The 54,925-nt window shown below is 69.8% G+C and carries 60 protein-coding genes and 4 tRNA genes (2 of these 64 running past the window's edge); 34 read left to right on the forward strand and 30 right to left on the reverse strand.

The annotated features are described in order from the left end of the window. From ACIPV1_RS02115 to ACIPV1_RS02135, 5 genes are all read right to left on the reverse strand, one after another. A protein-coding gene (locus tag ACIPV1_RS02115; RefSeq protein ID WP_402725685.1) for a hypothetical protein crosses the window boundary here: on the reverse strand, positions 1-574 show its 5' portion. It extends 938 nt beyond the left edge of the window; the window shows 574 of its 1,512 coding nt (coding positions 1-574); its start codon is at positions 572-574; its stop codon lies beyond the left edge, outside the window. Between the two features lie 29 nt (positions 575-603). Beyond that, positions 604-1,245, reverse strand: a complete 642-nt coding sequence (locus ACIPV1_RS02120) for a phosphatase PAP2 family protein (protein WP_185003068.1) — start codon at positions 1,243-1,245, stop codon at positions 604-606. Between the two features lie 284 nt (positions 1,246-1,529). After that, positions 1,530-2,282, reverse strand: a complete 753-nt coding sequence (locus ACIPV1_RS02125) for an ABC transporter permease (RefSeq protein WP_123292737.1) — start codon at positions 2,280-2,282, stop codon at positions 1,530-1,532. A 139-nt stretch (positions 2,283-2,421) separates the two neighbouring features. Further along, a complete protein-coding gene (locus ACIPV1_RS02130) occupies positions 2,422-3,090 on the reverse strand; it encodes a DedA family protein (protein WP_402725686.1) in 669 nt (222 codons plus the stop codon). Beyond that, positions 3,087-3,881, reverse strand: a complete 795-nt coding sequence (locus tag ACIPV1_RS02135) for a hypothetical protein (RefSeq protein ID WP_123292738.1) — start codon at positions 3,879-3,881, stop codon at positions 3,087-3,089. The genes ACIPV1_RS02130 and ACIPV1_RS02135 overlap by 4 nt, the downstream gene beginning before the upstream one ends. A gap of 184 nt (positions 3,882-4,065) precedes the next feature. On the opposite strand from ACIPV1_RS02135, the gene ACIPV1_RS02140 reads away from it, so the two are divergent. Continuing rightward, entirely contained in the window at positions 4,066-5,172 is a 1,107-nt protein-coding gene (locus ACIPV1_RS02140) for a sensor histidine kinase (protein ID WP_402725687.1), read from the forward strand. A 5-nt stretch (positions 5,173-5,177) separates the two neighbouring features. Further along, a complete protein-coding gene (locus ACIPV1_RS02145) occupies positions 5,178-5,837 on the forward strand; it encodes a response regulator transcription factor (RefSeq protein ID WP_307860999.1) in 660 nt (219 codons plus the stop codon). Positions 5,838-5,860: 23 nt separating this feature from the next. Here the strand turns inward: ACIPV1_RS02145 and ACIPV1_RS02150 are convergent, their stop codons facing one another. From ACIPV1_RS02150 to ACIPV1_RS02160, 3 genes are read right to left on the reverse strand one after another with little or no spacing between them, the layout of a single operon-like run. Next, complete coding sequence (locus ACIPV1_RS02150) at positions 5,861-6,247, reverse strand: hypothetical protein (RefSeq protein ID WP_123338368.1); 387 nt, start codon at positions 6,245-6,247, stop codon at positions 5,861-5,863. A 9-nt stretch (positions 6,248-6,256) separates the two neighbouring features. Further along, positions 6,257-6,838, reverse strand: a complete 582-nt coding sequence (locus ACIPV1_RS02155; RefSeq protein WP_148053756.1) for a hypothetical protein — start codon at positions 6,836-6,838, stop codon at positions 6,257-6,259. Further along, positions 6,835-7,392: an RNA polymerase sigma factor gene (locus ACIPV1_RS02160; RefSeq protein ID WP_402725688.1), complete on the reverse strand. Its 558-nt coding sequence runs from the start codon at positions 7,390-7,392 to the stop codon at positions 6,835-6,837. The genes ACIPV1_RS02155 and ACIPV1_RS02160 overlap by 4 nt, the downstream gene beginning before the upstream one ends. A gap of 141 nt (positions 7,393-7,533) precedes the next feature. Between ACIPV1_RS02160 and ACIPV1_RS02165 the strand changes: the two genes are divergently transcribed. The 8 genes from ACIPV1_RS02165 (at position 7,534) to ACIPV1_RS02200 (ending at position 11,717) form a co-directional block, all read left to right on the forward strand. Beyond that, positions 7,534-7,764: a hypothetical protein gene (locus ACIPV1_RS02165; protein ID WP_402725689.1), complete on the forward strand. Its 231-nt coding sequence runs from the start codon at positions 7,534-7,536 to the stop codon at positions 7,762-7,764. A 272-nt stretch (positions 7,765-8,036) separates the two neighbouring features. After that, the gene (locus tag ACIPV1_RS02170) at positions 8,037-8,504 is read left to right on the forward strand and encodes an Asp23/Gls24 family envelope stress response protein (RefSeq protein WP_402725690.1); all 468 of its coding nucleotides are present in this window, start codon (positions 8,037-8,039) and stop codon (positions 8,502-8,504) included. Continuing rightward, complete coding sequence (locus tag ACIPV1_RS02175; protein ID WP_123291766.1) at positions 8,501-8,692, forward strand: DUF2273 domain-containing protein; 192 nt, start codon at positions 8,501-8,503, stop codon at positions 8,690-8,692. The genes ACIPV1_RS02170 and ACIPV1_RS02175 overlap by 4 nt, the downstream gene beginning before the upstream one ends. Beyond that, complete coding sequence (locus tag ACIPV1_RS02180) at positions 8,689-9,006, forward strand: hypothetical protein (RefSeq protein WP_123291765.1); 318 nt, start codon at positions 8,689-8,691, stop codon at positions 9,004-9,006. Before ACIPV1_RS02175 ends, ACIPV1_RS02180 begins: the two co-directional genes overlap by 4 nt. A gap of 9 nt (positions 9,007-9,015) precedes the next feature. Further along, positions 9,016-9,591 (forward strand): DUF6286 domain-containing protein, encoded by a 576-nt coding sequence (locus ACIPV1_RS02185; RefSeq protein ID WP_402725691.1) that lies wholly within the window; start codon positions 9,016-9,018, stop codon positions 9,589-9,591. Continuing rightward, the gene (locus ACIPV1_RS02190; protein WP_402725692.1) at positions 9,588-10,151 is read left to right on the forward strand and encodes a hypothetical protein; all 564 of its coding nucleotides are present in this window, start codon (positions 9,588-9,590) and stop codon (positions 10,149-10,151) included. Before ACIPV1_RS02185 ends, ACIPV1_RS02190 begins: the two co-directional genes overlap by 4 nt. A 98-nt stretch (positions 10,152-10,249) precedes the next feature. Next, complete coding sequence (aqpZ, locus tag ACIPV1_RS02195) at positions 10,250-11,068, forward strand: aquaporin Z (RefSeq protein ID WP_402725693.1); 819 nt, start codon at positions 10,250-10,252, stop codon at positions 11,066-11,068. An 85-nt stretch (positions 11,069-11,153) separates the two neighbouring features. Next, entirely contained in the window at positions 11,154-11,717 is a 564-nt protein-coding gene (locus ACIPV1_RS02200) for a DoxX family protein (RefSeq protein WP_402725694.1), read from the forward strand. Here the strand turns inward: ACIPV1_RS02200 and ACIPV1_RS02205 are convergent. From ACIPV1_RS02205 to ACIPV1_RS02215, 3 genes are all read right to left on the reverse strand, one after another. Then, the gene (locus ACIPV1_RS02205) at positions 11,704-13,284 is read right to left on the reverse strand and encodes a Na+/H+ antiporter (RefSeq protein WP_402725695.1); all 1,581 of its coding nucleotides are present in this window, start codon (positions 13,282-13,284) and stop codon (positions 11,704-11,706) included. The two genes, ACIPV1_RS02200 and ACIPV1_RS02205, sit on opposite strands and share 14 nt — an antisense overlap. 80 nt (positions 13,285-13,364) lie before the next feature. Further along, the gene (locus ACIPV1_RS02210; RefSeq protein ID WP_123292749.1) at positions 13,365-13,859 is read right to left on the reverse strand and encodes a MarR family winged helix-turn-helix transcriptional regulator; all 495 of its coding nucleotides are present in this window, start codon (positions 13,857-13,859) and stop codon (positions 13,365-13,367) included. Continuing rightward, complete coding sequence (locus tag ACIPV1_RS02215; protein WP_402725696.1) at positions 13,856-16,828, reverse strand: glycosyl hydrolase; 2,973 nt, start codon at positions 16,826-16,828, stop codon at positions 13,856-13,858. Before ACIPV1_RS02215 ends, ACIPV1_RS02210 begins: the two co-directional genes overlap by 4 nt. 216 nt (positions 16,829-17,044) lie before the next feature. On the opposite strand from ACIPV1_RS02215, the gene ACIPV1_RS02220 reads away from it, so the two are divergent. Next, the gene (locus ACIPV1_RS02220) at positions 17,045-18,385 is read left to right on the forward strand and encodes an MFS transporter (RefSeq protein WP_248703342.1); all 1,341 of its coding nucleotides are present in this window, start codon (positions 17,045-17,047) and stop codon (positions 18,383-18,385) included. Between the two features lies 1 nt (position 18,386). Here ACIPV1_RS02220 and ACIPV1_RS02225 read toward each other — a convergent pair whose 3' ends face one another. From ACIPV1_RS02225 to ACIPV1_RS02235, 3 genes are all read right to left on the reverse strand, one after another. After that, the gene (locus tag ACIPV1_RS02225) at positions 18,387-19,514 is read right to left on the reverse strand and encodes a DUF475 domain-containing protein (RefSeq protein WP_402725697.1); all 1,128 of its coding nucleotides are present in this window, start codon (positions 19,512-19,514) and stop codon (positions 18,387-18,389) included. Positions 19,515-19,679: 165 nt separating this feature from the next. Next, positions 19,680-21,248: a UDP-N-acetylglucosamine 1-carboxyvinyltransferase gene (locus ACIPV1_RS02230; RefSeq protein ID WP_185002989.1), complete on the reverse strand. Its 1,569-nt coding sequence runs from the start codon at positions 21,246-21,248 to the stop codon at positions 19,680-19,682. A 107-nt stretch (positions 21,249-21,355) separates the two neighbouring features. Then, positions 21,356-22,303, reverse strand: a complete 948-nt coding sequence (locus tag ACIPV1_RS02235; RefSeq protein ID WP_402725698.1) for a hypothetical protein — start codon at positions 22,301-22,303, stop codon at positions 21,356-21,358. 127 nt (positions 22,304-22,430) lie between these two features. On the opposite strand from ACIPV1_RS02235, the gene ACIPV1_RS02240 reads away from it, so the two are divergent. The 13 genes from ACIPV1_RS02240 (at position 22,431) to csrA (ending at position 32,977) form a co-directional block, all read left to right on the forward strand. Beyond that, positions 22,431-22,712, forward strand: a complete 282-nt coding sequence (locus tag ACIPV1_RS02240; RefSeq protein WP_123339574.1) for a flagellar FlbD family protein — start codon at positions 22,431-22,433, stop codon at positions 22,710-22,712. A gap of 1 nt (position 22,713) precedes the next feature. After that, positions 22,714-23,544, forward strand: a complete 831-nt coding sequence (locus ACIPV1_RS02245; protein ID WP_402725699.1) for a motility protein A — start codon at positions 22,714-22,716, stop codon at positions 23,542-23,544. A gap of 1 nt (position 23,545) precedes the next feature. Beyond that, on the forward strand, positions 23,546-24,475 hold the full coding sequence (locus ACIPV1_RS02250) for a flagellar motor protein MotB (RefSeq protein ID WP_402725700.1): 930 nt from the start codon (positions 23,546-23,548) through the stop codon (positions 24,473-24,475). Positions 24,476-24,563: 88 nt separating this feature from the next. Continuing rightward, entirely contained in the window at positions 24,564-25,442 is an 879-nt protein-coding gene (locus ACIPV1_RS02255) for a flagellar motor switch protein FliM (RefSeq protein WP_123292756.1), read from the forward strand. Next, positions 25,442-26,146: a flagellar motor switch protein FliN gene (gene fliN, locus ACIPV1_RS02260; protein ID WP_123292757.1), complete on the forward strand. Its 705-nt coding sequence runs from the start codon at positions 25,442-25,444 to the stop codon at positions 26,144-26,146. The genes ACIPV1_RS02255 and fliN overlap by 1 nt, the downstream gene beginning before the upstream one ends. A 7-nt stretch (positions 26,147-26,153) precedes the next feature. Next, on the forward strand, positions 26,154-26,681 hold the full coding sequence (locus ACIPV1_RS02265; RefSeq protein WP_123938086.1) for a flagellar biosynthetic protein FliO: 528 nt from the start codon (positions 26,154-26,156) through the stop codon (positions 26,679-26,681). Continuing rightward, a complete protein-coding gene (gene fliP / locus ACIPV1_RS02270; protein WP_132100406.1) occupies positions 26,678-27,496 on the forward strand; it encodes a flagellar type III secretion system pore protein FliP in 819 nt (272 codons plus the stop codon). The genes ACIPV1_RS02265 and fliP overlap by 4 nt, the downstream gene beginning before the upstream one ends. Positions 27,497-27,505: 9 nt before the next feature. After that, positions 27,506-27,781 (forward strand): flagellar biosynthesis protein FliQ, encoded by a 276-nt coding sequence (gene fliQ, locus ACIPV1_RS02275; protein ID WP_111084131.1) that lies wholly within the window; start codon positions 27,506-27,508, stop codon positions 27,779-27,781. Continuing rightward, positions 27,781-28,539 (forward strand): flagellar biosynthetic protein FliR, encoded by a 759-nt coding sequence (locus ACIPV1_RS02280; protein ID WP_123339580.1) that lies wholly within the window; start codon positions 27,781-27,783, stop codon positions 28,537-28,539. The genes fliQ and ACIPV1_RS02280 overlap by 1 nt, the downstream gene beginning before the upstream one ends. Positions 28,540-28,545: 6 nt before the next feature. Further along, on the forward strand, positions 28,546-29,739 hold the full coding sequence (locus ACIPV1_RS02285; RefSeq protein ID WP_131920247.1) for a flagellar biosynthesis protein FlhB: 1,194 nt from the start codon (positions 28,546-28,548) through the stop codon (positions 29,737-29,739). After that, entirely contained in the window at positions 29,736-31,790 is a 2,055-nt protein-coding gene (locus ACIPV1_RS02290; protein WP_402725701.1) for a flagellar biosynthesis protein FlhA, read from the forward strand. The genes ACIPV1_RS02285 and ACIPV1_RS02290 overlap by 4 nt, the downstream gene beginning before the upstream one ends. Next, the gene (locus tag ACIPV1_RS02295) at positions 31,765-32,697 is read left to right on the forward strand and encodes a hypothetical protein (protein ID WP_402725702.1); all 933 of its coding nucleotides are present in this window, start codon (positions 31,765-31,767) and stop codon (positions 32,695-32,697) included. The genes ACIPV1_RS02290 and ACIPV1_RS02295 overlap by 26 nt, the downstream gene beginning before the upstream one ends. 4 nt (positions 32,698-32,701) lie before the next feature. Beyond that, a complete protein-coding gene (gene csrA / locus ACIPV1_RS02300) occupies positions 32,702-32,977 on the forward strand; it encodes a carbon storage regulator CsrA (RefSeq protein WP_402725703.1) in 276 nt (91 codons plus the stop codon). A 253-nt stretch (positions 32,978-33,230) separates the two neighbouring features. Here the strand turns inward: csrA and ACIPV1_RS02305 are convergent, their stop codons facing one another. Further along, positions 33,231-35,366, reverse strand: coding sequence for an acyl-CoA dehydrogenase (locus ACIPV1_RS02305; protein WP_402725704.1), 2,136 nt, complete (start codon positions 35,364-35,366; stop codon positions 33,231-33,233). Between the two features lie 215 nt (positions 35,367-35,581). Here ACIPV1_RS02305 and ACIPV1_RS02310 point away from each other — a divergent pair, with 215 nt between their 5' ends. Then, on the forward strand, positions 35,582-37,045 hold the full coding sequence (locus ACIPV1_RS02310; RefSeq protein ID WP_123938080.1) for a peptide MFS transporter: 1,464 nt from the start codon (positions 35,582-35,584) through the stop codon (positions 37,043-37,045). Positions 37,046-37,246: 201 nt separating this feature from the next. Here the strand turns inward: ACIPV1_RS02310 and ACIPV1_RS02315 are convergent, their stop codons facing one another. The 5 genes from ACIPV1_RS02315 to ACIPV1_RS02335 form a co-directional block, all read right to left on the reverse strand. Continuing rightward, entirely contained in the window at positions 37,247-37,546 is a 300-nt protein-coding gene (locus ACIPV1_RS02315; RefSeq protein WP_123292766.1) for a hypothetical protein, read from the reverse strand. 363 nt (positions 37,547-37,909) lie between these two features. Further along, positions 37,910-41,275, reverse strand: coding sequence for an ATP-binding protein (locus tag ACIPV1_RS02320; RefSeq protein ID WP_402725705.1), 3,366 nt, complete (start codon positions 41,273-41,275; stop codon positions 37,910-37,912). Next, positions 41,272-42,060 carry a DUF4194 domain-containing protein gene (locus tag ACIPV1_RS02325; RefSeq protein ID WP_131880009.1) on the reverse strand — a complete coding sequence of 263 codons (789 nt, stop codon included), beginning with the start codon at positions 42,058-42,060 and terminating at the stop codon, positions 41,272-41,274. The genes ACIPV1_RS02320 and ACIPV1_RS02325 overlap by 4 nt, the downstream gene beginning before the upstream one ends. Then, a complete protein-coding gene (locus tag ACIPV1_RS02330; RefSeq protein WP_123938077.1) occupies positions 42,057-43,586 on the reverse strand; it encodes a DUF3375 family protein in 1,530 nt (509 codons plus the stop codon). Before ACIPV1_RS02330 ends, ACIPV1_RS02325 begins: the two co-directional genes overlap by 4 nt. A 100-nt stretch (positions 43,587-43,686) precedes the next feature. Then, positions 43,687-43,759: transfer RNA gene (locus ACIPV1_RS02335), tRNA-Val, on the reverse strand. 359 nt (positions 43,760-44,118) lie between these two features. On the opposite strand from ACIPV1_RS02335, the gene ACIPV1_RS02340 reads away from it, so the two are divergent. From ACIPV1_RS02340 to ACIPV1_RS02350, 3 genes are all read left to right on the forward strand, one after another. Continuing rightward, positions 44,119-44,190, forward strand: a tRNA-Gly gene (locus ACIPV1_RS02340). A gap of 82 nt (positions 44,191-44,272) precedes the next feature. After that, positions 44,273-44,346, forward strand: a tRNA-Cys gene (locus tag ACIPV1_RS02345). A gap of 48 nt (positions 44,347-44,394) precedes the next feature. Then, a tRNA-Val gene (locus ACIPV1_RS02350) sits at positions 44,395-44,469 on the forward strand. An 875-nt stretch (positions 44,470-45,344) separates the two neighbouring features. On the opposite strand, the gene ACIPV1_RS02355 is transcribed toward ACIPV1_RS02350, so the two are convergent. Next, the gene (locus ACIPV1_RS02355) at positions 45,345-45,458 is read right to left on the reverse strand and encodes a hypothetical protein (RefSeq protein ID WP_260154805.1); all 114 of its coding nucleotides are present in this window, start codon (positions 45,456-45,458) and stop codon (positions 45,345-45,347) included. A gap of 327 nt (positions 45,459-45,785) precedes the next feature. Here ACIPV1_RS02355 and ACIPV1_RS02360 point away from each other — a divergent pair, with 327 nt between their 5' ends. Beyond that, complete coding sequence (locus tag ACIPV1_RS02360; protein WP_228505728.1) at positions 45,786-46,364, forward strand: NADPH-dependent FMN reductase; 579 nt, start codon at positions 45,786-45,788, stop codon at positions 46,362-46,364. Positions 46,365-46,514: 150 nt separating this feature from the next. Here ACIPV1_RS02360 and ACIPV1_RS02365 read toward each other — a convergent pair whose 3' ends face one another. Beyond that, entirely contained in the window at positions 46,515-46,727 is a 213-nt protein-coding gene (locus ACIPV1_RS02365; RefSeq protein WP_123938075.1) for a hypothetical protein, read from the reverse strand. A 126-nt stretch (positions 46,728-46,853) separates the two neighbouring features. On the opposite strand from ACIPV1_RS02365, the gene ACIPV1_RS02370 reads away from it, so the two are divergent. Both ACIPV1_RS02370 and ACIPV1_RS02375 read left to right on the forward strand, forming a co-directional pair. After that, positions 46,854-47,069 carry a hypothetical protein gene (locus ACIPV1_RS02370; protein WP_123938074.1) on the forward strand — a complete coding sequence of 72 codons (216 nt, stop codon included), beginning with the start codon at positions 46,854-46,856 and terminating at the stop codon, positions 47,067-47,069. 647 nt (positions 47,070-47,716) lie between these two features. Beyond that, a complete protein-coding gene (locus ACIPV1_RS02375) occupies positions 47,717-47,947 on the forward strand; it encodes a hypothetical protein (RefSeq protein WP_402725706.1) in 231 nt (76 codons plus the stop codon). 261 nt (positions 47,948-48,208) lie between these two features. Here the strand turns inward: ACIPV1_RS02375 and ACIPV1_RS02380 are convergent, their stop codons facing one another. Both ACIPV1_RS02380 and ACIPV1_RS02385 read right to left on the reverse strand, forming a co-directional pair. Next, positions 48,209-48,406, reverse strand: a complete 198-nt coding sequence (locus tag ACIPV1_RS02380) for a hypothetical protein (protein ID WP_123938072.1) — start codon at positions 48,404-48,406, stop codon at positions 48,209-48,211. 151 nt (positions 48,407-48,557) lie between these two features. Next, on the reverse strand, positions 48,558-48,683 hold the full coding sequence (locus tag ACIPV1_RS02385; RefSeq protein ID WP_260154802.1) for a hypothetical protein: 126 nt from the start codon (positions 48,681-48,683) through the stop codon (positions 48,558-48,560). Positions 48,684-48,920: 237 nt separating this feature from the next. On the opposite strand from ACIPV1_RS02385, the gene ACIPV1_RS02390 reads away from it, so the two are divergent. After that, on the forward strand, positions 48,921-49,484 hold the full coding sequence (locus ACIPV1_RS02390) for a hypothetical protein (protein WP_402725707.1): 564 nt from the start codon (positions 48,921-48,923) through the stop codon (positions 49,482-49,484). A 319-nt stretch (positions 49,485-49,803) separates the two neighbouring features. Here the strand turns inward: ACIPV1_RS02390 and ACIPV1_RS02395 are convergent, their stop codons facing one another. Beyond that, positions 49,804-51,051 (reverse strand): MFS transporter, encoded by a 1,248-nt coding sequence (locus ACIPV1_RS02395; protein ID WP_402725708.1) that lies wholly within the window; start codon positions 51,049-51,051, stop codon positions 49,804-49,806. A 73-nt stretch (positions 51,052-51,124) separates the two neighbouring features. Next, entirely contained in the window at positions 51,125-51,640 is a 516-nt protein-coding gene (locus ACIPV1_RS02400) for a GNAT family N-acetyltransferase (RefSeq protein ID WP_402725709.1), read from the reverse strand. 137 nt (positions 51,641-51,777) lie between these two features. On the opposite strand from ACIPV1_RS02400, the gene ACIPV1_RS02405 reads away from it, so the two are divergent. Further along, positions 51,778-52,179: an NUDIX domain-containing protein gene (locus ACIPV1_RS02405; RefSeq protein WP_123938069.1), complete on the forward strand. Its 402-nt coding sequence runs from the start codon at positions 51,778-51,780 to the stop codon at positions 52,177-52,179. Positions 52,180-52,329: 150 nt separating this feature from the next. Next, complete coding sequence (locus tag ACIPV1_RS02410) at positions 52,330-52,977, forward strand: HAD family hydrolase (protein WP_402725710.1); 648 nt, start codon at positions 52,330-52,332, stop codon at positions 52,975-52,977. Positions 52,978-53,164: 187 nt separating this feature from the next. Here the strand turns inward: ACIPV1_RS02410 and ACIPV1_RS02415 are convergent, their stop codons facing one another. The 4 genes from ACIPV1_RS02415 to ACIPV1_RS02430 all read right to left on the reverse strand — a co-directional run. Then, positions 53,165-53,650: a GNAT family N-acetyltransferase gene (locus ACIPV1_RS02415; protein WP_123938067.1), complete on the reverse strand. Its 486-nt coding sequence runs from the start codon at positions 53,648-53,650 to the stop codon at positions 53,165-53,167. Between the two features lie 111 nt (positions 53,651-53,761). After that, the gene (locus tag ACIPV1_RS02420; RefSeq protein WP_402725711.1) at positions 53,762-54,172 is read right to left on the reverse strand and encodes a hypothetical protein; all 411 of its coding nucleotides are present in this window, start codon (positions 54,170-54,172) and stop codon (positions 53,762-53,764) included. Positions 54,173-54,270: 98 nt separating this feature from the next. After that, positions 54,271-54,729 carry a hypothetical protein gene (locus tag ACIPV1_RS02425; RefSeq protein ID WP_123938066.1) on the reverse strand — a complete coding sequence of 153 codons (459 nt, stop codon included), beginning with the start codon at positions 54,727-54,729 and terminating at the stop codon, positions 54,271-54,273. Between the two features lie 149 nt (positions 54,730-54,878). After that, positions 54,879-54,925, reverse strand: partial view of an alpha/beta hydrolase gene (locus ACIPV1_RS02430; RefSeq protein ID WP_402725712.1) — the 3' end only. The gene runs 814 nt beyond the window's last position; the window shows 47 of its 861 coding nt (coding positions 815-861); its start codon lies off the right edge, out of view; the stop codon is at positions 54,879-54,881.

Genomic DNA, 54,925 nt, shown 5'->3' on the forward strand with positions numbered 1-54,925 from the left:
CGTGACCGACCGTCATCAGTGCCAAGTAGAGGAACACCGCGCCGCTGAGGATCGAGATCGCCGCGTACGACACCCACCACGGCCACGACCGGGCTCCCTGTCGGGTGCGATCACGGGCGGCGACGAAGAGGATCGTCGTCCCGACTGCGAGGGCGGTGTCGATGGCGAACGACCGCCCTTCCGACCCCATCCAGGTCACCCGTGGGAAGAGCGCGAAGAGGACCCCGGCGACGAGACCGGTCCTCGGGCTGGCGAGTGTGCGTCCGAGGACCACGAGCAGTGCCGCGGCGACACCGATCGCGATCGAGGAGGGGAGACGCAGGGTGAACGGCGTGTACCCGACGAGCGCGAACCAGCAGTGCATCACGGCGTAGTACGTCGCGTGGACGACGTCGACCTGTTGCACCTCGCGTGCCAGCGCCGCCCAGGGGCGGGTGGCGGACACGACCGTCGCGGCCTCGTCGTACCAAATGGACGGCACCCAGCTGAACGCCGCCGCCACGGACGTGGTTCCGACACCGACCAGTGCGGGGACCACCCACAGCCGTACCGGTTGGGCGCGTGTGCTGCGCACCGGTACGACACTCGGCGACGCGACGGCGGTCATCGGTCTCGCGCCTTCCCCACGAGTGATCGAGGCCGGAGGCCGGCAACAGCGGTGGGGCCGCGACGAGTGGGCGTCTGACTTGCTCTCGTCCAGGTCAGCGCGATGTGACGCACGACGACCCAGACTGCGGACGTCCACACGATCGCGGCCAGGACGTCCGTCGGGTAGTGCACGCCGAGTGCGAGTCGGGAGGTCGCGACCACGATCACGACGACGGTCCCGATAGAGGCGACCTGCGCTCGAGCCTTGCCGTGCGTCACGGCGACGAGTCCGAGCACCAGGGCAGTGACCAGCGCGACGTGCCCGGACGGGTACGACCAGCTCTCCACCGCGTGGTGCACGCCGGAGAGCACCGGGCGTGACCGGTGCACCAGCAGCTTGACCGGCTCGACCGACACCCACGAGACCCCGGCGATCCCCACGAACTGCATCGCGGCGACCCGATCGGACCGCCACCAGACGACCGCTCCGATGGCCACGAGGATCGCAAGACCGCCGGCGGGCTCGAGGAGCACGCCGATCCCGGACGCGATGAGCAGCGCGGTCGGCGTCAGGTGTTCATGCAGCAGCTGGTCGAAGCCGGTCTCGGTCGCTCCGACACCCGGAACGGCTGTCAACGTGATTCCGATGAGCACCACGATCACCGCTGCTGTGAACGCCGATCCGAGTTGCCACAGTGCGCGTTCACCTCGCATCGGACGACCGCCCTCGATCCGCCTCGGTCGCCACGGCGAGCAACGCGGCAGCTGCCGCCGTCGCCACGATCAGCGCAGCGACAGCGCCGGCACCTCCGAGCACTCCAACAGTCATGTCCACGACCTCCGAACAGCACCCTTCCGCCGCCGCTCCAAGGAACCACCCAGATGCACCAGACGAGCGAGCACCCCGGACGGTCCGGCACGATCGTCGTCGGGACGAGTCGTCAGCGGATCGGGACCACGTGCGGCCGGGTCCGCACCGGGCCGATCCAGCGGGTCACGAGGACGGCGGTGATGCTTCCCGTCGCCATGATCGCCGCGAGGACGACGATCTGGAATCGCCCGGCTTCGAGGGGAGAGACGCCACCGAACACGGCGCCCACGAACGCGCCAGGAAGGGTGACGAGTCCGGTCGTCTTCGTCTGGTCGACTGTCGGTATCAGAGCGGCGCTCACAGCGCGTCGAACCAGGTCCGCGGTGGCGCGGCGCGGTGTCGCTCCGAGCGCGAGCCACCCCTCGACCTCGTCCCAGCGATCGTCGACGAGCTCGCGGAATCGACGGCCGGCGATGGTCGCGATGGACATCGCGTTCCCGATGACGATGCCGCCGATCGCGAGGGCGTAGCGGGGTGAGAGCGTGATCGCTCCGCTCCCGAAGACGACGACCGCGCTGACCAGGATGCCGGTCGCCATTGCTCCGGCGACCGGCAGCACCATCGTCGGGAGGTCCCCGAGCCGTCGAGCCGACGTGCAGGACGCGACGACGAACATCACTCCGAGCGCGAGGCCGATCAGCAGGGGCGATCTGATGACTCCGGTGAGCACGAGGCTGATGGCGGCGAGCTGCAGGGCGCCGCGGACGATCGCCACTGCCGGAGCCCACGGCGCCGACGCGCGAGCAGCAAGCAGGACGACCGTCGCGACCGCGACGAGAGCGAGCACACCGAGCAGGGTGCGCACCAGGGCGTCCGCGGTCATGCCTGCTGCTCAGTCATCAGGTGCACTGTACGGCCGGCACGGTGTCATCCGTCGAAGGCCGTGCGCCGCCCACCACGCTGACGGTCACCGGTGGACCGATCCGTGATCTGGTTCGGCACCGTTCGGGTGCTGGTCGCGCTCAGCGGTCGCTCGCGATGGGCTGTTCATCCTGGTCGTCCTGGTCCGTTCGGCTGCTCAGCCGCTTGCGGACCACTCCGATCAGGATCGGCAGGATCGAGAGGATGACGATGACGATCATCAGGACGTCGATGTTGTGCGCGACGAGCGGGATCCCGCCGAGCAGCACCCCGACTGCCGTGAGTCCGCACGCCCAGCCCACCGCACCGACGACGTTCCACAGGAAGAACCTCCGGTAGCGCATGTCGGCTGTCCCCGCCGCGAGCGGGACGTAGGTCCGGACCACCGGCACGAACCGGCCGAGGACCAGGGACAGGCCGCCCCACCTGGCGAAGAACACTTCGGCCTCGTCCAGCCGAGCGGTCGTGAGCACCCGTGCGCCGTCACGGAAGAGTCGGCGGCCGAAGCGTCGACCGATCCAGTAGCCGACCTGGTCCCCGGCGACGGCGGCGAAGGACGCGACGACCGCGACCTGCCATGGTGCGACGCCCAGCGCGGCGCTGGTGATCGCGGCAGTGACCAGGAGCGAGTCACCCGGGAGGAACGGGAACAGCACCCCGGACTCGATGAAGACCAGGACCGCGATCCCGGCGAGGACGGCAGGGCCGAAGGCGTGCAGCACGGATCCGGCGTCGAACAGGTGGACAGCGAGGGGGAACCGGTCGATCACGACGAGAGCTGCTCACGGGTGCCGGCACCGACGCGATCACGACGGCCGATTGAAACCCATGCGATGAGCGCTGCGATGACCGCGAGGAAGACGATGCTGGTGGTGATGGTCCCGATGCCGAGTCCGCCGTCGTGTGTCGGCTGGGAGAGCAGGTCCCCGGTCGACGCACCGAGCGGGCGGGTGAGGATGTACGCGATCCAGAAGCAGGTGACGGCACCGCGACGGCCGATGAACCAGACGGCAGTGACCGCCACGATCGCTGCCGCGAACAGCAGCAGCGACGGCAGGTAGCCGAGGCCGGTCTGCTCGGCGATGAGGTCACCGGCTGCGGTGCCGAGAGCGAAGGTGAACAGGATCGCCAGCCAGTAGAACGCTTCCCGCCTGGTGGTGTCGATCTCGTGGATCGAGAGCGTGCGCTCACTCCGGTACCAGACGATGAACACCACCGCGAGAGCCACCGCGAACACTGTCGTGCTCACCCCCAGCGGGACGCCGAGCCCGTCGGTGAGGTTGTCCGTGATGCAGGTCCCGACGATGCTGATCAGCACGACGGTGACCCAGTACGTGACCGGCCGGTAGGCGCGGGTGCGGAACTGCAACACCAGGAACACGACCAGGACCGCGGCCATCACGGCCGTCGTCAGCGGGAGACCGAACCCGAGGGTGTCGCTGAGCAGATCGGCTGCGGTCTCACCGACGGTCGTGGCGAGGACCTTGATGATCCAGAACGACGGGGTGGGGTCTGGCACCTTGTTGCGCTTCGGGCGGGGCCGAGCGGTCAGCTGGGTCATGGCGTGCTCCTCGTCGTGACCGGGCCTCGTGCCCGGGTCGGTGCGACGACGGTACGAACGTGCCTGCAAGACTCCACCAAGAAACCCGGGTGTCCGGATTCGACCGCATCCTTGGTGTTTCCTTGCCTTGGGTGAGGGAGCCTCGGAGCACCCCGGACGGCGGTGTCAGGAGCGGAGGAACCGATTGATCGACACAGCATGGAATCGACTCGTCGACACCACTGCGCGGTGGTCCCTCCGTGGCGCTCCGGACCGGGATGCGGATCGCCTCGCCTCTCGACGGTCGGTCATCGGCATCTCCATCCGCGTCGCGGGGGTGTCTGCGGCGTTGGTGATCGGGATCATCGCCCTGGTCGTCGCGTACGTCGCTTGGCAGCTCACCCCAGGCCAGCAGCGGGAGCAGCCCGGTCCCTTCGACGTGCACATCACCCTGGACACGCTCGACCTGACGGTGGCGATCATCGGGGTCGGCGGGCTCGCGATCCTCTTCGCGGGAGTCGCCTCCTGGTTGATCGCGCGACGCGCGGTCCGGCCGCTGACGGAGGCGCTGCATGTGCAGCGGACCTTCGTCGCGGATGCCAGTCATGAACTCCGCACACCGCTCGCCGTCCTGCATGCCCGCGTCCAGCGGCTCCGCATGCAGACCCCCGACGACGACCCGCGCCGCCGGATCGTCGATGATCTCACCAGCGACACGCGGATCCTCATCGACATCGTCGACGACCTCCTCGAAGCTGCTGCAGGTACCCGATCCGAGCCGGGTGTCGCCGGCCTGCAGGAGGGACTGGCAAGGCTTCGACGTGACATGAGCGTGCTCGCCGATGATCGGCACGTGCGTCTCCACGTGGTTGACCACAGCGCCAGCGTGGGCATGACGCCGACACAGCTGCACCGCTGTCTCGTCGCACTCACGGACAACGCCATCGGCCACACCCCACCGGGCGGCACCGTCACCGTGACCACCACGCCGGAACACGACCGGGTATGCGTCCGCGTGCAGGACGACGGCTCCGGCATCTCCGGGATCGAACCGACGCGGGTGTTCGACCGGTTCGCACACGGAACCGGCCGCGGCCACGGTCACGGTCACGGCCACGGCCACAGCGCGGACGGAACCCGCACGGGGAACGGCATCGGGCTCGCCCTGGTGCGTGAGATCGTGGTCCGCGCCGGCGGTGACGTCACCGTCGAGTCCACCGGTGATCACGGCACCGTCTTCGCGCTCCGCATCCCGACAGTGCACGCGGCGACGTCCGCGCCGACCATCACTCGTCGCGCCGAGGGAAGATGAACACCATGGGACAACGCCTGCTCCTCGTCGAGGACGACCCCAGGCTCGGACCGCTCGTCGCCGAGGTGCTCAGCGAGGACTGGGATGTCGTCCTCGCGTCCGACGGTGAGCAGGCACTCGTCACGGCAGTGGAACGGTACTTCGACGTCATGGTCGTCGATCGGCGGCTTCCCGGCATGGACGGCACCGAGTTCATCAGCGCGATCCGGAGCCAGCGGATCAGCACCCCGGTGCTCATGCTCACAGCACTCGGCGAGCTCCGCGACCGCGTCTCCGGTCTCGACGCCGGAGCGAACGACTACCTCGTGAAGCCGTTCGAGTTCGATGAACTCGCCGCCAGACTCCGGGCGCTCACCCGCGACTACACCGGCACCGGAACAGGCGTGGAGATCGGAGGGTGGACCTTCTACCCCGATGACCACAGCATCCACTCGCCGTACACCGGTCGGGTCCTCCTCACCGAGAAGGAGAGCTCCCTGCTCCGGGTCCTCGCTGCGGAACCAGCGCGCGCGTTCTCGCGGCGACACCTGCTCTCCGCGGTGTTCGAACACGGCGAGCAGGAGAACACCGTCGACACGTACGTGCACTACATCCGGCGGAAGACCGACCGCGACCTCATCACCACCATCCGCGGCACCGGCTACCAGCTCGGCACGCCAGCCTGACCCCGCTCGGAGCGCGCCCGAGGTCAGCCGGTCGACGCGTGCTCGCCCGCACCGGTGCCGGAGGGCGCGTCGGCGGCCAGGCCGATGCCCTCGACGAGCCGGATCGTCACCTCGACGACGTCAGCGGGTGCGCCCGTGCGCTCGTCGACCAGGTCGCGGATGCGTTCGGCGACCTCACGGATCGTGTCGGTCGCCGGCCGGGTGTCGTCGACGGCGATGCCCGCCCCGACCCGGAGGGCCGCGCCGTCGCGCTGCACGTCCACGAGGACGTCGGGTTCCTGCAGCGAGAGGGTCGACGCGACGGCCTCGGCGGCGGCGTGCACGATCGGTCTCCTCGGGTAGACGCCGGTGACTCCCGGAACGGTGCGGATCCGGTCGGTGAGGACTCGGGACAGGGCTTCGTCGCTCACGTCGTGCTCCTAGGGCAGGGAGACGTCGTCGAACACGACGTCGATGGACGCAACGGTCAGGGCAGTGTGGCGGTCGAGAGCCGCGGCGATCCGCGACCGCAGGAGGTCCGCGGTCTCCGCCGCAGGTGCCCCGTACACCAACCCCGCGGTCACCCGCACGTGGACCGGGGCTCCGAGGTCGCCGAGTTCCCCGTCGAGAGCGCAACTCCCCATCACGACCCCGCCCATCGTGTCACCGGTCCGACGAACCAATCCCCGGACGGCGGCCTCGGTCATGGTGAGGCGCAGTCGTGGGTCGGGATGGGGGACCGGCACGTCGCGGCCGGGTCGGACCTCGGAGCGGATCGTCGCCAGCAGACGGTCGACCCAGTCGGTCTCGCGGTCCGGCTCGGCGTCGGCCCGGTGTTGCAGGGCGCCGAGCGACAGCTCGCGCAGGCGCTCCATGTTCGACAAGGCGAGGCGGCACGAGGCGGAGCGCTCGATGGACGGGTCACGGGGTGAACGGCCCCGGTCGAGGTACTCGGCGAGTTCCTCCATCGTGTGGCCGTCGAGGTCGTCCTCGGGCACGGGGACGTCGTCGAGGTCGCTCATCGCCATGCCTCCATCTCCGCGGTCAGGAACCGACGGGCCCGCGCGAGCAGCCCGCGCACCGTCGACACCGGTAGTTCGAGTTCGTCGGCGATCTGCTGGTAGCTGTAGCCGGCGGTCTCGCGGAGCAGCCAGCACCGTCGCTGGTCTGCGGGGAGCCGGTCCAGCGCGGCCCACATCGCATCGAGCTGCATCCGCGTCTCGACGATACGCTCCGGCTGCCGGGCGGCGTCCGCCCGGTGCTGCGCCGTCTCGACGTCGTCGTGGTGACGGCGCCGACGCAGACGGTCGAGCGCCTTGCGGGTGACGATCTGCATCACCCACGGGCGGAACCGCGCGGGGTCGTTCAGGTCCGAGAGTCGTCGCCAACCGGTCAGGAACGATTCCTGCACCACGTCGTCCGACTCCACGTTGGAGCCGAGCATCTGCTCCGCGTACACCCGCATCAGCGGACCGTGGCGACGGGCGAGCACTTCGAACGCGTGCACGTCACCGTCGGCGGCGCGGACCACGAGGGTGGCGTCCGCCGCGCGCACGAGGGGATCGTCGTGGTCCATCCCCGCCTTCCGGTCGTCGTCCAGGGCGGCCGTCCGACCGTCGTGCGTCCACGATGCACCGGGCGGCCGCGAAACGCCCGGGCGGACCGGAGCCCGACCGATCCGTGACGAATCCGGTGGTCGTGTCGTCCACACCGCGGAATGATCGACGACAACCACACCACCCACCCGTCCGACGCGACCGATCCGGTCGGAGGCGCAGCGCTGACCGGCGCCGCGCCCGATCGGCAGTCCCGCGACCTGTGCTTCAGCGTCTTCGACCGCTGGCGGTGCGGTCTCGCCGAGGGGCACGCGGGACACCACGAATCCGTCGCCGGTGCGGTCGCACGGTGGAGCGACCGGCTCGCCGGGCGCCGCCTCAAGGACCTGTAGGCACTCGTCCTGCTCCCGTCGCCGCGCACGCGTGGTCACGGCCTGAGTCGCTTCGGCGCGGGAAGGGGACAGCACGCGTCCCGCCGCGGCCGCTTTGCGCGCCGGACGCCGTCGCGATGCGCGTCGGGGGACAAGGACCGGGCCCTCCAGTCGTGTTTCTGGGACTTCGCTGGAAGGAGTCGGACGCGCGTGACTTCCGTCGGTGCAGCCCGTCTCATCCGTGAACAGCAACCGCTGGGAACGCCCGGCGGGTCACTCGGAAGGAACGAACCATGGCTGACTCCATCACCACCACCCCGGCAACCACCGCTGCGGCCCGTGCCACCTCGCACGCCGGCTCGAACAGCGGCGTCACCGGCAAGACCGTCATCGACGACACCGTCGTGTCGAAGGTCGCCGGCATCGCGGCCCGCGAGGTCAACGGCGTGCACTCGCTCGGCGGCGGCGCTGCCCGTGCGATCGGCGCCCTCCGCGACGCGATCGGCCAGCGCGACCACGGTCAGGGCGTCAAGGTCGAGGTCGGCGAGAAGCAGGTCGCCGCGGACATCGTCATCGTCGCCGAGTACCCGGTGTCGCTCCAGCAGGTCGCCGACGGCGTCCGCAGCAGCGTCGCACGTGCCCTCGAGCAGATCGTCGGCATGGAGGTCGCCGAGGTCAACGTGACCGTCCAGGACGTCTTCATCCCGGGCGACGACGACGACAACGAGAACGACGAGAAGAAGGAAGCGCGAGTCGCATGAGCAACACACTGATCGGTGCCCTCATCGGCGCCGTCCTCGCAGTCGTCGCACTGCAGTTCGGGTTCTGGGGCTTCGTCCTGGTCATCGTCTTCGGTGCGATCGGGGCCCTCGTGGCCGCCCTCGCCACCGGCAAGATCGACCGCGGCGCCCTGACCGACGTGCTCACCGGGCGCCGGAGCTCCCGGTGAACGCCGGCCCGGACGTCGTCCCGGGCCGCGTCGAGATCACCGCTCGTGCACTGACCTCGCTGGCGCGGGCCGTCGCAGCCGAACGGCTCGGCGCCCCCGCCAAGCGGGTCAGGGTCGGTCTCGGAGACGCGGCCGGAGCAATGGCCCTCGACGTCACCGGCCCGATCGCCGCGGGCGACGACCTCGTCGCCCGTTCGGCCCAGGTCGCCGACGAGGTCAAGCGCCGCGTGAGCGAACTCACCGGCCGCCGCGTCGGCAGTGCCCACATCGAACTCACCGGGATCGTGCGCGAGCGCGAGTCCCGAACCCGGTAGGAGACCATCATGAGCAACGGTTCCGTCGAACGACGCATCCGTCGTCGGAGCGTGCACCGCTCCCGCTCGACCGCAGTGGCGGTGGCGCTGGTGGTCCTCGCACTGGTCGCCGCGTGGATCGGCACGGAGTCGGTCCTGCGGGCGATCGGGCGGCCTCCGCTCCTCGCCGACCCGCAGACCGCCGTCGACGCCGCACTGCAGCCCGATGCCGCGTTCGTCACGATCGCCGAGGTCATCGCCGTCGTGCTCGTGGTCCTGGGCATCGTGCTGATCGTCCTGGCCCTGAAGCCGGGTCGCCAGCACCGCTCCGTCGTCCAGCACGACCGTGGCGCCGTCGTCATCGACACCCGCATCGTCGCCTCGACCGCGGCCAACGCCGCCGGCACGGCCGCAGGGGTCCCCGAGGGCAACGCCTCGGCCACCGCCCGCGGTCGCCGCACCGACGTCCGGATCGTGCCCGTCACCGGCATCCCGGTCGACGAGCAGGCCGTGCAGGCAGCCGTCCGCGACCGCCTCAGTGGTCTCGACGAACGATTCGGCCAGAACATCCGCGTCCGCGTCGACGAGAAGGGGACCCTCGCATGACCAAGAGCAACCGGACCATGAACCGGATCATCCTCTTCGTCCTCGGCCTCGTCGCCGTCGTCGTCGGTCTCACGATCGGCGCGGGTGTGCTGCCCGCCGTGCAGGACGCGATCAAGCCCACCGTCGACCTGCCGAGCAACCTGGACGTCCCCGCGTCCTCGCTCTGGATCGTCGCCGCCGCCTGCGCCGTCGTCATCGTGCTCGCCCTGGTCTGGGTGTTCACCCGCGGCGGGGGCGGCACGTCCGTCGCCGTCCGCGAGCGTTCCGGTGAGGACGCCGTCACGGTGAACGTCGCACTCGTCCGCGACGTCGTCGAGCACGAGCTCGCCGGGGTCCGCGACGTCGTCGGCTCCCGCGTCGACACCTACCTGGTGCGCAAGCAGCGTGCTGCTCGCATCCGCGTCGCGGTCCGCCGCGGCGGGGACGCCGTCTCGGTGCTCGACGCCGTCGACCGCGCCGTCGCGGTCCTCGACCGCACGCTCGGCCGCGAGGTGCCCGTCCTGGTCCACCTCACCGGTGGGACCCGTTCGGCGCTCGCGAAGTCGACCCGCGTCCACTGACACCCGTCAGCCGGACGCGACCCCGGGCCTCCCGGCCCACCGAAGACCCACGCAACACCCACCACCGGGCGCACGCCCGACCGATGAAAGGACCCGCCATGGCCCAGCGCCGCCCACACCACGACCGCGGACGCACCGAGCCGGTCAGCGAGTCCACATCCGAACAGCAGCGAGAAGACGCCGACGTCTGGTCGCCGCTGGCCCGGTACGCGTCTGAGTTCTTCGGTACCTTCCTGCTCGTCCTCGGCGGGGTCGGGACCGCGCTGTTCGCGGCAAACATCCCGAACGCCACGGACAACCAGCAGGGCGTCGGCTACCTCGGCGTGGCCTTGGCGTTCGGGCTCACGCTCGTCGCGGGGATCTCGGCGGTCGGGCACATCTCCGGCGGGCACTTCAACCCCGCCGTCACGCTCGGACTGCTGGCTGCCGGTCGCACCGACGCACGCCACGTCGCGGGCTACATCGTCTCCCAGGTGGTCGGTGGTCTCGTCGCGACGAGCATCATCGCCGCCGTGCTGTCCGGCAAGTCCGGGGCGCTCACGGCGGCTCGTGACGGCGGCTTCGCCTCGAACGGCTACGGGTCCGCGAGCCCCGGCGGGTACGGACTCGGATCGGTGTTCCTGGCCGAGGCCGTGCTGACCGGTGTCTTCATCGCCGTCATCCTCTCGATCACGGCGAAGCGGGAGTACCAGGCGGTCGCGCCGATCGGCATCGGTCTCACCCTGACGCTGATCCACCTGGTGAGCATCCCGATCAGCAACACGTCCGTGAACCCCGCCCGGTCGATCGCGGCAGCCGTCTACGGCGGTGCCACACCCCTGACGCAGCTCTGGGTCTTCATCGTCGCCCCGATCGTCGGGGCCGTCGTCGCGGGCCTGGTCGTCCGCGTCACCGGACGGCGCCGGATCACCAGCTGATGACGCCCGCCCGAGGCGGTGGCCACGCGGGTCCGCACCGGCGTACCGTCGCCCGGATCACCACCACGGACGATCGGGAGAACGCATGAGCTCGCACACCACCAGCACCGCTTCGGTCACCGCCAAGACCCTGCTCCGCATCGCCCTCGGAGCCGTGCTCGTCTCGCACGGCTCCCAGAAGCTCTTCGGCGCGTTCGGCGGCGGAGGCATCGAGGGCACCGCGCAGGGCATGCACGCGATGGGGTTCCGCCCCGCCAAGCGGAACGCCGTGCTGGCCGGCATCGGCGAGGCCGGCTCCGGTGCCGCCCTGGCACTCGGGCTCGCCACCCCGATCGCCGGTGCGGGCGCCGCGACGACGATGGGCGTCGCGTCGAGCGTGCACACCCCGAACGGCTTCTTCAACGCGGACGGCGGCTTCGAGTTCCCGGCGTTCCTCGGCTTCTCGGCGGCGATGTTCGCGCTCGGCGGCCCCGGTCCGGTGTCGCTCGACCACGCCACGCGGCACGCGTTCGACCGCCCGTGGCTGCGGGCGGTCGCCCTCGCCGCGATCCCGGTCGCGATCGCGCTCCAGGTCGCGCAGCGTCGCAAGGCGCTCGCGTCCGACGCTGCGGCCTCCGACGACGCGGACGGTGGCGTCACGCCGGCGTGATGCCGCCCAACCGTGCCTCTTCCGCGTCGTAGCCGGCGCGGACCTGCCGGAGCACCAGGTCGTCGATCTCGTCCGAGTCGCGGAGCCGCAGCAGGGTCGCGGCCTTGTGCTGCACCAGGGCGAGTTCGAGCGCGACGGCGGTGTCGTGCCGCTGCACCGCCGGGTGATCGTCGTCGTCCTCCTCGCGTGCCTGGATGACGTCCAGGTGCGCCTCGTAGTCCTTGCGCACCCGGTCGACGGTGGCCTGGTCGGCTCCGGTCGACCGTGCCAGCCGCGGCAGGGCGTCGAGGGCCTCCTCGATCGCGGTCCGCTCGGCGTAGCGACGTTCCTCACCGACCGACTCGTCCTCGGGCAGCGCGGCCCGCCGCAGGACCGCCGGCAGCACGAGTGCCTGACCGACGATGGTGACGACGACCACGCCGGCCGTGACGAAGACGATGAGGTCGCGGTCCGGGAAGTCCGCTCCGGACTCGAGCACGCGGGGGACGGCGACGGCCATCGCCAGCGAGACCGCGCCGCGGAACCCGGCGAAACCGCTCACGAGCCGGTCACGGTGGCCCTCGCGGGGCGCGCCTCCCGTCCGACGGGTGACGAGCCAGACGGTGCCGCCCGCGGCGTTGAGGAACGCGAACCGGACCACGACGAGCACGACCGCGACGGCCAGGACGACGCCGACGGCGCGGAGCAGCTCGGACGGCGTCAGCGCCCGGGCCGCGACCATCGCCTCGATGCCGACCAGGACGAACAGTGCACCGTTGAGCAGGAACGTCAGGAACGACCAGAAGGCGCGGACCTGCTGCCGGGTCTCGGCGCGGTCGAGCTTCGGCCCGACCTGGCTGACGACGATGCCGGCCGCCACCACGGCGAGCACACCGGAGGCGCCGATCGCCTCGGCCGCCAGGAACGCACCGAACGGCACGAGGAGCGTGACGAGGTTCTCGAGCACCACGGTGTCGACCCGGCGCAGCACGAGCGTGCCGACCCACGCCGCGGCGAGCCCCGCGGCGACCCCACCGAGGTACGACAGGACGAGCATCCCCGACACGCCCCAGAACGTGAGTTCCTGCGTGCCCACCGTGACGGCGACCGCGATGCCGTACACGACGAGGGTCGTGCCGTCGTTGACCAGGCTCTCCGCCCGCAGCACGGTGACGTTGCGGCGCGGCAGCATCTTCGTGAGCACCCCGACCGCGGTCGCGTCGGTCGGGGCCACGGCGGCGCCGAGCACCCAGGCCGGACCCCACGGCATGCCGAGCAGGTGGAGCAGGACGGCGACGGCGCCCGCTGTGGCGACCACGAGCAGGGTGCCCATCAGGACGATGCCGCGCAGGTTCTTCCGGATCTCGCGCAGCGACGTCGTCAGGCTCTCCCAGTACAGGAGCGCCGGCAGGAACAACAGCAGGACGGCGTCGGCCGGCAGCTCGACGTCCGCGAACTCCGGCACGAAGGCCAGCGCAGCGCCGAAGACGAGCAGCAGGACCGGAGGGGCCACCCGGATCCGGTCCGCGATCCCCGCCGTCAGTGCGATGGCAAGGCCGAGGACGACCACCAGTTCAGGACCCAGCACGTGCACTCCTCGTTCGACCGACACTCCAGTCAACGCGGCCGACGGTGATCGTGCACACGGGTGCCGGAGCGACGCTCGGCTCAGGACCCGTTCGCCGCGTCGTGTCGCAGGCGCGCGAGCACCCGCCGGAGGGCGTCGACGTCCTTCGGACCCCAGTGGGCGAGGACCGCATCGAGGTCCTGGCTGAGCTGGTCGCTGATCCGCTCGCCGTACCCGCGGCCCTCGGCGGTGAGCGCGATCAACACGCTGCGCTCGTCATCGGGAGCCGGTACCCGGACCACGAGCCCGATGTCCTCGAGCCGGTTCGCGATCTTCGTGAGGTTGGCACGACCGGTGCCCAACGCCCCCGCGAGCACGCTCGGCTTCGTCGCTCCGCGGTAGGTCAGCTGGTTGACCACCAGGAACATCGACAGATCGGCCACCGGGAAGTCGATCGCGGTCATCATGCGCTGCCGGACCTGCGGGCTGTCCGCCCAGTGCACGATGCCCGCGAGTGCGACCCGGATGTCGAACGGGTCGGGGGTGATGACGGGGCGCAGGTCCACACCGCTCGGTCGTCCGCCGCGACGGGTCATCCGACCACCAGACGAACGGGACCGAGCAGGCCGTGGTCGCGGACGTGCGTCGTCTGCACCGCGTCGGGGTCGCCGAGCAGCTGCGCGATGACGTCGGGGACGTCCTCGTAGTACCCGCGGGCGAGCAACCGGTTGTTGAGTGAGCTGGCGACCCGCACGACCACCGTGTTCTCTCCCGTGCGCAGGTCGTCGGTGACGTCGACCACCGGGTGCGAGGTGTCGAACCCGCGTGCCGGTCCGCCGTTGAGCACGACCGAACCGAGCCCGCCGGCCGTCGACCCGAGGTCCAGCAGGAACCGGGCGTCGTCGTCGTCCACCGTGTCGACGGAGAACGACGTGGCGTACTCGCCGACCCCGGAGACCTCCGGTCCCACGGCGGGCAGGTCCTTCCACGGACGGAGCGGACCGGTACCGGCGTCGAGTCGTCGGACGTCGGTCAGCGGCCGGACCTCGCGCGTGACGTAGCCGTGGCCGCGGTCCTCGGTGATGAGCTCCTCACCGCCCGCGTCCCAGCTCTCGACCGCGATCCGCCAGTCGGTCATCTCGACGACGACGTCGGTCGTCGTGCGTCCGCCGAGCCGGGCGTCGAGTGCGGTCTCGCGCGCAGGCCCGCTGCGGTCGAGCGTGAACAGCGCGGTCTCACCGGGCGTGAGGTCCACGGTGACGATCGTCCGGTCGCCCTCGGTCCGTGCGGCCGGGTGGGGGAACACCGCGCCGGACCAGGCGTCGACGCGGTACACCGCGCCGGTGCCGGGCAGCGCGACCTCCACGGTGGTCGCCGAGGTCGTCTCGTACAGGAAGTGGTACAGGTACACGTGCAGCAGGTCACCGTCCTCGCGCAGGTGCGACAGGACGCTCCGGTCCTCCGTCACGAACTCGGCGCGGCCGGTCACGCCGAGGCCGCGCAGGGCGGCGACGGTGTCGGCGGCGTCGTCGATCGCGGTCACCGACGGCAGGGCCAGCAGCCGCTCGACGGTGTCCGCGAGCTCGGCGTCGCGTCCGTCGAGGCCCGGGGTGCGGGCGGCCGCTCGGGGGTGGTGCGTGTCCGTCCCGGCGATCAGCGACTTGAGCTCACGCGTGCCGTGCACGACGAGGATCCGCACGCCGTCCTCGGCCCAGGCGAGCAGGCGTGCTGCGACGTCGGCATCGAGCGCGCTCTGGAAGACGAGCAGTGCCTGGTACCCGGGGCCGTCCGGTTGCACCAGGCCGCCGTCCACCCGGACGTCGTCGCGGAGCAGCAGCGACCCGTCGAGGAACTCGTACGTCCACCCGGCGTCCTGCATGCCGAGGTCGCGCCACCAGTGGTTCTGCCGGTCGCGCATCCAGTACTGGCCGTAGGCGACCTCGTCGGGGACGCGGCCACCGTCGGCGTCGCGGAACACCATGCCGGACGCGTTGTCGGTGAAGTGGTCGGTGTGCAGGATGCCGACGTCGATCCGCGGGCGTCCCTGGCGCAGGACGTACTGGTACCGGCCGATCGCGTCGTTCCAGAGCGGGTAGAACTCGGCAGCGGGCTGCCGGGCGTCGAAGCGCTCCGAGAACATGCTCCACATGCCCTCGTGTCCCGGCCAGCTCGTGACGCCCTCGGCGCCCGTGGTGCTCGCCCAGCCGTGCAGGACGGTCTTCGTGATGCCGGCGGCGAGCTGCGTCGCGACGATCTGGTCGTAGAACCGGTGGTCGAGCATGTGGTTACGGGTCGTCGCACCGGTCTCCGACGAGTACTGCTTGCCGAACAGGTGCGCCGGCCCCGCGAGCAGCCGGTACGCGTCGATCTGCGCGGCGAACTCGAGCGACTCCGTCTCGATCCCGTCGACCTCCGGCCCGGGGCGCGTCAACTCGAACGGCAGCCCGTAGCTGATCTCGGACCGCAGCGTCATGCCGTTGGCGTGCAGGAACGCCGCGAACGGGCGCAGCATGTTCTCGATGTACAGGTCGGTGAGCGTCCGGACGTAGTCGAAGCGGACCTTCTCGACGTCGACCGCCCGGTCCGGCACCGGTTCGGCGTGGTACGTGGTGCTCGACGCCATGAACGGAGCGCTGCGGGTCAGGAACGGCAGCCACGGCGTGATCGGGTAGCCGCGGCGCGTCCGGAACTCCTCGGCGACGTGCGCTCCCCAGAAGAGGCCACCGTCGCCGTAGGTCGACAGCTCGAGGGAGTCCATGTACATCTGGGCACGGGGATTGCGGGCGATCTCGGCGCGGAGGCCAGGGGTCAGGACGACGTGTTCCCAGTAGTCGATCACGGCATCCACGCCCGCTCGCTCCAGGTAGTTCACCGTCCAGTTGACCGTCGCCGACGGTGACGCCGTCTGGCCGGTGCCGTGGCTCCAGAACGTGGACAACCGCCAGGAGCCGCCCTCCGGTGCGGTCCAGTCGAGCGCCTCGTCGGTGACCGCGCTGGTCAGGTCCACCACCGAGTCGGGGTCCAGCACGGTCGCGGCGCCGGAACCGGCGGGGTCCGGGACGACGCGCGTCGCGACCACCGCGACGAGCGTCTGGACGCGCACCGTCCCGCGTTCGCCGGGGAGCGTCGTCTGTGCGATCGGCGCGTCGAGGTCGATCCGACGGAGCGCACCCGAGCGGCTCGTCCCGCCGGGCAGGTCCTCGTGCACGACGTCGAGTTCCTGCGCAGCGGCGGGGTGGTCTGCGTCGATCGTCGGCAGGTTCGCGTTCGACCAGTTCGTCCCGGACGTGAAGCTCACCGACATGCCCCTGGCGGTGGTCTCCTCGACGACGATCTGCGAGTCGTGCACCCACTCCTCGGACCCCCAGCCGTACCGGCCGTGGTCGATCGCCCCTTCGTCCATCGCCAGGAACTCCATGCCGCCGAACCCGAGTGCGTGGGCGGTGTCGACCTCGCGTCGGAGGGTCACGTCGGTGTGCAGGCCCTCGGCGAGCCACCACCGCAGCTCCGGACGGTACTCGATGGCCGGATGGGCGACGCCACGGGCGAGGTGCTCGATCGACATGGTGTTCTCCTCGGGAATGCGCGGCGACGGTGCCGCTGCGATGACCGTAGGTTCTGGGAGTCGCTGAAGTCAATGTCCTCAGGAAACGAACAGCGAGGCTGTGGACAGCAGGCGGAGTGAACGATCCTTGCGGTTGCGGTACTCGGCGGGCTACAGTGCCGCCGACCGGTTGAACCGTTTCATCCGGTGTTCGGCCGACGTTCAAGGGAGAACGCAGTGAACCGACCCCAGCAGCCCGCCCGGCGACCGCACCCCTGGTGGGTCGCCGTCGTCTCGGGGATGGCCTCGTACATCGACGCGGCCGCGATCGTGAGCTCCGGCACCGCGCTCGTCCTGTACCAGCAGTCGATCGGCATCACCGGCACGCAGATCGGGGTGCTGTCCGGCGCGCTCACGTTCTGCATCGCGATCGGCGCGCTCTCCGGCGGCCGGCTCGGTGACCTGTTCGGTCGTCGGGCGGTGTTCATCGTGACGATGGCGATGACCGTCGTCGGTGCGGGGGTCCTGGTGGCGAGCCCGGCGTTCGCGGGGCTGCTCATCGGCACGATCCTCGTCGGCCTCGGCACCGGGGCGGACCTGCCGGTCTCGCTCGCGACGATCTCCGAGGCGGCGACCGACGAGAACCGGGGCGGGCTCGTCGGCTTCTCCCAGGTGCTCTGGTTCGCCGGGATCCTGGCGACCTACGCCATCTCGGCGGGCGTCGGAGACCTCGGCCGTGCCGGTGGTCAGATCATGTTCGCGCACGTCGGGGTCGTCGCACTCGTCGTGATGGTCCTGCGCTTCACGATCCCGGAGTCCACCACGTGGTCCGACGCCCATGCCGAGAAGGCCGCGGGCGCACACACCGTCCGTGCTGCCCGCCACGGCATCCGCGACGTCCTGACGCAGCGCATCTTCCTGCTGCCGTTCCTGTCCCTGCTGGTCTTCTACACGTTGACGAACCTCGGCGCGAACACCGGCGGGCAGTTCGGCGCCTACGTGGCCGTCAACGTCGTCGGGCTGTCGGTGCCGTTCTTCTCGACGATGAACCTGGTCAGCGTGCCGATCGGGATGCTGCTCGCGTTCTGGTTCATGCGCATCGTCGACGGTCGGCTGCGGATGCCGTTCTACATCGTCGGCGCCGTGTGCCTCGTGGTGAGCTACGGCCTGCCGCTCGTGTTCGGCTTCTCGCTGCCGACCCTCGTCGCGATGCTCGCGTTCGGCGCGGTGGGCAACGCGTTCGCCTTCGAGGCGATCATGAAGGTCTGGTCGCAGGAGTCGTTCCCGACGTTGCTCCGCGGTTCGGTCCAGGGCACGATCATCGCGGTGGCCCGGATCGCCGCGGCGCTGCTGGCGTTCGTGACCCCGCTGCTCCTCGACCACCCCGAGGTCATGTACGGCATCCTCACGGCGCTCGTCGCGGTCGGTGTCGTGGTCGGGTGGCTCGGGTTCCGGCACGCGGTCTTCGACGCGTTCTCGATCGAGGGCAAGGACCTCGCCGACGCGCAGGAGGCACTCTTCGCCGCCGGTGTCCGCGATGACGCTCCCGCAGCCGCCGCTCGCCGCGACCACCGCTGACTCACGGAGCGAGACCGCTGCTGCTGCGCGACCTCGCAGATCCCCGCGCCACGCGACGCCACCACGCCCGCCACGGCAACGAGCTCACGAGCGCCGAACCGATCACCACGCTGCCGAACCAGGCGACGACGGCCCCGGGGATCGGCACGAGCAGGCTCGCCCACAGCAGCACCGCGAGCACTCCGAGCACGTACGCCGCCCCGGCCTTCAGGTACCGCAGCCGCTTCAGTCCCGCGGCCTCGTCCAACCGTGAGGTCAACCGCGCCAGGAACACGGCACCGACGCCGATCGCCGCCACCGCGACCGCCGCCTGTTCGAGCGCTCCGAGGCCGTCGGCGCCGAGGGTCCCGGACCCGGACAGGCTGTACACGCCGTCCAGGATCTCGAACAGCATGAAGACCACGAGCCCCCGCTCGAACACCACCGTCGACGCGTAGGCGTGGATCCGCCAGGCACCCCGCCCGACCCCGATCGACGCGGTGTCCGAGCCGACCCCGTCGAGCGCCCAGGCGGCGACGCGCTTCGACCCGAGGTACGCGGCGATGCCTGCCGCGCCGCCGAGCACGACCGGCAGCAGGGCACCCGGCGACCACGCGCGGTCGACGCCGACGAGGACGGCCGTGACGGCGACCCCCGTCGCAGCGGTGACCAGCGACCAGACGCGAGGACGCGCGACGGCGGCGAGCCGGGCCTCCAGGCGGCCCAGCCAGGACCTGCGCGACGCACGGTCGGTGTTGAACAGGTACTCGGCGAACACGAGCCAGATGAAGGCGGCGCCGAAGGCGGCGAGGGCGGGCCGCACCTCGGCGAGGTGCGCCGAGAACGAGCCGGGGGCGAAGACGGCTTCCTGCACGGAGCTCGCGGGGTCGGTCGCGTCGCCGACCGCGACCGCCGCCGGCGGCAGGAGCAGCCGCATCGCGAGGACGCCCGCGACGATCCCGAGCGACAGGAACAGCCGTCGGGCGGGGGAGTGCAGCCGTCCGGCGATGCCGGCCATCGGCACCGACGAGTCGGCGGCCATCGCGATCTCGAGGAGCGCGAGCGCGACGAACGCCAGCGCAGCGGCGGGGCCGAGGAGGAACCAGGCCGCCGCGGCGGCCGCGACGGTGATGAACAGGGGGACGGTCAAGAGCGATCTCGTGGCCATCTCCCCATCCAGCACTGGTCGCCTGGGTGGGTGGTGGAGCGCTCCTGCGCATCAGCCTGGAGGCGCGGGTCGATCCGCGCAGAACGGGTGACGGCCCGTCCCCACTTGCGGGGACGGGCCGTCGGGTCACGCGGGCAGGCGGTCGCCTCAGTCGTGGAACGTCTCGATGGACGCGCCGAGGGAGTTCAGCCGTTCCTGCAGCTGCTCGTAGCCGCGGGCGATGATGCCCACGTTCCGCAGGACGCTCTCGCCCTTCGCCGCGAGCATCGCCAGCAGGATGACCACCGCGGGGCGGAGGGCCGGCGGGCAGCTGATCTCGGCACCCGAGAAGTGCGTCGGACCGGTGACGTCCAGGCGGTGCGGGTCGCGCAGGGTGACGCTCGCGCCGAGACGGGTCAGGTCGAGCAGGTGGATCGCCCGGCCCTCGTAGACCCAGTCGTGCACGAGCGTGGTGCCCTCGGCCATCGCGGCGATGACGACGAAGAACGGCAGGTTGTCGATGTTCAGCCCGGGGAACGGCATCGCGTGGATCTTGTCGATCGGGGCGTGCAGCTCGGACGGGTGCACGGTGATGTCGACCAGGCGGGTGCGGCCGTTCGCGGCGGGGTACTCGTCGGTGACGTCGAACCGCAGGCCCATCTCGGCCAGGGTCGCGAGCTCGATCTCGAGGAACTCGATCGGCGCTCGGGTGACGGTGAGCGTGGAGTCGGTGACGATGCCGGCGGTCAGCAGGCTCATGGCCTCGACCGGGTCCTCGCTCGGCCAGTAGTCCACGACCTCGTCGATGCGGCTCTTGCCGGTGATGCGGAGCGTCGTGGTGCCGATGCCCTCGACCTGCACCCCGAGCAGCTCGAGGAAGAAGCAAAGGTCCTGCACCATGTAGTTGGGGCTGGCGTTGCGGATGACGGTCTCGCCGTCGCGGGCGGCCGCGGCGAGGATCGCGTTCTCGGTGACGGTGTCGCCGCGCTCGGTGAGGACGACGGACTTCGTGGGGACGTCCTGGTTCGCGACGCCGACCTCGTACCAGCCGGAGGTCGCCTCGACGTCGACGCCGAAGGGGCGCAGCGCGATGAGGTGCGGCTCGACCGTGCGGGTGCCGAGGTCGCAGCCACCGGCGTACGGGAGCCGGAAGGACTCGTACCGGCCGCTGAGCGGGCCGAGGAACATCAGGACGCTGCGTGTGCGGCGGGCGGCGTCGGCGTCGATCGCGTCGAGGTGCAGGTCGGACGGTGCGACGATCTCGAGGGTCTCGCCGTCCTCGGACCACGTGACGCTCGCGCCGAGGCTGCGGAGCACGTCGATGATCCGGTCGACCTCGACGATCCGGGCGACCTTGTGCAGGCGGGTGACGCCGCGGTTGAGCAGCGAAGCGCAGAGCAGCGCGACGGCGGCGTTCTTGCTCGAGTTGACGGCGATGGACCCGCTGAGCTTCCGCCCTCCCTGCACGCGCAGGTGGGCACGCTGCGGGGCGCCGCCGATCGAGACGATCTGCTGGTCGAGGGCGTCGCTGATGCGGGTGAGCATCTCGAGGGACAGGTTCTGGCCGCCCTGTTCGATGCGGTTGATCGCGCTCTGGCTGGTGCCGACGCGTTCGGCGAGCTGCGCCTGGGTCATGCTGCGGCCCTTGCGGGCGCCCCGGATGAGGGCACCGACCTCGCGGAGCGGGGCGGCGGATGCCGGGGTGGCCGGCGAGACGACGGTGGTGGTGTCGGACATGGCGCCAACGTAACACGCTCATGAGATAAAACGACTGGAGAACGACACACGTTGCTCGTCTCGAGGTCTCGAATACATCACAGCTGAGAATTCGGGGGACGAGATGGTCAGTCGTGTCGTCGCCAGACCCCGGAGTTCCCGGGCCGCGACCACGCCGCCCACATGCCGGTCCCGAGTTCGTGGTCGGTGAGCCAGTAGGCCGAGTCCGGCGTCCAGCCGGCGACGACGCTCGCACGGTCGTCATCGACCGTCACCGCGTCTCCCGAGGTGCGCAACCACCCCGAGACGGTGAGGTGGACGACGTCGTACTCGGCGGCCACCGCGTACCAGTCCGGCAGCACCCAGGTGCCCTGGCGCCCCGTCGCCAGCTGCCAGTCGTTCCGTCGGGTGGTCGTGGTCACGTCGAGCGGCCAACGACGGCACAGCGCAGCCCAGTCGTCCGGACCGTCGACGGTGAACACGCGGGCAGCAGCGTCGGCCGGTGCCGGCCGGGCACGGGCGTGTCCGTGGCCGAAGGAGTCCTCCACCGCCCACAGCGCGAGCGGACCGGCGGACGGGAAGGGTGCCCGGGTCGTCTGCACCAGCGGCCACGGTGGGGTGGTCCACCAGTCGCCGCTCGTCACGCCGGGATCGCCCTGGGCGACCTCGCCACGCACCGCACGGGCCCAGTCGCGGAGCGCCTGCCCGGGGCTCGGGCGAGGCGCCTCCTCGTCCTCGTCGTCGAACTCGACGGTCCACGCGCCGCCCTGCGGCTCGGCGAGCTGCCGGACGACCGGACTGTCCACCGCCCAGCGCGCCATCCGGGTCAGCGCCGGCCGCAACTCGGGACGGCTGAGGAGCGCATCCGTCGCATCCGCCGGCTGCCACCAGAGCGCGCTGTCCGCGGTCGACTCGAGGGCCACCACGACGTCGTCCTCTGTGGGGACCGACAGGGACACCGCGGCGAGTGCGCCCGCCGCGGCGGCGGGGTCGTCGGGCTGCTGGACGCCGCTGACGAGTTCGAGGCAGAACCGTCGTCCCCGCGGGTGGTCGAGCAGGTCTGCTGCGGTGATCACCGGACCAGGCTAGTGACCGCCGCTAACGCGCCGGCCCCACCCGCCGATAGACCTCCGTGCAGGCCCACGGACGGGCAGCATCCCGCCCCACGGACGGCGGCGGGACGATCGAGAACCAGGACGGGCCATGATCGTCGTCACACGACTCAACGGCAGCGCATTCGCTGTCAACCCCGACCTCGTGGAGCGCATCCACGAGACGCCGGACACGACGCTCATCATGGTCGACGGGGCGAAGTACATCGTCCGCGAGTCCATGGCCGACGTCATCGACCTGATCGCCGGGTACCGCGCTCGCATCGTCGGCATGGCCTACGGCACCGACCTGCCGAACACGCGGAACGCCACCGGCCCCCAGCCGACGCTCGCCGCGGTCGCACCCCTCCGCACGCAGGACGGGGGTCGCTGACGTGGACATCGCGACGATCATCGGGATCCTGCTCGCCTTCGGCGCCCTGTTCGGCATGGTCGAGATGGAGCACGTCGAGCTCGCCGGGCTGTTCCTGCCCGCGCCGATGCTGCTCGTGTTCGGAGCCACCATCGGCTGCGGGATCGCGAGCACCACGCTGAAGGACGCCATCGCGAGCTTCAAGGCCGTCCCGAAGGCGTTCACCGGCAAGGTCACGCCACCGCAGTCGGTCATCGACGACGTCGTGGGCCTGGCGGAGACGGCTCGGTCGAACGGTCTGCTCGCCCTCGAGCAGGAGGCCGACAAGCACGACGACCCGTTCATGAAGAAGGCGCTGCAGAACATCGCGGACGGCACCGACGGCGACGAGCTGCGGATCCTGCTCGAGGACGAGATCGAGTCGAACGCGGCCCCCACGCGCAGTGCGAGTGCGTTCTTCATGGGTCTCGGCGGCTTCGCTCCGACGGTCGGCATCATCGGCACCGTGGTGTCCCTGACCCACGTGCTCGCGAACCTCGGCAAGCCCGACGAGCTCGGTCCCCTCATCGCGAGTGCGTTCGTCGCGACCCTGTGGGGCCTGCTCACCGCGAACTTCATGTGGCTGCCGATCGGCGGCAAGCTCCGGAAGCTCGCACAGCTCGAGTCGGACCGCCAGACGCTCCTGATGGAAGGGCTGCTCGCGGTCCAGGCCGGCAGCCAGCCGCGCCTGCTCGGTGAACGTCTCAAGGCGATGGTGCCGCCGGCAGCGCGCACCGACACCTCGAAGGGCAAGGCCGGCAAGAACAAGCAAGACGCCGACGCCGACGCCGACGACCAGCAACTGGCGGCCTGACGTGAGCGCCAACCCACGAGGGCGCGGCCGCGGTCGTGCGAAGAAGGGCCACGACGAGGCCGAGCACCCCGACGAGCGCTGGATGGCGTCGTACATGGACATGATCACGGTGCTGATGTGCATGTTCCTGGTGCTGTTCGCCATGTCGACGGTCGACCAGGAGAAGTACATCGCCCTGAAGAACTCCCTGGCGACGGGCTTCGGCGAGGTGAAGTCGCAGAAGGTCGACACCGCCAGCGGCACGGTGGTGACGAAGGACCAGGTCGAGGACGGCTCCGGGTACTCGACTGACAAGTCGCAGGCCGACCACTCGACGGCGTCGTCCGGCACGAAGGACACCAACGTCGACCCCGCGTCGACCGTCGTGCCGGTGACCGCGACGAAGCAGGACCTCGCCGACGCCCAGAAGGAGCTCGACGACCTCACGGCGATCGAGCAGGCGATCAAGCAGAACCTCGCGAAGGCGGGGCAGACCGCGAACGTGCAGTTCACGGTCGACGCCCGTGGCCTGATCGTCCGGCTCGTCGGCAGTGAGACCTACTTCGGCACGAACAGCGCGGACCTGTCCGACCAGGCGAGGTCGATCATGGACGCGATCGCACCGGTCCTGCAGACGAGCCACCACGACGTCAGCGTCGAGGGGCACGCCGACCAGCGGAGCTCGACGGCGCCGTACGCCACCAACTGGGAGCTCAGCGCGGCCCGGGCGACGGGGGTGCTGCGCGACCTGGTCGAGCGTGGCGGGATGCCGGGCGACCACGTGCAGAGCGTCGGCTTCGGGTCGAGCCGGCCGCTCGCGAAGGGCGGGACCGACCAGGACCTCGCCCTGAACCGACGGGTCGACATCGTGGTCCTGTCGAACGCCGACCAGGACGTCAGCGCGCTGATGCCGGCACTGGCGAAGGCGCAGGACGGAGCACGCCAGGGCTGACGCACGATCGACGGGGCTGGAGACCCCGCATCCCCAGTACGGGGTACAGCACTGACGGGTGCCGCACAGGCGACCGATAGACGCACCCGTGACCGAGACCCTGCCAGCGCCCGAGGTGTACGACTTCGCGCGCCCGTCGACGCTCGCCCGCGAGCACGCCCGGGTCCTCGAGCTCGCGTTCGAGACCTTCGCGCGGCAGTGGGGCACGCAGCTCACCGCGAAGGTGCGTGCCGTCAGCCAGGTCACCTGCGAGCAGGTGCAGATGGTGACGTACGACGAGTACGCCGCCTCGCTGCCCGCGCTCACCGGCATGGTGCTGCTGCCGATCGCGGACGTCGTCCCGAAGGGCGTCCTGCAGGTCCCGCTCGACGCCGCGCTGACCTGGGTCTCGCACGCCCTCGGCGCGTCGAAGCCGCTGCCGACCCCGGAGCGCACCTTCACGCCCATCGAGCAGGCCCTCGTGCGCAAGATCGTCGAGGACGCCCTCGACGATCTCCGCTACTCGTTCGGCGGGTTGCTCGCGCACGACGTCACGGCTGGTGGCTTCCAGTTCAACTCGCAGTTCGCCCAGGCCGCCCAGAAGGGCGACCTGATGATCGTCGCGGCGTTCTCGATCCGCGTCGGCGACCGCGTCGCCCCCGGCACGCTCGCGCTGCCCGCCGAGGCCGTGCTGCCGCAGCTCGGCGAGGCCGCCGCGCACGTGTCGCCCGCCGACGCCCAGGCCCTGCTCGACGCGCAGCTCGCGGGCGTCCCCGTCGGCGTCAGCCTGCGCTTCGCCCCGGCGACGGTCCTGCCCACGCAGGTGCTCCGGCTCGCGGTCGGCGACGTCCTGCCGCTGCCGCACCCGCAGCACCGCCCCCTCACCATCGCGGTCGACGGTGAACCCGTCGGCACCGCCGCGGTCGGCGCGAACGGCTCGCGCCTCGCCGGCATCGTCGTCACCACCACGAGCACGGAGCAGCACTGATGACCGAAACGACCACCCTCCAGACCACCGCGGCCGAGTCGCTCGCGGCGCAGCTCCCGACGGCCGTCCCGCTGGGTGCGTTGCTGCTGCCGGGAGGCGCGACCCCGGTCGTGCTCGAAGCGGCGACCGACGCCGTGGTCGCGTCGTTCGTCGGCGGCCTGTCGGCCGATCTGGCCCTCGTGCTCACCGACCTCGAGGCCGTGATCGCTGCCGGCGGCACCGACCACGGGATCGTGGCCGTCACCGACGTGCTGCGTCCGTCGCTCGAGGCCGCCGCGTCCGTGCTCGGCGTGGGGGTCCTCGGCGAGGCGAGCCGCGAGTCGGCGGCGGCGCTGCTGGCCGACCCCGACACGGTGGTGTTCGAGCTGACCGCCGGTGGTGTCCCGAGCGGCTGGTTCGGCATCCGGGTGCGCGAGCACGGCACGGTCTCCGCCGCCGCGCCCGTCGGGGTGCCCGCCGGCAACCTCGGCCGCATCAACAACGTCGAGATGACCCTGACCGTGGAGATCGGTCGCACCCGCATGTCGGTCCGTGACGTGCTCGGCATGGAGCCCGGCGCGGTCGTCGAACTCGACCGCAGCGCCGGTGCGCCCGCCGACGTCCTGCTGAACGGTCGCCTCATCGCGCACGGCGAGGTCGTCGTCGTCGACCAGGACTACGCCGTCCGGATCACCCGCATCCTCGACGTCGCCGAATCCCTCTGAGCCCCGCGTGGACACCCTCCTCATCACGCTCCGCGTCGCGCTGTCGCTCGGCGTCGTGCTCGCCCTCATGTGGGTGCTGCACCGTGCCAGCAAGAAGCGCTTCGCCGGCAAGACCTCCGGGCGCCGTGCGGCGACCGTCGAGGTCGTCGGTCGCCAGGGCCTCGGCGGCAAGGCGAGCGTCGTGGTGGTGGACGTCGAGGGGGAGCGCCTGGTGCTCGGGGTGTCGGAGCAGGGCGTCAGCCTGTTGACGAGCGGGCAGGCGCCCGCTCCTGAGCTCACCATCGTGACCGGACCCGTGCAGCTGCCCGTGCGTCCCGCCCCGTCGGCCGACGCGTTCGGTCAGGAACTGACACTGCAGACGGACGCAACCGAGAGCCTCCCGGCCGACGCGGCGACGCCGCTGCCGATGCGCCCGCGCAACCGTCGTCCGCAGCGCACCACGGTGCCGACCGCGCAGCAGCTGCAGGGCTCGATCCTGTCGGTCGACACCTGGCGGCAGGCGGCCGCCGCCCTGCGGAACCGGCGCGCCGGGTGACCGCGGTCCGCACCGGACGCACCGCCGCCCTCGTCCTGCTCGGGCTGGCGGTCGTCGCCGGCTTCCTCATGCTCACCGCGACCGGTGCCCACGCCGCCGGCGTCGTCGAACCCACCGCCCCCGCGACGCCGACCGCTCCCGCGAACGGCGACTTCAGCGTCAGCGTGAACGGCCCGGACGGCACCCCGTCGTCGGCCGTCGTGACGCTCATCGGCATCACGCTGCTCAGCGTCGCCCCGGCGCTCATGCTCATGATGACGTCGTTCACGAAGATCTTCGTCGTCCTCGCGATGACGCGGAACGCCCTGGGCCTGCAGTCGATCCCACCGAACCAGGTGATCGCGGGCCTGGCGCTGTTCCTGTCGCTGTTCGTGATGGCGCCGGTGCTCGGGCACATCAACGACGACGCCCTGCAGCCCTACCTGGCCGGCCACCTCGACTTCGACCAGGCCGTCGAGATCGGCACGAAGCCGCTCCGGACCTTCATGCTGCACCAGACCCGTGACGAGGACGTCGCCCTGATCACCCGCGCCGCAGGGCTCGACAACCCGAAGTCGATGGCCGACGTGCCGATGACGACCGTCATCCCGGCGTTCATCATCTCGGAGCTCCGCAGCGCGTTCATCATCGGGTTCGTCATCTTCATCCCGTTCCTGGTGATCGACCTCGTCGTCTCGGCGGCACTCATGTCGATGGGCATGATGATGCTCCCGCCGGTCATGATCTCGCTGCCCTTCAAGATCCTGCTCTTCGTCCTGGTCGACGGCTGGGGCCTCATCATCACGTCGCTCATCGAGAGCTACCACGTTGTCTAGGGGGCAGGCATGAACCAGCAGGCCGTCATCGACCTGGTCCTCCAGGCGCTCCTGGTCGCGGGCAAGCTCGCCGCTCCGGTGCTCGTCACGTCGCTCGTCGTCGGGTTCGCGATCTCGCTGTTCCAGTCCGTGACCCAGATCCAGGAGGTCACGCTCTCGTTCGTGCCGAAGGCCGTCGCCGTCGCGATCGCCCTGGTCGTCTGCGGAAACTGGATGATCTCGGAGATGGTGGCGTTCACGCACGTCGCCTTCGACATGATCCCGAAGCTCCTCGGCAGCGGCTGATGGAACTCGCGATCAACGCCGACCGTCTGGAGGCGACCATGCTCGCCGGCGTCCGGCTCGTCGCGTTCTTCGTCATCGCGCCGCCGTTCTCGTACCGGGCGTTCCCCGGAACCGTGAAGGTGATCCTCGGGCTCGGCCTGGCGATCGGCGTCGCCCCGCGCGTCGCCGTCGGCTACGAGTCGCTCGACACCGGGCCCTTCCTGCTCGCGCTGCTCACCCAGCTCGTCGTCGGGCTGTCGCTCGGCTTCCTCGTGTTCCTGGTGTTCGCCGCGGTGCAGTCCGCCGGTGCGCTCATCGACCTGTTCGGCGGGTTCACGCTCGCGCAGGCGTTCGACCCGCAGTCGCAGGTCAACGGCGCCCAGTTCACCCGGCTGTTCCAGATGGCGGCGCTCGCGCTCCTGTTCACCTCGGGCGGGTACCAGCTCATCGTCGGTGGGCTCGTGCGGTCCTTCGACGCCGTGCCCCTCACCGGCAGCTTCGCGGTCGACGGTCTGGCCCACCTGCTCGTGGCAGCGATGTCGCAGATGTTCCTGGCGACGCTGCAGATCGCCGGGCCGCTGGTGGTCGTGCTGTTCCTGGCGGACGTCGGCCTCGGGCTGCTCACCCGCGTCGCACCGGCCCTCAACGCGTTCCAGATGGGGTTCCCGATCAAGATCGGGCTGACCGTCCTGTTCGCCGGAGCGCTCTTCATGGCCCTGCCCTCGGTGGTGTCGTCGCTGACCGGTGACGCCGTCCAGGCGATCACGGGACGGGGGTGAGGCGCCGTGTCCGACAGTGGTGAGAAGTCCGAGAAGGCCACCCAGAAGCGCATGCAGGAGGTCCACCGGAAGGGCCAGCTCGGCCGGTCCCAGGACCTCGGTGCGTGGATCGGCATCGCCGTCGTCGCCCTCATGGTGCCGTCGATGATCGGCAACGCGGCGGCCGCCGGTACGGCACAGCTCGTCGCCGTGCAGTCCGTCATCGCGAACCCGACGATCGGCACCATGAACCACCTGTTCGGCGACGCGATGGCCAGCGTCGGCGCGACCCTCGGCCCGATGCTCGCGGTGGTGCTCGTCGCCGTCACCGCGGCCGCCGTCGCGCAGGGCGGGGTGCACATCCGCAAGCTCGCGCCCGAGGCGTCGCACTTCGACCCCATCGCGGGCCTCAAGCGCGTGTTCGGCGTCCAGGCGCTCTGGAACGGGGCGAAGGCGCTGCTGAAGACCACCGTCGTCGGCCTCGTGCTCTGGTTCGCCGTGCAGGGCCTGATGCCCGTGCTCATGACCAGCGGCTCGCTGCCGTTGTCCGCCGTGCTCGAGGCCGCAGCGGACGGCGCGGGCACCCTGCTCCGCGCCGCGATCGCCGCCGGGCTCGTCCTCGCCGCGATCGACGTGCTCGTGGTCATCCGCCGCAACCGCAAGCGCACCATGATGACCAAGCGCGAGGTCAAGGACGAGCAGAAGAAGAGCGACGGCGACCCGCTCGTCAAGGGTCAGCGCCGCTCCCGCCAGCTCGCGATGAGCCGCAACCGGATGATCCAGGCGGTCGGCACCGCTGACGTCGTCATGACGAACCCGACCCACTACGCCGTCGCGCTCAAGTACGAGCCGGGCAAGGCCGCACCGCGGGTGGTCGCGAAGGGCGCCGGGCCCGTCGCCGACGTCATCCGTGCCCGGGCGGAGGAGGACCGTGTGCCGATCGTGCGCGACGTCCCGCTCACCCGAGCGCTGCACGCCGCGTGCGAGCTCGGGCACGAGATCCCCGTCGACCTGTACACGCCGGTCGCCCGGGTGCTGTCGTTCGTGATGGCCCTGAAGGCCCGCGGTGCAGCGGCCGGCACCCACGCACCACCGAGGCCGACCACGCCCGACGAGGTGGCGAGCGTCATCGACCCGGCCACGCTGACCGGTGACCTCCGCCCCCGCAAACTCCGCGCACCGCGCATCGCCGAGACCCCGACCGAAGGACTCCCCGCATGAACCGCAAGGACCTGCCGAAGCTCGTCGTCCCGGTGTTCATCGTCGGCATCATCCTGCTGCTGATCCTGCCGGTGCCGTCGTTCCTGCTCGACTTCCTGATCATCATCAACATCCTGCTGGCGTTGGTGATCCTGCTCACGACGCTGTTCGTGAAGAAGCCGCTCGACTTCTCGGTGTTCCCGTCGCTGCTGCTCGTCGCGACGCTGTTCCGCCTCGGCCTGAACGTGGCGTCGACCCGGCTCGTGCTCGGCGAGGGCTTCGCCGGCGACGTCATCCAGGCGTTCGGCCACGTCGCCGTGTCCGGGTCGATCATCATCGGCGCGGTGATCTTCCTGATCCTCATCGTCATCCAGTTCGTCGTCGTGACGAAGGGTGCCGAGCGCGTCGCCGAGGTCGGGGCACGGTTCACCCTCGACGCCATGCCCGGCAAGCAGATGGCGATCGACGCCGACCTGAACGCGGGGCTCATCACCGACCAGCAGGCGAAGGACCGCCGCGCCGCGGTCTCCGCCGAGGCGGACTTCTACGGCGCGATGGACGGCGCCTCGAAGTTCGTCAAGGGCGACGCGATCGCCGGCATCCTGATCATCATCATCAACCTGGTCGGCGGCATCGCGATCGGCATGCTGCAGAACGGGCTGTCCGCCACCGACGCCCTGTCGAAGTACGGCATCCTGACGATCGGCGACGGCCTCGTCACGCAGATCCCGGCCCTGCTCATGGCGGTCTCCACCGGCATGATCGTCACGCGCTCCGGCGCGGAGTCCGAGATGGGTGCCTCGGCCGCCACCCAGCTCTCGCAGTCGCGCAACGCCCTGATGATCGCCGGCGTCGCCGCCATCGCGATGGGGTTCATCCCCGGCATGCCGATCCTGCCCTTCCTGCTCGTCGGTGCGACCCTGCTGTTCACCGCGTGGCGCATCGGCCGGAACGCCGCGAACGCCGAGTCGGCCGCCGCCGAGCAGCAGGCCCTCGAAGCCGCCGCTCCCTCCGGCGACACCCCCGAGGACCTCATCGAGCAGATGCGCGTGCACGCCCTCGAGATCCTGCTGGCGCCCGACCTGGTCGACATGGTGTCCGGCGCCTCCGACGACCTGCTCGGCCGGGTCCGTGCCCTCCGTCGCAAGATCGCGGTCGACATGGGCATCGTCGTGCCGCCGGTCCGCACCCGCGACAGCATCGACCTGCCGCCGTCGACCTACGCCATCCGGATCGCCGGCGTCGAGGCCGGCCGCGGCACCGCCCCGGCCCGCAGCGTCCTGGCGCTCGGCGACCACCTGGACGGCCTGCCGGGCACCTCGACGGTCGAGCCGGTGTTCGGCCTGACCGGCAAGTGGGTGCCCGCCGAACTCCGGCACGCCGCCGAGATGACCGGCGCCACGGTGATCGACCGGGTGTCCGTGCTCGTCACGCACCTGCAGGCCGTCATCGGCGACAACGCCGCCCGCCTGCTCACCCGAGAGGACGTCAAGGTCCTGACCGAGGGCGTCAAGCAGGTCAACCCCGCCGCGGTCGAGGAACTCGTGCCGGGCATGCTCTCGATGGCCGAACTCCAGCGCGTGCTGCAGGGCCTGCTCGCCGAACGCGTGCCGATCAACGACCTCGGCCGGATCTGCGAAGCGCTGACCCTGCGCGCCAAGGCCTCCACCGACCCCGAGGGGCTGGTCGAGGCCGCCCGCGCAGGACTCGGCCCCGCCCTCGCCGCCCGGTACACCGACCAGGGCACCCTGCGCGTCATCATGATCGACCCGCTGCTCGAGCAGTCGATGCTCGAGGGCCTGCGACCATCCGAACAGGGCAGCCAGATCGTCCTCGACGCCCACCGCATCGAGCAGGTCCTGGGCTCCGTCCGCGATGCCGTGCGCAGCATCGAGGACCAGGGCCTGTCCGCCGTTCTCGTCTGCGCCCCGCAGCTCCGCCCGGCCGTGCACCGCATGGTCGCCGCCCAGTCGAACGGGCTCCCGGTGCTGTCGTACCAGGAGGCCACCGCCGCGGGCTCCACCATCGAGACCGTGGGAGTGGTCCGTGCCGCCGACCCGATTGCAGCGTAACGGCGCGACGCTCGACGAGGTCCGCGACGCCGTCCGGACCGAGTTCGGCGCGGGTGCACGGATCGTCGCCGCCGAGCGGGTCACCACGCCGGGCATCGGCGGGCTGTTCCGCAAGGCCCACGTCGAGGCCACCGTCGAGGTGCCGGAACCGGGGGAGACCCCGACCGCACGCGTCGTGATCGCCGACTCACCCGTCCAGCGGATCGGCATCGCGGCGCTGCTCGCCGACGCCGACGCGGCCGAGGCCCGCATCGCGCGCGGTGACGGCACCCAGGCCACGCGTGCCGACGCGTTCGCGTCGGTGCTCGACGGCTTCGTGGCGGACGGGATCACGGGGAGCGCCCCGCGCCCGACGCGCGCCCTGCCCGGAGCGGACGGGCCTGCGGACGTCGACCCGCGCCTCCAGGCCGTCACCGACACCCTGCCAGGAGGCCCGACCACCGTCCCCGACGTCGCGCCCGGCCGGCGCGCGGCCCGGTCCACGGCGCCTGCCGCGCGGTCTGCTGTCCCGGCAGTGCGGTCTGCTGACGGTGACCTGGTCCTGTTGGTCGGCCGGGCGAACGACGTCGACGCCGCGGCCGGGCTGTTCGCCGTCCGCCACGCGCTGCGGCCGACCGACGCCGCCGACCGGCGGTCCGCCATCCTCGCCCGCGCCGACGGCGTGCGCGACGGCCACGCGGTGCTCGCCGTCGCCGCGTGGGACGACCGGGCGACCGGCGAAGGGATCGAGGCCGACCAGGTCTGGGTGGTCGTCGACGTCGGACGGAAGCCCGAGGACACCGCGGCCATGGTGTCCGCGGTGGCCGCACGGCTGCCGGTGGCCGGTGTCGTCGCGATCGGCGCGGGGGAGACCGCCACGCCGGAGTCCGTCGACCTGCTGGGGGTCCCCGTCCTGTCGCTAGGCTGAGCGGGTGCTGGTACTCACGCGGAAGGTCGGCGAGCGGATCCTCGTCGGTGACGACATCGTCATCACGGTCCTCGACGCCCGGGGCGACGGCGTCCGGATCGGCATCGACGCACCACGCGGGGTGAAGATCCAGCGTGAAGAGGTCGTGCGGGCGGTCGCCGAGGCGAACGCCGAGGCCGCTGCGGCTGCCGGCGCGACCGGTGCCTCCGGCGACGACGCCGAGGCACGGCTGCGTGCCGCGCTCGGCGGGTCCACCCAGCCGACGGACCCGACCGAGTAGTCGCTGGCGGGCGCGGGCTGCGCGTCCGGGTGCGGTCGTCGTCGCACCGTTGTCGGCGAGCGCACCCTGTGGCGAGCGCGCCCCGTGGCGGGCATCGCGCCCCGACTCTTCAGGGCGCGACGACGCTGGCAGGGCGCGGACCGGACGGAACGACGGTCCTCGTGAGTGGCGCTGTGGACGCGCGCTCGGTGGAGCGGGGCCGGCGGGGACGACCCGACCCGTGCCTCCAGGCCGGACCGTCCGCACCGGGCGGCTACGCGCGGGGCTTCTTCTCCTGTTCGGGGAGTCGTCCTGCTGCCGCCTCGGCGGCGAACCACGCACGGGCCTCGTCCTGGCGCGCCTGCTCCTCGCCGAGCGCGATCGGCGCCCGCACGTGGCCGGGTTCGTAGCCGAAGGTCTCGATGAGCTGCGGGACCACCGGACGGAGCCGCGCCACGAGCCGGTCGATCGACGCCGACACCGCACGGGCACGCTGCGCGCTCAGACGGCCGTGCACCAGGTACCAGTCGAGGTGCTGCTCGAGCAGCCCGAGCGCGAACAGGTCGCGCAGCCACACGAGGACCCGGCGGGTGTCGCCCTCGGGGACCGCGTCGAGCCCCTCGGTGAAGGCGTCCCACTGCATGAGTTCCGCGTGGGCGCGTGCGGCCTCGATCAGCTCGTGCTGCGACCGGTTCAGGAGCACGGCCTGGCGGGCGCGGTCCTTGCCGGCGGTGTTCAGCCGGAGCCCGATCTCGGTGACCATCGTGTCCACGCGGCCGGCGAGCAGCGCGCGCTGCGTGGCGGGGTCGTGCAGGTCCGTGACGCTCGCGGCGAGCGACCCGCGGTCGGCGACGGTCTGGCCCAGGCGACGGAGGCCCGAGGCGTCCGCGAGCTTGGCGCCCACCTGCGAGGCGACGAACTTGGCGGTCGACGCAGCGTCGCGCGGCGCCCGCTTCCGGAAGTCGGTGAGCAGCCGCTTGCCGACGAGCTGCAGGAGGACGGTGTTGTCGCCCTCGAACGTCACGTAGACGTCGAGGTCGGCGCGCAGGCTCGTCAGGCGGTTCTCGGCGAGGAAGCCCGCGCCGCCGCAGGCCTCACGGCACTCCTGCAGGGTGTCGAGGGCGGACCACGTCGACAGCGACTTGAACGCGGCGGCCTGGGTCTCCAGGTCCTCGCGGCGCTCCGGGGTGTCGGCGCGCCCGCTGAACACGTCGTCGAAGGTGCGGAGCAGCTGCTCGTGCGCGAACGACTGCGCGAACACCGTCGCCAGACGGGGGATCAGTCGGCGCTGGTGCCGGCCGTAGTCGAGCAGGACGCCCTCGACACCGCCCGCCGTCGGGAACTGCCGGCGCTGCATCGCGTACATCAGCGCGATCTGCAGCCCGATCTTCTGGGCGACGACCGCGGCACCGTCGAGCGACACGCGGCCCTGCACCAGGGTGCCGAGCATCGTGAAGAAGCGGCGTCCGGGCGAGTCGATCGGCGAGCTGTAGGTGCCGTCCTCGGCGACGTCGCCGTAGCGGTTCAGCAGGTTCGTGCGGGGGACGCGGACGTGGTCGAAGTGCAGCCGGCCGTTGTCGATGCCGTTCAGGCCGCCCTTGACGCCGTCGTCCTCGCCGCCGACGCCCGGCAGGAACGCGCCGTCGTCGTCACGGAGCGGCACGTAGAACGCGTGCACGCCGTGGTCGACGCCCTGGGTGACGAGCTTCGCGAAGACGACGGCCGCCTTGCCGTGCAGGGCCGCGTTGCCGATGTAGTCCTTCCACGCCCCGCGGAACGGCGTGTGCACGACGAACTCCTGCGTGGCGGGGTCGTACGTGGCCGACGTGGCTATGTTCTGCACGTCCGAACCGTGGCCGGTCTCGGTCATGGCGAAGCAGCCGGGAACGTCGAACCCGATGATGCCGGGCAGGAACTCCTCGTGGTTCCGTGCGGTCCCGAGGTGGTGCACCGCGGAGCCGAACAGGCCCCACTGCACGCCGGCCTTGATCTGCAGCGACGGGTCGGCGGTGGTGATCTCCTCGAACGCCGCCAGGTTGCCGCCGTGGTTGTCCTGGCCGCCGAGCTCGGGCGGGTAGGGGCGCTGGATGGCTCCGGCGTCGACCAGGATCTGCAGCTGCTCGAACGCGCGGGCACGGTGCTCGATGGTGCCGAGTCCCTCGGTCTTGTGCAGTGCGGGGTCGAGCACGAGGCGGCGGGAGATCCGGCGGTCCTCGGCCCAGCGGCCGAGCAGGAGGGTCTCGACCATGTCGACGTCGATGCGGATGTCGGTGTGCTTGCTCGGGTTGTCGCTCGTGTGCTTGCTCGCGTTCTCGCCCGATTCTTCGCTGGCGTTCGTGCCCGGGTTCACGCCGGCGTCGTGCTTCGCCGTGGGCGTGCCGGTGTGCTGCGCGGATGCGGTGTCGACCATGGTCGGAGTCCTCCTGAACTGCGGTGTCCGGTGTTGCGCTCCCCACGCTAGACACCACCGCCGGGAGCCGGCGGAACGCCGTGCGGGCCGCACAACGCTGCCCGGCACGGACCGACCACGATGGTGGGAACCCTCCAACTGCACGCGTCGATCGATTTGATGAGCACCCATCAACGATTGGGCGCGCCACCGGCCCGCGGGGCAGACTGGCCGACATGTCAGGCTCCACCACGGGACACGATCCCAAGCCCAAACGCACCTTCTTCGGACAGCCGTTCGAGCTGTCGACGCCCTTCGCGGTGGAGCTCTGGGAGCGCTTCTCGTTCTACGGCATGCAGGGCATCGTCCTGATCTACATGTACTACACGGTCACGCAGGGCGGCCTGGGGATCGACAAGGGCATCGCGACCGGGATCATGGGCGCGTACGGCGGCGCCGTGTACCTGTTCACGATCATCGGCGCGTGGATCGCCGACCGGCTGCTCGGTGCCGACCGCACACTGTTCGGCAGCGCGATCGTCGTCATGCTCGGCCACATCGCCCTGGCGCTCATCCCCGGGGTGGCCGGCGTGGGCGTCGGGCTCGTGCTCATCGCGCTCGGGTCCGGCGGACTCAAGGCGACCGCCACGACGATCGTCGGTGGGCTCTACAGCCGCGAAGACCCCCGCCGTGACGCCGGGTTCTCGCTGTACTACCTCGGCGTCAACCTCGGTGCGTTCTTCGGGCCGCTCCTGACCGGGCTGCTGCAGAGCTCGCTCGGCTTCCACTACGGCTTCGGGCTCGCCGCCGTCGGCATGGCAGCCGGCCTGGTCCAGTACGCCATCCGTCGGAAGAACCTGCCCGACACGGTCCGCCACGTCACGAACCCGGTCGATCGCCGACGCTTGCCGCTGATCGGCGTCGGGGTCGTCGTCGCCCTGGTCGTGATCGCGGTCGCCGTCCTGACCGGGCTGCTGAACGTCGGCAACCTGCCCACCGTGGTCGTCGCGATCGTGATCCTCGCGACGATCGGGTACTTCGTCGTCATCCTGACGAGCGGCATCACGGCGCAGGAGCGCTCGCGGGTGTTCGCGTTCATCCCGCTCTTCATCGGCAGCGCCGTGTTCTGGTCGCTCTACCAGCAGCAGTTCACCGTCGTCACGGTGTACTCCGACGAGCGACTGAACCGCTCGCTCTTCGGGTGGGAGATGCCGGTCTCGTGGGTGCAGTCGATCAACCCGGTCTTCATCATCGTGCTGTCCGGGGTCTTCGCGGCGCTCTGGACCAAGCTCGGCGACCGACAGCCGTCCACCCCGACGAAGTTCGGCCTGGGCACCGGCATCATGGGCGTCGCGTTCCTGCTGTTCCTGCCCTTCGTCGGCTCGGGCCAGAACGGCACGCCGCTGCTCGCCCTGGTCGGCATCCTGCTCGTCTTCACGCTCGCCGAGCTGCTGCTGTCACCCGTCGGCCAGTCCGTCGCCACGAAGCTCGCGCCGCCGAAGTTCCAGACGCAGATGGTCGCGCTGTTCTTCCTGTCGGTGTCTCTCGGCACCGCGGTCACCGGAGTGCTGTCGCAGTACTACGACCCGGCGAACGAGGCACCGTACTTCGCCGTGCTCGGTCTCGTTGCCGTCGCGGTCGGCGTGGTCCTGCTCGTCCTGGCCAAGCCGGTCCTGAAGCTCATGCGCGGTATCCGCTGATCCGTCGCGGCATCCGTTGATCCGTCGCGGCATCCGCTAACCTGAGGGAAGCCACACGGCCGAAGCAACCAAGGAGTCACCCCATGCTCGAACTCATCGCCGGCATCATCATCGGCATCGGCGTCCTCGGTGGTGTGGGCTGCTGCATGGCGGTCGCCGCCATGATGAAGAGCGGCTCCGAAGAGTACTGAGCCCGCTGGGCTACTCGCCGCTGCCGGTCGTGATCGGCACCAACTGACGACTCAGGACGGTCGCGCGCTCGAAGGGGCCGCGGCCGTCCTTCGTGTACACGGGCTCCTCGAACGCGACGGTCCACGACAGCGGTTCGCCGACGCCGGGGTAGCCGACGATCTGGTTGCCGCCAGGAGCCACGATCACACCGATCGGCTCGTCGGCCCACCGCTCGCCGCCCTCCGCGGAGTCGATGACCTGCACGAGCGCACCGATGCCGAGGCCGGGGGCGTCGTCGGGGCGGGGCTTGGGGGAGCGGCGTCCGAACACGGCATCACCGTAGCGGCGAGTGGTCAAGGATCGTCTGTGCGGCGCCTGTCGACACGCTGACGAAGCACCCGCCGGGTGGCCACGACATCCCGTCGGCCGTGCTCCGAGTGGTCGCAGGCCGTCGGCGGCGGCGCCGCCAGGCGACGCATCGTGACCAGTGCGCGAAGGTGAGCAGGGTGTTGCGACCGGCAGGACGACGGCCGGGAGGCCCGTGGCGGGCTCGCCCCGCGCCTCCAGGCCGTCGCCGGGCGCCCCCACAGCGCGTGCCGGGTGGTCAGGACACCCCGCCGGTAGCGCGTTGAGTGGTCACCAACTGTCGGCGGCGCCGCCGCCATCCGACAGTTCGTGACCTCTCGGCAAGCGTCAGGCGTCGGCGGGGACCCGGGCGATCTCGGTGATGGACGAGTGACCGGTCTCGGGGTGCTTGCGCATCGAGAGCAGCCGCTCCATCGAGGGCTCGAGCGCCGTGACCTTGTCGAGCGGCGCACTCACGACCAGCTGGAACCCGAGCCGGAGCCACGCGGTGACGGCACGGCCGGCGAACTCCGAGTCCGCCTTGATGAACGCCTCGTCGAGGAACACCGGGGCGAACCGCGGCCGGGGCCGGGTCTCGTCGCCGAGCTGGTAGCGGAGCGCCGCACCGACGATGAACGCCACGAGCTCCTGCGTCTCACCACCGGACTTGTCACCGAGCGACGAGTACACACCGAGGTCGTTGCCCGACGTGTCGTAGCGGACCGCCGTGATCTCCATGTGCCGCCGGACGTCGAGCACGGCGTCGCGCTGCGTGGTGCGGCCACGGGCGGCGTCCGGGTCGGGGCGGATGACGGCCATGAAGCGCCGGAGCCGACGGAACCGGGTCTCGAGCACGTCGTCGGTCAGCTCGGCGTCGACCGAGGCGGACAGGGCGCGGAGCTCGCGGCGGAACGCGGTGACGTCCTCGCGGGTGACCCGCCGGATCTGGATCTTCAGACGGTCGCGGTTGGCGCCGAACGGCAGGTCCCGCAGGATCTCGTTGACCGGTTCGAGGCGCTCCTCGATCTCGACGACGGCCCGGTCGAAGGCCCCGGCGAGCGGCACGAGGTCCTCGCCGCTCCACTGCGACAGCCGCCGACGCCACTCGGTGCGGCGGGCGTGCAGGCCGGTCGCGACGATCTGGTCGAGGATGGCGTGGTAGTCCGGGTACGACGCGACGCCGGTGCCGAGGTTCGGGTCCGGCCAGGCGTCCTGGTAGCGCTGGAACGTGAGCGTCAACGACGTCGAGGCCGCTGCGGCACCGTCGAGTGCCTGCGACAGCCGCTCCTCGAGGCGTCGCCGGAGCCGTCGGGTCGCGTCGTCGAAACCGTCCACACCGTCCGGTGCCCCGACCTCGGCGAACGTCTCGGCGAGGAGTCGCGACTGCTCGTCGTCGGGCAACGACTCGGGGGTGTCGTCGAAACGCGACAGGATCTCGGCGGCGGCGTCCTGGCCGTCCACGAGCACGGCGTGCCGCTCCTCGAGGCGCTGCACGGAGAGCCGTGCGGCGGAGCGGCGGTCGGCGGTCTCGTCGAGCGACTTCCGCAGGCGGGCGACCGAGGCGCGCAGGGTCCGGAGGCCGTCGTCGGCGGCGAGGAGCGCCTGGCGTTCCTCGTCGAGGCGGGCGAGCGAGGTCTCGACGCCCTGGACGTCGATGGCGTCCCACGTCACGTCGACCACGTGCTGGTGCGCGGCGCGGAGGACGTCGAGCGCGGTGAGGTCCTGCGCGACGTCGGTGCGACGGGCCTCGAGCGTGGCGAGGTCCTGCGCGATCGACGCGAGCTCCTGCTCGACGGCGGCGACGCGGGCCTCGTTCGTGAAGCCGATGACGTTCGCCTGGCGGCGGTCACCGTGCGCACCACGTCGGCCGTCGCGGAGCTGCCCGGACTCGGTCACGCGTCGGCCACCACCACCGAGCTCCGAGGCGTCGGTGACGCAGCGGGCGTCGGTGCGGTCCGACTCGATCCGCTCCCGCACCCAGGTGCTGAACGGCGAGTGCTTGATCGCGAGCTTGCCGGAGACCATCGCGGGATCGCCGTCGAGGTCCAGGTGCGGTCCGGTCGGCACGCCCTCGAACTGCACGCGGACAGGCAGGCGGAGTGCGTCGATCGCCTCACTGAACGCACCGAGGCGGTCCTGGTCGACCAGCAGGGTGCGGGCGACGGGGGCCAGCACGGACTCGATCGCCGTGCGCCAGCGCTCCTCGCCGGGCTGCACGTCGAGCAGTTCGGCGACGAACGGCAGGTCGGCGGGGTCGATGCCGGCGGCCCGGGCCATCGCGAGCCGGGCCTCGTGCATCGGCAGGGGCATCGCGCCCTGACGGTGCTCGAGCGACTGCCGCTCCTGCCGCAGCGAGCGCTCCCGGTCGAGCAGCGGGTACTCCTCGCGCGTCAGGGCGTCGCGGCGGTCGTCCAACGACGAGCGCGAAGCAGCGTAGGAACCGAGGAACTCGTGCGAGCTGCGCTGCGCGGCAGTGAAGTCGGCCTCGGTCGCGACGGACGTGCCGAGCACCGCTGTGCGTTCGTCGAAGGTCGCCCGGGTCCGGACCACCGCGTCGCGCTCACGGGTGAGTCGCTCGATGCGGTCCTCGAGCTGGGCGAGCGCGTTGCCGCCCTGGTCGCGGAGCCGCGCCTCGGCGTCACGCAGCTCGATCTCCACTGCGGCGTGCCGGGCCTCGGCGGCGGCGACCTCGGCGCGGGAGGCGGTGCGCTCCCGGCCGTTGCGGTCCACCTCGGCGTCGAGCAGGTCCCGCTTCCGCGAGGCCGTCCAGTGCGCGAACGGGGAGACCTCGGCGCCGGTGGCGATGCCGTCCAGGGCCTCGGCCGCGGCCTTCGACCGTTCGATCTCGTCGTGCAGGTCGGTGATGGGGGAGAGGATGCGGACCTTGCGCTCCTCGGTGTCCATCGCCTCGTACGCCTCGTCGAGCGCGGAGAAGTGCGCGAGGGCGCGGTCGGCGGCCTCGTAGGTGCCCGGGGTCTCGAGCACGAGCGACTTGTACAGCGCGTCGACCGTCGGCAGGTGCTGCCCTGCCTGGATGCGTGCGAGCAGGCGCATCGCCCGGTTCCCGCCGCCGGAGTCGCCGATGCCGAGCCGGGTCTGCAGCGTGTACGCGAGCTCCTGGTAGGTGTCGCGGATCACGAGCCCGGGCACACGCCCGGTCAGCTCGAGGTGGTGGAAGCGCGTCGGCACGAACTCCTCGAGCCGGCGCAGGTCGAAGGTGTCGTCGACCGTCGCCATGGTCATCTGGATGTCGCCGACGCCGCGCGCACGCTTCGGCACGATGTACGCCCGCAGCACCGTGAAGCGCCGCTCGTCGTCGTTCCGGAACGTGACCGCGGCCGCGCCCCAGGTGGTCTGGTCGTCGCCGCGCAGGTTGACGTCGCGCAGTGCACCGGACTCGGGGTCACGGCGGGTGTCGACCTTGCCCCGCAGGTACGTGAGCAGGTTGCGCTGGTCGGCGCTGCGCGCGCGACCCGTCGTGGCGTCGTTCGAGGCGCCGTTGAACGGCACGTCGGACGGCATCATCACGGCCAGGTACGCGTCCATCAGCGTGGACTTGCCGGTGCCGGACGCGCCGGAGATGAGGGTCGCGGTGCCGGACAGCTCGACCTGCCGGTGGCCGTGGAACCCGCCCCAGTTGACGACCTGCATCGACTCGGCGCGCCACTGCGCGACCGTGTCGAACAGCGCGGGGATCTGGAAGGTGTCGGTCATGCTTCCGTCTCGCCGTCGTCGTCGGTGTCGGTCTCGGCTTCGCCGTCTGCCGGGAGGCCCGGGTCGGCTCCGTCGGTCGGCTCGCCACCCGGCGTGGCCGGGTCCTCCTGCGCGGTGGTGGTCCGCAGCCACGTGTCCAGTTCCAGCAGGCGCTCCAGGGGGAGCAGCACCTCGACGACGCTCGCCACCCGGAAACGGTCCGGGTCCGAGGTGCGGATCAGGATGCGCGCCGTGACGAGGCGTTCGACGGCCTTCGCCACCCGGCCCTCGTCGCGCGTGCGGTCGGTCGCGGTCGCCGGTCGGAACCCGGCGACGTGCCCGAGGATCTCCGCGCGGTCGACGACGACCTGGTCCGGACCCGGTCGGGCGTCGGCGCGCAGGCGCATCCGCAGGTAGACGAGGACGATCGTCTCCTCGCGGGTGTACGGCAGGTCGCGCAGCAACGTGGGGAACGTGCGGCGCTGGCTCTCCGAGCGGGCCTGGCGCTTCCACGCGACCTCGCGGTCACGGTCGACGTGCAGCTCGAGGAACAGGTCGTTCAGACGCGACCGCAACTGGTACTCGGCGTCGAGCACCGCACGCCACTCGTCGGGGTGCGTCCGGGAGCTGACGTACGAGTGCCGGAGCAGCGCCACCAGCGCGCGGCGCTGGTGCTCGTCGAGCCGGCCCTCGTCGCCCTCGAAGAGGGCGAAGCTGGACTCGTCGCGTTCGTCGTCCTGCACGACCGTTGCGGGGTCGTCGTACGGGACGGTCTCGTCGACCGGTGCCGGCGTCGTGTCGCTCACCGTGCCTCCTGTGCGTTGTCGTCGTGGGGATCGCCGACCGGCGCGTGCTCGGCAGCGAGCGCAGCGGTGGGCATGTGGAAGGTGACCGGGCTGCCGTCCGGGCGCACCGTGCGGTGCTCGGCGACGTGCGCGGCGGACTCGAAGTCGTCGCGTCCGGTGAGCAGGTGGGCGAGGCCGAACAGCTCGACCGGTCGACGCTGTTCGGGCGGCAGCCCGTGGAAGGCGTCGACGCTCGAGTCGGCCTCGGCGAACCGGAGCGCGGCTCGCAGCTCGGTCAGGAGCGGGCCGCCGTGCTTGCGGAGCATCTCGACGTCGAGGTCCTCGAAGACGTCGTCGTCGGGTTCCTCGATGGGTGGCGGCACCGACTCGGCGTCCGGGTCGTAGAAGCGCTCGCGCAGGGTGCCGACCTCGGCCGCCGCCGGCAGCAGCGGGAGCGGGATGCGGTCGCGCGCACCGCCCTGGTCCATGAGTGTCGCCAGGCCGCGGTTGATCGAGCGGATCACGGCGTCGAGCTCACGGTCGCGGACCACGTCGTGGGCGACGATCTGGTCGCGCAGTGTCGCGGTGAGCTGACGCCGCTGGGCGAGGACGTCCTCGATGCCCTGGCGCAGGATCGTCACGGTGTTGCGGAACGCGCGACGCTCACCGGCTCCGAGGCCGTCGGCGAAGGAGTGGGACAGGATCGTCGCGATGTCGTCGCGCAGGCGGAGCAGCAGGGCGTCGTCGCGCAGGAGCTCGAAGGCGCCCTCGAACGCGCGGCCCTCGGGCGTCGCCTGCATCAGGTTGTCGGTGCGTGCGAGGTAGTCGTCGAGGATCTCGCCGATCGGGCGGACCTCTTGTCGGAAGTCCTCGACGATCGAGCGGTGCATCGTCGCGACCGCCTCTTCCACGCGCTTGAAGTCGCTCGGGAGCTGCCGGATCAGGTCGGAGATGTTCGTGTACCCGTCGCGCATCCGGTCGTCCTCGACGGTGACGACGTCGTCGCCGTGCTCCAGGCGCTCACGCTCGGCCCGCAGTTCGGCGATCTGGGCGTCGATGCGGCGGATCTGCACGTCGGGGTCCGGCTCTGCGCGGGCGGCCCAGCGGTGCACGGCGTCGACGATCATCGCCAGCCGGCTCTCGCTGATCAGGGCGCGGTCGGCCGACAGGGCGTCGACGAGGCTCAGGGCCTCGAGCGCGTGACTGGTCAGCGAGTACTGCTCGTCGCCGTCGGGGGAGTTCGAGCGGACCAGCCACTGGGCCGCCACCCACTCACGGCAGAGGGCACGGCCGTTCGGTCGGGGGTCCTGCTCGCTCTGCTCGTGCTGTTCACTCGCGGGCACGCGTGCACCCGATGCCTGCAGGCGGGCGACGTGCTCCTCGACCTGCAGGTGCATCCGGTCGGCGGGGACGTACTGGACGTCGCGGTCGAACACCGTGCGGAACACGGCGAGGACCGTCGCGCTCGTCGGGCGGGACATGAGGCGCAGGGTCGGACGGTCGAGGACCGCTCGGACCCGGGCGAACTCGAGGTCGACGTCGGTCATGCGCCCCTTCGTCCGATCGTGCTGGTGGTGTCGCCCGCGTACTGCGGCCGGGTGAGATGACAAGAGCCCGACGCTGCTGCGTCGGGCTCTGTCTCAAGGGTGGGCGATACCAGACTCGAACTGATGACCTCTTCGGTGTGAACGAAGCGCGCTACCAACTGCGCCAATCGCCCCCTGCACTGTTCGTGCGAGTCGATAGTAGCGGAAGTCCGGCGGTGCATCGAACACGGCGCGCGCCCCGGGTGTGGCGCGCTGCGCGTGTGCAGCGGCGCACCGTGCGGCGTTGGGGCACGTTCGCACGGTGCGGCATTGGCGCCTCCGTGCGAGCTTGACCGCATGGTGCGGGCCTGAAAGCAGGCACGGAGCACGCAACCGCGCACCACATGGCGAAGACTGCGCCGTGCGAGGGGGCTCGAACCGGCCGGATCCGCATGAAATCGGGGGACACGCCCGGTGAACGCGAAGGATTTTGGTGGATGCCCCCGGGTTCGTATAGAGTTTACGTCGTCGCCGCGACAGCGGAAAGACAAGTGCGGATGTGGCGCAGTGGTAGCGCATCACCTTGCCAAGGTGAGGGTCGCGAGTTCGAATCTCGTCATCCGCTCGAGTGTGGGGCTTCTCGAAGTCCCACGACTCACCAGAGGGTATCCCACCGTTCGGGTACTCACGGAGACGTGAACCTCGATGGTGGGGTGGCCGAGAGGCTAGGCAGCGGCCTGCAAAGCCGTCCACGCGGGTTCGAATCCCGTCCCCACCTCCAGCAACACCCTCCAGATCCTGTGCGAACTCCGGTTCAGACAGGGAATCTGGGCGATTGGCGCAGCGGTAGCGCGCTTCCCTGACACGGAAGAGGTCACTGGTTCGATCCCAGTATCGCCCACCACCGAGAAGCCCCCGGCAGGACCATCAGGTCCGGCCGGGGGTTTTCGTGTTCCTGCGGCCACGTCCTCTGGTTCACGCAGGACACTCGGCACCGAGCTGGCACGTTCTGCTGTCCCACCGCATCGGAACCGCGCTGTCCCTCCGCGCGTCGCTCTCGCCCGATAGCCTCCTCCGCGTGAGCATCTCCGACTTCGACGTCGAGCCCAGAACCGGGTCGCGCTCCGGGGCGGTCTTGCTTGGAATCGCGAGCGCAATCGCCGGAGTTCTCGCGATCATCGGGTGGCCGTTGCCTGTCATCTCGTCGACACATGGCCGAGGTCAGCATGCTTGGGCACGGACCATCCGTGGGGTCCAAGACTGGTTCGCACACGACGGCTGGCGGATGTCCGGAGCATCGTGGATCTACGGTGCTTTCGCGGTCGTCGCCGCGGCCTCCTTGGTCGTTCTGCTTCATCCTGCTTGGAGCGGCCGCCGCGCCTTGCTCATCGTCGTCGTACCGGCCGGAGCGCTACTCGTAGCGGGCCCTGCACTGCAATGGACTCTCGGACTGCCCTGGTCAAACTACGGAAGCGAGTCGACCGGCGATACGGCCATTGGCATCATCGCGACGGTTGTGTGCGGCGCCGTGCTCATGGGCTTCCGTCGGGCAACGAGGCGTAGGGCCCGACGTGACACAGATCAGGGGACGCGCGCTCACTGACCTGGTGATCCAACGGACGGCCTCGTGAGGGGCTGCGGAATTGCCTGGCCACCATGCGCCGTCGGCGCGAAGACCACAACGGTCGCAAGAAGGGACCCAGGGCTGACGTCGTTGTACTCGTCGCAGCACCTGCAGCATGCATGTCCCGATGACCGATGCGCTACTGCGACAGGGTTTCATTCCTGGAACGTGGTTCGGTACGCGGTGGGGAAGGCGCCGACGATGCTGCCGAAGTGGCGGCGGAGGTTTGCGTCGGATCGCAGCCCGGTCGCTTCGGCGATCTGGGTCATGGTGAAGTCGGTGCGTTCGAGGAGTTCTCTGGCCAGGTCGATCCTGGCGCGGAGGACCCACTACATCGGGGTGACGCCGGTGTCGGCCGTGAACCGGCGTGAGAACGTCCGCGCCGACACGTTCGCTTGGCGTGCAAGGGCGGCGAGGAGAGATCGTCCTGGAGGCGGTCGAGTGCCCAGGCTCGCCGTTTTGCGAGAGTCGCGGACGTCTTTGTCGGTCACACGATCAGCCAATCGGACTCGGTCCTGCGGCACCAGCGAGCGTCGTGACACCGGCCGTACAGATCGCGCCAGTTCGACCTGCGAACAACTCGGTACCGTGACCTGATGGTCTCCCTGCGCCTGCCCGTCATTTCATGCAGCCTCGACCCCGCCAGCTGCAGTCGCCGTCTCGCCGAGCAATCGGCAGCCCTCCTGACCGCGACGGGACACCGATCCGACGTCATTGACCTCGCATCGGTCGCGTTGCCGGCTTTCGACAACGACCGGGTGTTCGACAGTGATGCGTTCGGCGCGCTCCACAGTCTCGTCCGTGAGGCTGACGGGGTGGTGCTGGCGTTCCCGATTTACAACTGGGCTCCGTCGTCCACCGTTAAATCGCTCATCGAGGCCACAGGCGCGACCGGCGACGGCCGTTGTGCGGCTTGGTTCGACAAAGTGGTCACTTTCGTGTGCGCTGCCGGTCTGCCACACAGTTACATGGCGACCGGCGCGCTCACACAGTCCCTGATGTTGGACTTCAAATGCGTGGTGAACCCGTACACGGCGTACTTCTCGGAGCGGGACTGGGAAGCAGACACGCTCAGCGAGGACCGGGCCGCCCGCCTGAGCAAGACCATGACGGTGCACGCTGAGCTCGCGAGTCTGCTCAGCGGCAGAACCTACCGGTCGGACTGGGAGGTGTGAGCCTGCCAATTCGGTGTTCGGTGAGCGATCGCTCATCGGGACGCGGATTGGGGTGTGCGCCGGCGGAGAGTGGCGACGAGGAAGCGACAACCAGCGCGGCCGGTAGCCGATCGCCGATCGGACACTCCCATCGGCTCAGGATTGTTCCGTTCACTCACCGTCGGATCGGGCGGACCCGTGCAGTGCGAAGCCAATCGCACCAACGATCGCGGCCAGGAATCCCATCGCACTGATGACCAGCCCTCCGGCCATGAGCCCGACGTACCCGACGCCGGCGCCGATGAGCGCAATGACGAGTCCTGCGGCCAGAGCCCCCGCGCCGATTGCAAGGCCGAGCACACGAGGCGGCAGGCGGGACAACATGCTTGCATTCAACCCTCCACTCGCGGCGTCCGGTAGCTGATCGGCCAACGGAACTCGTCGAGGCGTGAAGCCGCACAAGTTCGCCGAGGCCACTTTGCCTGTCGTCGCCGGAACTACGCTCGCGTCGTGAGCGATGTTGACGAACCTGACGGCCCCATCCCAAAGACATGGACAACGCGCTATCGAATCCCCATTGCAGTCGGCACCGGGTTCTTGACCGCGCTGTGCTTCTGGCTGCTGTTCACCGGTGGCACGACCGCGAAGTGGATCGGTGGGGTCGGGTTGGCCGCCCTCGTCGTCTGGGTGTTCGTGTTTCAAACGCTCTACCGCCGCGGCTACTGACCCATCCGCGGCGGCGTCGCGTCACCGTCCCGCTGACCGAGCGGCTATCGACACGTTGCTGGATCGTGACCGTTGAGCGCTTCCATATCGGCCATGCTCATCTCGTGGACAAGCGTCAGATCATCGGGGCAGGGCTCGCGCTCGTCGTTGTGGCGCTCCTCGCAGCCTGCAGTGGCACCCCCGCTGATCCCGTCGACGCCGCTCGGAAACTCGACGGAGCACCGAGCTGGGTACACGTACCGACGGGGAAGGACTGCGGGCAGGTGGAAGTTCACGGGAACGGTGAACTGCCAGGAGAGGCACTGCGGTGCCTCGATCAGGTTGCACGTCACGGACGAACTGCCACCCTTGCCTGGATCCAGCGAACAACCGAAGGCGATCCCGTCCCGTTCTTCGCGCAAGTGAATGGCACCGCAGTCAAGGTCGCTTCCACATCTGCATACGACTCCTACGGTCAGAGCGGTTGGACCGTACATAGCTGCGCGGAACTCCTAGCACTGCCAGCGTGTAAGTAGAGCCGGTCAACGCCGCGAACGCCCGGCGAAGGATCCGCCAGCAGGGCGGGCCGGAGCTGCTTCCATCGCTTGCCTTGGCTATGCGTCGACGCTCTCAGCAGCGCGGCGGATCCATCGGCCATGCTCGGATGCATGCAGCGGTTGTGGGCTTGGATTTCGGCTTTCCTGGGCCTGGTCATCCTGGCCGTCGACTACGTCGACGGCGCGATCCTCGGGACCTGGTTCGACGAGCATGCTGTTTTTGATGCCCCGGACGTCGTCGGCGAATTCTTCATCGCCGGCCTCGGTCTCGTCCTCCTTGTCGGCGGTGTGCTCACCGCCGTGCTCCCTCGGCGTCCCGCAGACCACTCGAGCGCCCCTTAGCAGATCGGCTATCGAGCCGGCGAGGCGCTGTTGATGGTAAGCAGACGCATACGCATCCGCCCTTGGACTCTCACGCTCCTGATCGTGCTCGCGGCTTGCGGAGTTGGGCTCTTCGTGTTGCCACCAGGTGTACCGACAAAAATCATCGGAGCAGCGTGCGTCGTTATGGCGTTCGTGGTGTTGATCTCTTCTGAACGAGCTGGTCGGTCAGGCCGCTGACAGCACCGGCAGGTCATCGCTCGGTGCCCGCTAATCGATCCTTCAGCGGACCGGCGTCCTACTGACCGCCACGATCACTGCGACGACCCCGCACACGGCGATGATGGACCCCACCGCACCGAGGAATGGGCCCGTGTCGGTGAATCCAACGACAGCCATGGCGACTCCTGCCACAAACAGGATGAATCCGGCTACGACCAGCGTCGTCTTGGAATGTTGAGAAGCATTCGGGTTGCTCATGGCCCTCAACATAGCTCCCAGGGTCGGCAACCGACCGTCCCGATGACCGGTGGCTCAACGAACGCCGCCCAGCCCGCGTGGCTTCGCCCGGTGGAGGGTCGCGAAACGCGACAGCTTCACCGTCAGCCCGTCGTCGACCACGGTCCACTGGTCAGGTCGCGATGGCGGAGGACTGGGTCGCGAGAGCCCACACGATCACAACGATGATGGCGACGAAAGCGGCCACGCAACCGATGATTGCCGCCAGCCGGTCAGCCCGGCGTTCTTCGTCGCTCATGATCCCACTTTGTACCGGATGTGAGGCACGGGAGGTTCGATGACGGATCGTCCTCCGGACACCGTCAGACTCGCGCAACACGCCGCCTGTGAGCGGGGTCGTTCGGTGTCGTCGTTTCCGCACCGCCCCGTGTCCCGGTGGCCGACCCTCCTGCTTTACGACGCGGTAACGAGTCGTCTGAGTAGGCGCTGTCCCAGGACTGCCGAGCCCACGGCGCTGCTCGCAACGACAATCGCGGTGGTCCACGGGGGAAATCTCAACATTGATACGAAGAACGCGCTCGGCCAGATCGTTCCGATCTCGGCGAGGATGGCCGCCGCCCACAGGCTTGGAGTCATTGGCGCCAGCATGCTGGAGGACCGCGAACACGAAGAACACGAACAAAGTGGCCATGAGTCCGACGCTGAAGCCGAGAACGAGTGCCGGCAGTCCGGTATAGAACAACACGGCGACCGTGCTCAGGATCGCTTCTGGGAACGCAGACCATGGGCCTCGGAGGCGGGCTCCGGGCAGGAGCGTCATGCGGTACCAACGTGTCTTACACTTGGTAAAGTTGTAGGTGCCATCATGAATCCACATGTTTTCTTCGGAGTAATCGGGATCGTCGCCGTTGTGGTCGGATCGATTGTTAACATTTTTCCAGACGCAGCGCGCAAGGCTGTTCTGAAACAGCCTTCTTTGCTGCCGAAAGAAACCGTGAAGTGGCTCTATAGCCGAACCCTTGTCCGCACTGTCGGCATAGGCCAGGTGATAATTGGGGTCGCCTTTGTTTTTCAATGGGTTGTCAGTGAGGCTGGGTAACCTGGATCTGTCAGGCGCAGCCCGCGATCCGGAGTCGCCCTTCCTGTGTGCGACGAAGTCCGCGGCTACGACGTACCGATTGGCTTCCGCATACCCCACAACGATCAACAAGCAATCACCATCGGTCGCTGGCTTGCGAGACGACCGCGGACACGATGACTCCGACGATCAGCGGGACGCCAACACACGGCACTCATGGGAGCACTCCCGCACCCATCGTCACTCCTCCCGCTCACCACGTCGGCAGGACCGGACTGCAATCAACCTAGCGACCAACGCCGTGCGGGGCGGTTCGACATGGTGTCCGTAAGCCGATCCTCTAGCGAACGGCGTTGGTTCTGAGGGGCGAGCACATCGCGGCGACGACGGCGCCAGCGAACACGAGGGTCACCGCGAGCAGCGCGAAGCCATCCCCAGCGACGGTCATGAGTGCGCCGCCACTCAATGCTCCCGAAGCCGCAAGGGTTCTGTTCGCGCTGCGCATCGTGCCGTTCATCCGGCCGAGAAGCGCGTCGGGAGTGACGGTCTGGCGGAGGCTCATTTCGTTCGCGTTCTCGCAGCCCGCGGCAGCGCCGTGTACGGCGAAGGCGACGAACAAGACCACGACGGACCCCGGTGGTGCTGCAACACCGGTGCCAACGGTCGTGAGCGTGATGGCCGCCCATGCGATCGGGTAGGCGGCTCGTGCGGCGATGATCGTTCGGCCGGCGCCGAAGCGTGTGCCGAGGCGCGGCGCCGCAGTGGCACCGAGGAGCATCGCGACGCCGCTGACTGCGAGGATGGCCCCGTACACGGCCGCTGGGAGCGCGAGGGTGCGGAGCGTGTGTGTCGCGAATACCGTCAGTCCGGCGGCGTTGGCGAGGAACCAGAGATGTGTCGACAGCGCCAGCGGTGCGAGCGTCGCATGGCCGTACGTCCACCGCAGACCATCAGCGATGTCGCTCCGCAGCCGCGCACCCGCCACGCGTGCTGCCGTTTGCTCGACAACGCGGACCCGGGCGATGAGGACAGCGTCGACGAAGTAGCTCACCGCATCGAGCGCTATGGCCACCGGGGCGGTCACGATGCTGACCAGGACACCTCCGAGAGCCGGGCCCACCGTCTGCGCTGCCGCGTCACTCTGATCCACCCGCGCATTCGCTGCCAGCAGGAGAGGACGAGGAACGATCCGAGGGAGGAGGGACTGCGCGGCGGCGAATCCCACGACGGACAAGATTCCGAACACGAACAACGCCGCCGCCGTCACCCAGAGGTTCAAGAGCCCGGTCAACCAAAGCACCGGAATCGCGCTCAGGCACACGCCACGACCGACACTCGCCCAGATCAGGAGTGGCTTGCGCCGGAACCGATCGACGTACGCGCCGACGATCAGACCGAACAATGCGTACGGCAGAAACTGGGCAGCGTTGACCAGTCCTACTTCGAACGGGCTAGCGTGCAGCACCGTCACCACGAGAACCGGCACGGCTACCGCGGTCACTGCTGATCCGAACGACGAGACGGTCGCGGCAGACCAGTACGGGCGGAACCCGGGCACTCGACGCAGCGTGGTCACGTCGTCGCCCATGCGCCAACGCTGGCAGACCGCAACGCTGCGAGCAAGAGAGGCCGCCCCCGTCCCTGTCTCGGTAGCCGACCGGCTACCGGACCAGCTCGTGTTCGTAGAGGCTGGACGCGAGTTGCCGCCCGCCCTCGAGGGCTGTCACCGTCACGTCGCGAACGTGCCGGAACCCTTGCTGTTCGTAGAAGCGCCGCAAGCCCGGGTTTTCCGTCGCACAGTCGAGCCGCACGAGGGCCGCCCCGCGCTCGGTAGCTCTGTGTTCTGCCCACACCAGCAGTCGTTGTCCGAGCCGGCTGCCACGATGAGTCTGCGCAACGGCCAGTCGGTGCACGTACACAGCGGAGCTACTCTCCATGCCCCACGTCTCGAAGTCAGAGTCGGACACGGTGACCATGGCCACGATCACCTGGTCCTGACGCACGACGAAGAGATTCCCCTGCTCGGCGTCGCGGAGTAGTACACCATCCGGCACGGGGTCCTGCCACTGGTCTATCCCACGCGAGCGCAGCCACTGCCTCGCACCGTCGATGAGCGCTTGAGCTGCAGGAATGTCCGCGGCGCTGGCCGCTTCGACCACCAGCACGTCTTGATCCATAGGACGACGCTACGGGGTGATTCAAGCGGATACGAGCGGAAGCGCCGTCGCCGACCGCCCAACAGCCGATCGTCAGTCGGGACACCTTGACGCCGGGCTGTGGGACACGGCCAGGCGTTTCGTGGTGTGCTGGCCGGATGCGCGTCAGATCAGCGGCCGTCGTCATCCGAGGCGAGAGCCTGCTCGTCATCGATCGATTGAAGGACGGTCGGAACTATTGGGTGCTTCCTGGTGGTGGGGTGGAGGAAGGTGAGAGCCTCCGTGAGGCTTGTCGGCGCGAATTGCTTGAGGAGACTGGCCTTGAGGCGATCATCGGCGATCTGCTCGACGTGCCAGTGGACAGCGCCGTTCCAGTGGCCTACTTCGCTGCCCAGGTGCGTCCTGGTCCGTTGGTGCTCGGTGGCCCAGAAATCGAACGAGCATCAGAACTGAACCAGTACGAGCCGAGGTGGGTGGAAGTGGCTTTCCTCGCTCAGATCCCGTTGGTACCGGAAGCGGCAAGACAGGCGGTGCAGCTGGTCGTCGAGGCCCGCCGGTAGGGGATCGGCTGTTGAGGCAAACTTGCCTCGAAGGACGAGAACTTGCGTTCCCCGATCGTCCCGGCAGTAGCGTCACGTGATGATCATTGATGTCCCGCTCCGTCCGACCGGCCGCGCCCCGGGCGCGCGCCGGATTACTGAAGTCCTCTGATGGCTCGGGCCGTCCTGCTGGACTTTTTCAATACCTTGGCGATCGGTTCCTCGAAGGGTCTCTGGATCGATGCCGCGCTGAGACAAATCGGCAGCGGCGATGAGGTCGCTCGCGAGGCGCTCACGGCAAGACTGTCGCAGGTGTGGTTGGTGGCGCGGTCGCTCTTCCCGGCCGAGAACTGGGACCTGCACCCGGCGAAGCACCGCAGCACGTTCATCGCTGCCATCAGTCACGACGGTGTCGCAACGCCAGCACTTGCAGAGGCGCTGTACGACGTCATGCCGGACCAGGTGGAGATGAACAGGGGTGCTGAAGACTTCGTGCGAGCGATCCACGATCAGGGAAAGAAGCTCGCCATCGTGTCGAACACGGCGTTGGATGTTCGCCCGATCCTGCAGCGCTGGGGTCTCGAGTCGCTGTTCAACGCGGTGGTCCTGTCCTACGAGGTTGGATGCGTGAAGCCGGACCCCGCGATCTTCCGCGTGGCGGCACGCGAGTTGGGGGTCGAAGCGCCGGACTGCGTCATGATTGGCGATACGCCAGTGGACGACACCGGAGCCGTCGCGGTGGGGATGCAATCCGTCATTGCGCAGCCCGAGCAGATGTGGAGAGCGTTCGAACTCGTGCTGGGCGGATCAAGGCGCTAGGTACATCGACGAACGGCATGGTTGTCGGAATCTGCGGCACACTCGATCGTGGCGTAGGCGCCCGAGCTGCACGACAGGTCCGGGAACGGATCGACGCGCTCTGGTGAGTGCTCTGGAGACCCGCCTGCGGAATCCGCCCGACGACTGCCGGCGTCTCACATGCCGATCGGCTACCGGGACGGCACGCTCAGGAGCGGATTGCGTAGCGCCGCACCCGGACGTCTCCGTGCTGTTCGACCGCTTTAAGTTTCGCGCCGTGGTGCTCGAGTGTCGCGATCGACGCCGCGTTATTGTCGAGGCAGAACGCCAGCACCGGGTTGATGCCCGACGACTCGGCGTGAAGCAGGACCTCGCCAAGGGCCCAGGTCGCCACGCCTCGTCCTCGGGCGGACGGGCGGATCCCGTATCCGATGTGGCCGAAGCGGTGCACGCGCTCGTCGTCAGCGGAGCGGAGCGCGATTCCGCCGAGGACTTTCCCGTCTTCGACGATCCACCACAGTTCGCCTGAGCTCTGCTGGGTCCACGCGATCCAGGCTTGGAAGCCCTCAAGGGTGTCGACGTCATCCTCCGCGCCGATGCCGAAGCCGTCTTCGTGTAGCCCCGGACCCCATTCCCGGTGCGCCTCGCTCCATGCCTCGAACAACTCCGCGCGCGGTCTCACCAGTTCGATCACAGTTCATCCTCGCAATCAGCCAGGCCGAGAACCAGGACCAGGCAGCGCCTCGTCGACGACAGGACAGTGGTTCACCGAACGAGAGATCGTTGTCCGTGTCCTGCGGGACGATCAGCGCCCGAACTTGCCGGTGGTTCGCTTGGACTCCCATCGATCGAGCTGGTGCGGCTCATTCCGAGAGTGCCCGACCGCGGCCATAGCCTCCTTGATGCGCGCGAGCGACAGGTCTGCGGCGGCCGCTCGTTCCAACAGCCGCGGCATCATCTCGTCGCTCTGGCCGTTGCGATCCCACCCGTTGTTGCCGATGAAGTGCAGCGTCTCGAGAAGGTCGCGCTGATCCTTGGTGAAACCGATCCAAGAGAGATCAGCAGGAGGGGCGTCATGACTCGATTCTGCTGGTCGACTCTGGTGTTCGATGACCGATCGGCTGCCGGCCGCGCTGGTTGTCGCTTCGTCGTCGCCACTCTCCGCTGGCGCACACCCCAACCCGCGTCCCGATGAGCGATCGGCTACCGGACTCACACCGGCGAAAGTTGGAGGACGACGAGTCGAACCACGGCGGTCATCCGACAACCACGACTCGGGTTGGCGACTCGTCTTGGACCGGCGATTAGGGTGAGTCAACGTCGAAACGCGTCGCTGCCGTCGGTCTGCTCGCGGCCGCGCATCACCCACCCCTGGAGGAATGGAAGGCCCACCGCCACCACCAGTCCGATCACGTAGACGAAAATCGTGGAGCGGGCGTCATGGTTCTGTGAGTAATTCGACCACCGAATCCCCAGCACCACCTGGACCAACGGGCCCAGCGCTGCGATCACTCCGCCCGGTAGCACGGTCAGCAACCACGTCTTGCGCCAAGTCCGTTCCTTCCCGTCCCAAATCCCAAGCGCACCAATTGTCGCGCCTATCGCGACCCCGCCCCAAAGCCATGACGCCCCTGACATTCGCCAACCGTCGTGTGTCCACCACGCTTCGATCAAGGCGGTCGTGCGTGCCCATGCATCGGACGACACGTATCTTCCCGGCGCCGCCGGCAGTGGCCACCCGATGATCGCAAGAACACCAGTGGCAGCAGCCACCAGACCGACCAACCAACTAAACAACCTGCGATGGTCGACCGGCTCAACGTCGAATGACTCGATTCTCACCGTCGCACAGACCAAGGCGTTCTGAAGCTCATGGTCGAAGCGTATCGGCCACTCTGTCCCCAGGCTCGATAGCTGATCGGCTATCGGACGGACGCGGGGTGAGTTTGCCAGAGCCAGCGGAGCGCGT

The sequence above is a fragment of the Curtobacterium sp. NPDC089991 genome (genome assembly GCF_044748425.1).
In the GTDB taxonomy this organism is placed as follows: domain Bacteria; phylum Actinomycetota; class Actinomycetes; order Actinomycetales; family Microbacteriaceae; genus Curtobacterium.

Excerpts from the sequence above, each read along its gene's own strand:
- ACIPV1_RS02320 (WP_402725705.1), bottom strand. The coding sequence starts at position 41,275 with ATGACCGACACCTTCCAGATCCCCGCGCTGTTCGACACGGTCGCGCAG.
- ACIPV1_RS02290 (WP_402725701.1), top strand. The coding sequence starts at position 29,736 with ATGAACCGCAAGGACCTGCCGAAGCTCGTCGTCCCGGTGTTCATCGTC.
- ACIPV1_RS02200 (WP_402725694.1), top strand. The coding sequence starts at position 11,154 with ATGAGCTCGCACACCACCAGCACCGCTTCGGTCACCGCCAAGACCCTG.
- ACIPV1_RS02230 (WP_185002989.1), bottom strand. The coding sequence starts at position 21,248 with ATGTCCGACACCACCACCGTCGTCTCGCCGGCCACCCCGGCATCCGCC.
- ACIPV1_RS02405 (WP_123938069.1), top strand. The coding sequence starts at position 51,778 with ATGCGCGTCAGATCAGCGGCCGTCGTCATCCGAGGCGAGAGCCTGCTC.
- ACIPV1_RS02165 (WP_402725689.1), top strand. The coding sequence starts at position 7,534 with ATGATCGACGACAACCACACCACCCACCCGTCCGACGCGACCGATCCG.
- ACIPV1_RS02175 (WP_123291766.1), top strand. The coding sequence starts at position 8,501 with ATGAGCAACACACTGATCGGTGCCCTCATCGGCGCCGTCCTCGCAGTC.
- ACIPV1_RS02240 (WP_123339574.1), top strand. The coding sequence starts at position 22,431 with ATGATCGTCGTCACACGACTCAACGGCAGCGCATTCGCTGTCAACCCC.
- ACIPV1_RS02185 (WP_402725691.1), top strand. The coding sequence starts at position 9,016 with ATGAGCAACGGTTCCGTCGAACGACGCATCCGTCGTCGGAGCGTGCAC.
- ACIPV1_RS02385 (WP_260154802.1), bottom strand. The coding sequence starts at position 48,683 with ATGAGCGACGAAGAACGCCGGGCTGACCGGCTGGCGGCAATCATCGGT.
- ACIPV1_RS02365 (WP_123938075.1), bottom strand. The coding sequence starts at position 46,727 with ATGTTGTCCCGCCTGCCGCCTCGTGTGCTCGGCCTTGCAATCGGCGCG.
- ACIPV1_RS02305 (WP_402725704.1), bottom strand. The coding sequence starts at position 35,366 with ATGGTCGACACCGCATCCGCGCAGCACACCGGCACGCCCACGGCGAAG.
- ACIPV1_RS02280 (WP_123339580.1), top strand. The coding sequence starts at position 27,781 with ATGGAACTCGCGATCAACGCCGACCGTCTGGAGGCGACCATGCTCGCC.
- ACIPV1_RS02410 (WP_402725710.1), top strand. The coding sequence starts at position 52,330 with ATGGCTCGGGCCGTCCTGCTGGACTTTTTCAATACCTTGGCGATCGGT.
- ACIPV1_RS02330 (WP_123938077.1), bottom strand. The coding sequence starts at position 43,586 with ATGACCGACGTCGACCTCGAGTTCGCCCGGGTCCGAGCGGTCCTCGAC.
- ACIPV1_RS02395 (WP_402725708.1), bottom strand. The coding sequence starts at position 51,051 with ATGGGCGACGACGTGACCACGCTGCGTCGAGTGCCCGGGTTCCGCCCG.
- ACIPV1_RS02310 (WP_123938080.1), top strand. The coding sequence starts at position 35,582 with ATGTCAGGCTCCACCACGGGACACGATCCCAAGCCCAAACGCACCTTC.
- fliQ (WP_111084131.1), top strand. The coding sequence starts at position 27,506 with ATGAACCAGCAGGCCGTCATCGACCTGGTCCTCCAGGCGCTCCTGGTC.
- ACIPV1_RS02160 (WP_402725688.1), bottom strand. The coding sequence starts at position 7,392 with ATGGACCACGACGATCCCCTCGTGCGCGCGGCGGACGCCACCCTCGTG.
- ACIPV1_RS02145 (WP_307860999.1), top strand. The coding sequence starts at position 5,178 with ATGGGACAACGCCTGCTCCTCGTCGAGGACGACCCCAGGCTCGGACCG.
- ACIPV1_RS02170 (WP_402725690.1), top strand. The coding sequence starts at position 8,037 with ATGGCTGACTCCATCACCACCACCCCGGCAACCACCGCTGCGGCCCGT.
- ACIPV1_RS02355 (WP_260154805.1), bottom strand. The coding sequence starts at position 45,458 with ATGACCCAGATCGCCGAAGCGACCGGGCTGCGATCCGACGCAAACCTC.
- ACIPV1_RS02400 (WP_402725709.1), bottom strand. The coding sequence starts at position 51,640 with ATGGATCAAGACGTGCTGGTGGTCGAAGCGGCCAGCGCCGCGGACATT.
- ACIPV1_RS02135 (WP_123292738.1), bottom strand. The coding sequence starts at position 3,881 with ATGACCCAGCTGACCGCTCGGCCCCGCCCGAAGCGCAACAAGGTGCCA.
- ACIPV1_RS02380 (WP_123938072.1), bottom strand. The coding sequence starts at position 48,406 with ATGAGCAACCCGAATGCTTCTCAACATTCCAAGACGACGCTGGTCGTA.
- ACIPV1_RS02210 (WP_123292749.1), bottom strand. The coding sequence starts at position 13,859 with ATGACCCGTCGCGGCGGACGACCGAGCGGTGTGGACCTGCGCCCCGTC.
- fliN (WP_123292757.1), top strand. The coding sequence starts at position 25,442 with ATGACCGAAACGACCACCCTCCAGACCACCGCGGCCGAGTCGCTCGCG.
- ACIPV1_RS02155 (WP_148053756.1), bottom strand. The coding sequence starts at position 6,838 with ATGAGCGACCTCGACGACGTCCCCGTGCCCGAGGACGACCTCGACGGC.
- ACIPV1_RS02360 (WP_228505728.1), top strand. The coding sequence starts at position 45,786 with ATGGTCTCCCTGCGCCTGCCCGTCATTTCATGCAGCCTCGACCCCGCC.
- ACIPV1_RS02375 (WP_402725706.1), top strand. The coding sequence starts at position 47,717 with ATGCAGCGGTTGTGGGCTTGGATTTCGGCTTTCCTGGGCCTGGTCATC.
- ACIPV1_RS02190 (WP_402725692.1), top strand. The coding sequence starts at position 9,588 with ATGACCAAGAGCAACCGGACCATGAACCGGATCATCCTCTTCGTCCTC.
- ACIPV1_RS02215 (WP_402725696.1), bottom strand. The coding sequence starts at position 16,828 with ATGTCGATCGAGCACCTCGCCCGTGGCGTCGCCCATCCGGCCATCGAG.
- ACIPV1_RS02125 (WP_123292737.1), bottom strand. The coding sequence starts at position 2,282 with ATGACCGCGGACGCCCTGGTGCGCACCCTGCTCGGTGTGCTCGCTCTC.
- aqpZ (WP_402725693.1), top strand. The coding sequence starts at position 10,250 with ATGGCCCAGCGCCGCCCACACCACGACCGCGGACGCACCGAGCCGGTC.